Annotated in this window: 45 protein-coding genes and 14 pseudogenes (2 of these 59 cut by a window edge); 32 read left to right on the top strand and 27 right to left on the bottom strand. The window is 66.8% G+C overall.

The window, feature by feature from the left end:
• From MB828_RS41285 to MB828_RS47060, 3 genes and pseudogenes are all read left to right on the top strand, one after another.
• A protein-coding gene (locus tag MB828_RS41285; protein ID WP_301652642.1) for a RecQ family ATP-dependent DNA helicase crosses the window boundary here: on the top strand, nt 1-1,692 show its 3' portion. Its footprint begins 102 nt before the window's first position; the window shows 1,692 of its 1,794 coding nt (coding positions 103-1,794); its start codon lies off the left edge, out of view; it ends in the stop codon at nt 1,690-1,692.
• Nucleotides 1,693-2,439: 747 nt separating this feature from the next.
• The gene (locus MB828_RS41280; RefSeq protein ID WP_301652641.1) at nt 2,440-3,060 is read left to right on the top strand and encodes a hypothetical protein; all 621 of its coding nucleotides are present in this window, start codon (nt 2,440-2,442) and stop codon (nt 3,058-3,060) included.
• 189 nt (nt 3,061-3,249) lie between these two features.
• A pseudogene (locus MB828_RS47060) lies at nt 3,250-3,747 on the top strand (transposase); the annotation flags it as partial.
• Nucleotides 3,748-4,710: 963 nt separating this feature from the next.
• Here the strand turns inward: MB828_RS47060 and MB828_RS41270 are convergent.
• Nucleotides 4,711-5,043, bottom strand: coding sequence for a histone-like nucleoid-structuring protein Lsr2 (locus tag MB828_RS41270; RefSeq protein WP_301652639.1), 333 nt, complete (start codon nt 5,041-5,043; stop codon nt 4,711-4,713).
• A gap of 395 nt (nt 5,044-5,438) precedes the next feature.
• Between MB828_RS41270 and MB828_RS41265 the strand changes: the two genes are divergently transcribed.
• From MB828_RS41265 to MB828_RS41245, 5 genes are all read left to right on the top strand, one after another.
• Nucleotides 5,439-6,299, top strand: coding sequence for a hypothetical protein (locus MB828_RS41265; protein ID WP_301652638.1), 861 nt, complete (start codon nt 5,439-5,441; stop codon nt 6,297-6,299).
• Between the two features lie 321 nt (nt 6,300-6,620).
• A complete protein-coding gene (locus MB828_RS41260) occupies nt 6,621-7,034 on the top strand; it encodes a hypothetical protein (protein WP_301652637.1) in 414 nt (137 codons plus the stop codon).
• Between the two features lie 201 nt (nt 7,035-7,235).
• A complete protein-coding gene (locus MB828_RS41255) occupies nt 7,236-7,610 on the top strand; it encodes a hypothetical protein (RefSeq protein WP_301652636.1) in 375 nt (124 codons plus the stop codon).
• 246 nt (nt 7,611-7,856) lie between these two features.
• Complete coding sequence (locus MB828_RS41250; RefSeq protein WP_430381500.1) at nt 7,857-8,306, top strand: hypothetical protein; 450 nt, start codon at nt 7,857-7,859, stop codon at nt 8,304-8,306.
• Between the two features lie 667 nt (nt 8,307-8,973).
• Nucleotides 8,974-9,369: a ribonuclease domain-containing protein gene (locus tag MB828_RS41245; protein WP_301652635.1), complete on the top strand. Its 396-nt coding sequence runs from the start codon at nt 8,974-8,976 to the stop codon at nt 9,367-9,369.
• A 164-nt stretch (nt 9,370-9,533) separates the two neighbouring features.
• On the opposite strand, the gene MB828_RS41240 is transcribed toward MB828_RS41245, so the two are convergent.
• The 4 genes from MB828_RS41240 to MB828_RS41225 form a co-directional block, all read right to left on the bottom strand.
• Nucleotides 9,534-11,489, bottom strand: coding sequence for a DUF3732 domain-containing protein (locus tag MB828_RS41240; protein ID WP_301652634.1), 1,956 nt, complete (start codon nt 11,487-11,489; stop codon nt 9,534-9,536).
• A 50-nt stretch (nt 11,490-11,539) separates the two neighbouring features.
• A complete protein-coding gene (locus tag MB828_RS41235; RefSeq protein WP_301652633.1) occupies nt 11,540-12,022 on the bottom strand; it encodes a three component ABC system middle component in 483 nt (160 codons plus the stop codon).
• 2 nt (nt 12,023-12,024) lie between these two features.
• Nucleotides 12,025-13,221, bottom strand: coding sequence for an ABC-three component system protein (locus tag MB828_RS41230; RefSeq protein WP_301652632.1), 1,197 nt, complete (start codon nt 13,219-13,221; stop codon nt 12,025-12,027).
• A 746-nt stretch (nt 13,222-13,967) separates the two neighbouring features.
• A complete protein-coding gene (locus tag MB828_RS41225) occupies nt 13,968-14,849 on the bottom strand; it encodes a helix-turn-helix transcriptional regulator (RefSeq protein WP_301652631.1) in 882 nt (293 codons plus the stop codon).
• A 224-nt stretch (nt 14,850-15,073) separates the two neighbouring features.
• Here MB828_RS41225 and MB828_RS41220 point away from each other — a divergent pair, with 224 nt between their 5' ends.
• The 5 genes from MB828_RS41220 (at nt 15,074) to MB828_RS41200 (ending at nt 18,727) form a co-directional block, all read left to right on the top strand.
• The gene (locus MB828_RS41220) at nt 15,074-15,397 is read left to right on the top strand and encodes a carboxymuconolactone decarboxylase family protein (RefSeq protein ID WP_301652630.1); all 324 of its coding nucleotides are present in this window, start codon (nt 15,074-15,076) and stop codon (nt 15,395-15,397) included.
• A 30-nt stretch (nt 15,398-15,427) separates the two neighbouring features.
• A complete protein-coding gene (locus MB828_RS41215; protein ID WP_301652629.1) occupies nt 15,428-15,829 on the top strand; it encodes a (R)-mandelonitrile lyase in 402 nt (133 codons plus the stop codon).
• Between the two features lie 31 nt (nt 15,830-15,860).
• Nucleotides 15,861-16,883 (top strand): zinc-dependent alcohol dehydrogenase family protein, encoded by a 1,023-nt coding sequence (locus MB828_RS41210; protein WP_301652628.1) that lies wholly within the window; start codon nt 15,861-15,863, stop codon nt 16,881-16,883.
• Nucleotides 16,884-17,119: 236 nt separating this feature from the next.
• Entirely contained in the window at nt 17,120-18,109 is a 990-nt protein-coding gene (locus tag MB828_RS41205; protein WP_301652664.1) for an aldo/keto reductase, read from the top strand.
• A gap of 231 nt (nt 18,110-18,340) precedes the next feature.
• A complete protein-coding gene (locus MB828_RS41200; RefSeq protein WP_301652627.1) occupies nt 18,341-18,727 on the top strand; it encodes a DUF2255 family protein in 387 nt (128 codons plus the stop codon).
• Nucleotides 18,728-18,846: 119 nt separating this feature from the next.
• Here MB828_RS41200 and MB828_RS41195 read toward each other — a convergent pair whose 3' ends face one another.
• The 3 genes from MB828_RS41195 to MB828_RS41185 form a co-directional block, all read right to left on the bottom strand.
• Complete coding sequence (locus MB828_RS41195) at nt 18,847-19,044, bottom strand: hypothetical protein (protein ID WP_301652626.1); 198 nt, start codon at nt 19,042-19,044, stop codon at nt 18,847-18,849.
• 354 nt (nt 19,045-19,398) lie between these two features.
• Nucleotides 19,399-20,292 (bottom strand): helix-turn-helix transcriptional regulator, encoded by an 894-nt coding sequence (locus MB828_RS41190; protein ID WP_301652625.1) that lies wholly within the window; start codon nt 20,290-20,292, stop codon nt 19,399-19,401.
• A gap of 231 nt (nt 20,293-20,523) precedes the next feature.
• Nucleotides 20,524-21,495, bottom strand: coding sequence for an aldo/keto reductase (locus MB828_RS41185; protein WP_301652624.1), 972 nt, complete (start codon nt 21,493-21,495; stop codon nt 20,524-20,526).
• A gap of 430 nt (nt 21,496-21,925) precedes the next feature.
• On the opposite strand from MB828_RS41185, the gene MB828_RS41180 reads away from it, so the two are divergent.
• Nucleotides 21,926-23,113, top strand: a complete 1,188-nt coding sequence (locus tag MB828_RS41180) for an MFS transporter (RefSeq protein ID WP_301652623.1) — start codon at nt 21,926-21,928, stop codon at nt 23,111-23,113.
• A 380-nt stretch (nt 23,114-23,493) separates the two neighbouring features.
• Here the strand turns inward: MB828_RS41180 and MB828_RS41175 are convergent, their stop codons facing one another.
• Nucleotides 23,494-23,727 carry an acyl carrier protein gene (locus MB828_RS41175; RefSeq protein WP_301652622.1) on the bottom strand — a complete coding sequence of 78 codons (234 nt, stop codon included), beginning with the start codon at nt 23,725-23,727 and terminating at the stop codon, nt 23,494-23,496.
• A gap of 4 nt (nt 23,728-23,731) precedes the next feature.
• Between MB828_RS41175 and MB828_RS41170 the strand changes: the two are divergent.
• From MB828_RS41170 to MB828_RS41145, 6 genes and pseudogenes are all read left to right on the top strand, one after another.
• Nucleotides 23,732-24,212, top strand: a pseudogene (locus tag MB828_RS41170) (flavodoxin family protein); the annotation flags it as partial.
• Nucleotides 24,213-24,258: 46 nt separating this feature from the next.
• Nucleotides 24,259-24,651: a nuclear transport factor 2 family protein gene (locus MB828_RS41165; RefSeq protein ID WP_301652621.1), complete on the top strand. Its 393-nt coding sequence runs from the start codon at nt 24,259-24,261 to the stop codon at nt 24,649-24,651.
• 234 nt (nt 24,652-24,885) lie between these two features.
• Nucleotides 24,886-25,755 carry a helix-turn-helix domain-containing protein gene (locus MB828_RS41160; RefSeq protein WP_301652620.1) on the top strand — a complete coding sequence of 290 codons (870 nt, stop codon included), beginning with the start codon at nt 24,886-24,888 and terminating at the stop codon, nt 25,753-25,755.
• Nucleotides 25,756-25,995: 240 nt separating this feature from the next.
• Nucleotides 25,996-26,856, top strand: a complete 861-nt coding sequence (locus MB828_RS41155; RefSeq protein WP_301652619.1) for a helix-turn-helix domain-containing protein — start codon at nt 25,996-25,998, stop codon at nt 26,854-26,856.
• A 484-nt stretch (nt 26,857-27,340) separates the two neighbouring features.
• The gene (locus tag MB828_RS41150; protein WP_301652618.1) at nt 27,341-28,927 is read left to right on the top strand and encodes a Na+/H+ antiporter; all 1,587 of its coding nucleotides are present in this window, start codon (nt 27,341-27,343) and stop codon (nt 28,925-28,927) included.
• Between the two features lie 118 nt (nt 28,928-29,045).
• A pseudogene (locus MB828_RS41145) lies at nt 29,046-29,345 on the top strand (helix-turn-helix domain-containing protein); the annotation flags it as partial.
• Nucleotides 29,346-29,517: 172 nt separating this feature from the next.
• Here MB828_RS41145 and MB828_RS46790 read toward each other — a convergent pair.
• The 4 genes and pseudogenes from MB828_RS46790 to MB828_RS41125 all read right to left on the bottom strand — a co-directional run.
• Nucleotides 29,518-29,883, bottom strand: a pseudogene (locus MB828_RS46790) (MFS transporter); the annotation flags it as partial.
• A 314-nt stretch (nt 29,884-30,197) separates the two neighbouring features.
• Entirely contained in the window at nt 30,198-31,055 is an 858-nt protein-coding gene (locus MB828_RS41135) for an aldo/keto reductase (protein ID WP_301652617.1), read from the bottom strand.
• A complete protein-coding gene (locus MB828_RS41130; RefSeq protein ID WP_301652616.1) occupies nt 31,052-31,486 on the bottom strand; it encodes a cupin domain-containing protein in 435 nt (144 codons plus the stop codon). Before MB828_RS41130 ends, MB828_RS41135 begins: the two co-directional genes overlap by 4 nt.
• A 70-nt stretch (nt 31,487-31,556) precedes the next feature.
• Nucleotides 31,557-31,877: a carboxymuconolactone decarboxylase family protein gene (locus tag MB828_RS41125; RefSeq protein ID WP_301652615.1), complete on the bottom strand. Its 321-nt coding sequence runs from the start codon at nt 31,875-31,877 to the stop codon at nt 31,557-31,559.
• 152 nt (nt 31,878-32,029) lie between these two features.
• On the opposite strand from MB828_RS41125, the pseudogene MB828_RS47055 reads away from it, so the two are divergent.
• Nucleotides 32,030-32,942, top strand: a pseudogene (locus tag MB828_RS47055) (helix-turn-helix transcriptional regulator).
• A 224-nt stretch (nt 32,943-33,166) separates the two neighbouring features.
• Here MB828_RS47055 and MB828_RS46785 read toward each other — a convergent pair.
• From MB828_RS46785 to MB828_RS41100, 4 genes are all read right to left on the bottom strand, one after another.
• Entirely contained in the window at nt 33,167-33,346 is a 180-nt protein-coding gene (locus tag MB828_RS46785; protein ID WP_343236241.1) for an FAD-dependent oxidoreductase, read from the bottom strand.
• Nucleotides 33,343-34,110 (bottom strand): NAD(P)/FAD-dependent oxidoreductase, encoded by a 768-nt coding sequence (locus tag MB828_RS41110; RefSeq protein WP_343236240.1) that lies wholly within the window; start codon nt 34,108-34,110, stop codon nt 33,343-33,345. The genes MB828_RS46785 and MB828_RS41110 overlap by 4 nt, the downstream gene beginning before the upstream one ends.
• Before the next feature lie 91 nt (nt 34,111-34,201).
• Nucleotides 34,202-35,350: a low temperature requirement protein A gene (locus MB828_RS41105; protein WP_301652613.1), complete on the bottom strand. Its 1,149-nt coding sequence runs from the start codon at nt 35,348-35,350 to the stop codon at nt 34,202-34,204.
• Between the two features lie 576 nt (nt 35,351-35,926).
• The gene (locus tag MB828_RS41100; RefSeq protein ID WP_301652612.1) at nt 35,927-37,972 is read right to left on the bottom strand and encodes an MDR family MFS transporter; all 2,046 of its coding nucleotides are present in this window, start codon (nt 37,970-37,972) and stop codon (nt 35,927-35,929) included.
• Between the two features lie 1,394 nt (nt 37,973-39,366).
• On the opposite strand from MB828_RS41100, the gene MB828_RS41095 reads away from it, so the two are divergent.
• From MB828_RS41095 to MB828_RS41075, 5 genes and pseudogenes are all read left to right on the top strand, one after another.
• Nucleotides 39,367-39,966 carry a flavodoxin family protein gene (locus MB828_RS41095; protein ID WP_301652611.1) on the top strand — a complete coding sequence of 200 codons (600 nt, stop codon included), beginning with the start codon at nt 39,367-39,369 and terminating at the stop codon, nt 39,964-39,966.
• Nucleotides 39,967-40,010: 44 nt separating this feature from the next.
• Entirely contained in the window at nt 40,011-40,403 is a 393-nt protein-coding gene (locus MB828_RS41090) for a nuclear transport factor 2 family protein (RefSeq protein ID WP_301652610.1), read from the top strand.
• A gap of 381 nt (nt 40,404-40,784) precedes the next feature.
• Nucleotides 40,785-40,949, top strand: a pseudogene (locus MB828_RS41085) (transcriptional regulator); the annotation flags it as partial.
• A 732-nt stretch (nt 40,950-41,681) separates the two neighbouring features.
• Complete coding sequence (locus tag MB828_RS41080; protein ID WP_301652609.1) at nt 41,682-42,542, top strand: helix-turn-helix domain-containing protein; 861 nt, start codon at nt 41,682-41,684, stop codon at nt 42,540-42,542.
• 86 nt (nt 42,543-42,628) lie between these two features.
• A complete protein-coding gene (locus tag MB828_RS41075) occupies nt 42,629-43,471 on the top strand; it encodes a helix-turn-helix domain-containing protein (protein ID WP_343236239.1) in 843 nt (280 codons plus the stop codon).
• A gap of 183 nt (nt 43,472-43,654) precedes the next feature.
• Here the strand turns inward: MB828_RS41075 and MB828_RS41070 are convergent.
• Nucleotides 43,655-43,854 (bottom strand): annotated as a pseudogene (locus MB828_RS41070) (IS1380 family transposase); the annotation flags it as partial.
• Nucleotides 43,855-43,918: 64 nt separating this feature from the next.
• Between MB828_RS41070 and MB828_RS41065 the strand changes: the two are divergent.
• Nucleotides 43,919-44,566: pseudogene (locus MB828_RS41065) on the top strand (IS5 family transposase); the annotation flags it as partial.
• A 66-nt stretch (nt 44,567-44,632) separates the two neighbouring features.
• Here the strand turns inward: MB828_RS41065 and MB828_RS46780 are convergent.
• Nucleotides 44,633-44,827 (bottom strand): annotated as a pseudogene (locus tag MB828_RS46780) (transposase); the annotation flags it as partial.
• Between the two features lie 395 nt (nt 44,828-45,222).
• Between MB828_RS46780 and MB828_RS41060 the strand changes: the two are divergent.
• Together MB828_RS41060 and MB828_RS41055 are read left to right on the top strand one after the other, a co-directional pair.
• The gene (locus MB828_RS41060) at nt 45,223-46,176 is read left to right on the top strand and encodes a hypothetical protein (RefSeq protein ID WP_301652608.1); all 954 of its coding nucleotides are present in this window, start codon (nt 45,223-45,225) and stop codon (nt 46,174-46,176) included.
• Nucleotides 46,177-46,259: 83 nt separating this feature from the next.
• Nucleotides 46,260-46,811 (top strand): hypothetical protein, encoded by a 552-nt coding sequence (locus MB828_RS41055; protein WP_301652607.1) that lies wholly within the window; start codon nt 46,260-46,262, stop codon nt 46,809-46,811.
• 353 nt (nt 46,812-47,164) lie between these two features.
• Here the strand turns inward: MB828_RS41055 and MB828_RS41050 are convergent, their stop codons facing one another.
• Together MB828_RS41050 and MB828_RS41045 are read right to left on the bottom strand one after the other, a co-directional pair.
• Entirely contained in the window at nt 47,165-48,148 is a 984-nt protein-coding gene (locus MB828_RS41050) for a hypothetical protein (protein WP_301652606.1), read from the bottom strand.
• 154 nt (nt 48,149-48,302) lie between these two features.
• Nucleotides 48,303-48,893, bottom strand: a pseudogene (locus MB828_RS41045) (transposase family protein); the annotation flags it as partial.
• Between the two features lie 108 nt (nt 48,894-49,001).
• Here MB828_RS41045 and MB828_RS41040 point away from each other — a divergent pair.
• Nucleotides 49,002-49,346: pseudogene (locus MB828_RS41040) on the top strand (transposase); the annotation flags it as partial.
• A 27-nt stretch (nt 49,347-49,373) separates the two neighbouring features.
• Here the strand turns inward: MB828_RS41040 and MB828_RS41035 are convergent.
• Nucleotides 49,374-50,108: pseudogene (locus MB828_RS41035) on the bottom strand (IS110 family transposase); the annotation flags it as partial.
• 200 nt (nt 50,109-50,308) lie between these two features.
• On the opposite strand from MB828_RS41035, the pseudogene MB828_RS41030 reads away from it, so the two are divergent.
• Nucleotides 50,309-50,740, top strand: a pseudogene (locus MB828_RS41030) (IS5 family transposase); the annotation flags it as partial.
• 344 nt (nt 50,741-51,084) lie between these two features.
• Here the strand turns inward: MB828_RS41030 and MB828_RS47050 are convergent.
• Nucleotides 51,085-51,353: pseudogene (locus MB828_RS47050) on the bottom strand (transposase); the annotation flags it as partial.
• A gap of 141 nt (nt 51,354-51,494) precedes the next feature.
• On the opposite strand from MB828_RS47050, the gene MB828_RS41025 reads away from it, so the two are divergent.
• Nucleotides 51,495-52,357, top strand: a protein-coding gene (locus MB828_RS41025; RefSeq protein ID WP_301652661.1) for an IS5 family transposase whose coding sequence is annotated in 2 segments (ribosomal slippage) — nt 51,495-51,869 and nt 51,872-52,357 — 861 coding nt in all. Because the reading frame shifts where the segments join, the coding sequence is not laid out codon by codon here.
• 500 nt (nt 52,358-52,857) lie between these two features.
• Here the strand turns inward: MB828_RS41025 and MB828_RS41020 are convergent.
• The 4 genes from MB828_RS41020 to MB828_RS41005 all read right to left on the bottom strand — a co-directional run.
• Nucleotides 52,858-53,772 carry an aldo/keto reductase family protein gene (locus tag MB828_RS41020; RefSeq protein WP_301652605.1) on the bottom strand — a complete coding sequence of 305 codons (915 nt, stop codon included), beginning with the start codon at nt 53,770-53,772 and terminating at the stop codon, nt 52,858-52,860.
• A 342-nt stretch (nt 53,773-54,114) separates the two neighbouring features.
• On the bottom strand, nt 54,115-54,861 hold the full coding sequence (locus MB828_RS41015) for an SDR family NAD(P)-dependent oxidoreductase (protein WP_301652604.1): 747 nt from the start codon (nt 54,859-54,861) through the stop codon (nt 54,115-54,117).
• Between the two features lie 170 nt (nt 54,862-55,031).
• The gene (locus tag MB828_RS41010) at nt 55,032-55,916 is read right to left on the bottom strand and encodes an aldo/keto reductase (RefSeq protein ID WP_301652603.1); all 885 of its coding nucleotides are present in this window, start codon (nt 55,914-55,916) and stop codon (nt 55,032-55,034) included.
• A gap of 157 nt (nt 55,917-56,073) precedes the next feature.
• On the bottom strand, nt 56,074-57,434 hold the 3' portion of the coding sequence (locus MB828_RS41005) for an ATP-binding protein (protein WP_301652602.1). It continues 97 nt past the right edge of the window; only the last 1,361 of its 1,458 coding nucleotides appear in the window; its start codon lies off the right edge, out of view; it ends in the stop codon at nt 56,074-56,076.

Genomic DNA, 57,434 nt, shown 5'->3' with positions numbered 1-57,434 from the left:
AAGGGGCGCGACGTACTCGCCGTCATGCCAACCGGCGCGGGCAAGTCCGCCGTGTACCAGGTGCCCGCCGTCCTGCTCGGCGGTCCAGTCGTGGTCGTCTCGCCGCTGATCGCGCTTCAGCGGGACCAGATGCAGAGCCTGCTGGCATCCGGCGTGCTGCGCACCGCCGCCATCAACTCCGCGCAGCGTCAGAACGACAACGAGACGGCATGGGCCCGCATCACTTCCTCTTCGGTCGACGTGGTCTTCCTCGCCCCTGAGCAGTTCGCCAAACCGGATGTCACAGACCGGATCGCCGCCGTCCGTCCCCGGCTGCTGGTGGTGGACGAAGCACACTGCATGTCGTCCTGGGGGCACGACTTCCGGCCGGACTACCTGCGGCTGCGGCACGCGCGGGAGCGGCTCGGCAATCCGCCGGTACTCGCCCTGACCGCGAACGCGGCAGCCCCGGTGCGACGCGACATCGCCGAACGTCTCGGCATGAACGACCCGGTGGAGATAGTGGCCGGCTTCGACCGTCCCAACATCCACCTGGACGTGTCCGCCTTCCAGGACGCGGCCGCCAAGGAGCGGTTCGTCGTGGAGCGGGCGGCCGTCGAGGAGAAGCCGGGAATCCTGTACGCCGGAACACGGAAGGCAGCGGACAGCTATGCGGAGCAGTTGAGCGGCCTCGGGCTGTCCGCCGCCGGCTACCACGCGGGCCTCTCCCCCACCGAACGCCGCCAGACCCAGGACCGGTTCAGCTCCGGTGAACTCGACGTGGTCGTGGCGACCTCGGCGTTCGGGATGGGCATCGACAAGGCGAACGTACGATTCGTGCTGCACGCGTCCGTCCCCGGTTCTCTCGACGCCTACTACCAGGAGATCGGCCGGGCCGGCCGCGACGGCGCACCGGCCAGGGCGATCCTCGCCTACCGCCCGCAGGACCTGGGTCTGCAACGCTTCTTCGCCTCCGGTGCTCCCGACGCCGACGCACTGCGCCGCGTCGCCGAGCGCCTGCGCGGCGACGCGGGCACCGTGAGCGCAACCGGGCTCCGAGCCGACTGCGAACTCGGCGCGACGGCACTGTCCGCCGTACTGAACCTGCTGGAGGAAGCCGGCGCCGTCCGTACCGGACGGGACGGCAGCCGCTTCACCGGCCCGCTCGGCGCCGCGGATGACGACGTCGACGCCGCTCTGCAGAGCGCACTCGCCGTCCACGCCACGCACCTCAAGCTCGAACAGTCCCGGGTCGACATGATGCGCGGGTACGCCGAGACGACCGACTGCCGACGGCAGTTCCTCCTTGGATACTTCGGCGACTCCGTCCGCGTCCCGTGCGAGGCATGCGACAACTGCACGGGGGCGGTGGTCAAGCCTGCGGTCAGGCTGAGGCCTGGGCGGTCCGGGGACGCCGAACATCCGTACAAGGCGACCGCACGGCGGCGCCGGTGGCCCCGGGCCGGTGCGCGCACGAGCGCCGCCACCGGTGCCGTCCGGGCGGCGGAAACGGGCGCACGCCCCACCGTGGACGAACACGCCTACCTGCCGGGCGTCCGCGTGCACCATGACCACTGGGGCCAGGGCGAGGTCATGAGCGAGGGTGACGGCAAGATCACCATCCTGTTCAAGTCGGTCGGCTATCGCACCCTGTCGCTGGCCGTGGTGACGGACAAGCAGTTGCTCACCGCACTGCCCGACTCACCGCGGTGACGCTGCAGGCACGAGTTCCGGTGTCGGGAGTCGGCCCTGCCTCGTGCTCACGGGAACTCGTCGATTTCGCGCTCCGCCCTTGGACACCAACACGCTCGCCGAGTCGAACGCGACTTCCGGCGATGCAAAGAAGGGCCTGTGTGCCAAGCCCGCCACTGCGGCCGCCGTGATCGTCTGCGCAGGTCACCGCTGGCCGACGCGTGGCTGGTGATACCGGCCGCGACAGACGCCGTCACCCGGCGCTGCAACCTCCGTACCGCCCAGCACTCTTGCACCGTGGTGGCATCAATAATTAGGTGATGGTGTAGTCGTCCACAGCCAGGGCTTGGTCCGCGGCGCATGCGGCGCGCGCGTGCTGGTCCTCCTCGCTGATGTCCGGGTGCACCGGGGGTGTTTCGGGTGCGGGCCAGAGTTGGACCAGGTGGCGTTCTCCGTGGTCGCCGGGATCTCCACCTTTTCCTCTCGGTGGTAGGCATGCCAGTGCATGTGGTTGGAGTCCTCGTACAGGAGGATGTTCGTGGACCGAGGCCGCACCATGCTGCTCGCTCACCTCCCCGAGCGCCAGATCACAGCCACACAAGCAGAGAACAACACGGCCGTCTTCCGTACTATCGCTACGAGAATGATGTGCGTCAATAACTGCCTCTGCTCCCCGAGCAGCGGGCAGAACAACATCAACCTTCGACATCGCCAACGCCATGGGCTCACCGTTCATCGGCCGCAGCAACAAGGAAGAATGTGAGTGGCATGTCTGAAACCACCGCCCAGGGCACCGAGTTGACCTCCCAGTACAGCGCCCAGGTCGCCAGTGATCTGGAACGCAATCGCAAGGAGCAGGAACGCCTCACCGGTGAGATCGAAGCGCTGCAGAATCAACTGGTCGCCCTACGGCACGATCACACTGTCCTGGTGAACATCCAGGGGGCGCTCGGCGTGCCCGCGGAGTCCGATGCGCCTGCCCCCGAGCCGGTCACGGCAGTGCCCACTCCGCGCAAGAAGGCGGTATCAACCGGTGCGGGCAAGCAGACGACGGGCGAGAAGCCGGCCCTGGCGAAAAAGAAGCGCGCCGGCACGAAGGCCGCCGTGGCGACGCCGGCCCCGCGGTCGGCCGGCCCCAAGCTGGTGGACCTGGTACGCGAGCACCTGACCAGCCAGGCCGAGCCCCGTTCAGCTGCCGAGATCACCACGGCGCTGCAACAGCAGCACCCCGACCGTGCTGTGAAGACCACCGTGGTCCGCACGACACTGGAAGGGCTCGTGGCCAAGAACCAGGCCCAGCGCAGCAAGCAGGGATCATCCGTCTTCTACACCACCCCCGAGACAGCCGCTCCCCAAGCCGACGAGCAGACACCACAGCAGTCAGCCTGACACTCCGCACAGTCCGGGCCGCCATCGAGGCGTTCAGGTCACCACCACTTGCGTAGAGATCGAGCCACCCCGGTCAAAGGCAGCGTGGAGACGCCATCGAATCTGGCGACCCCCAGCGCTCGACGCTGGGTTGCAGGTCTCTACCAGCACGAGATTTTAAGTCGCATCCTGCGGCCTTGGCACCACGCTCCGCCGCGCGCCAGGATCTGGGGCCGGATCGGACAGACCCCGGTCATGAGGGTGAGGGGCCGGGGCTCCGGGCGCGTGTCGATGGCGGGTATGGCCTGCTACAAGCTGGGTCAGCCGTCCCGGCTGATCTACGCGGTCCGCGAGTACCGGGGTCGCAAGGACGAGCCGAAGGGCTTCGGCTGGCGCGACTTCCGCGACCTGATCGTCCGCGCTCGCATCCAGCTCGGCGGCCCGATCGTGCTGGTCTGGGACAACGGCCGCCTGCACCTGACGGTCGGCATGCGCGAGTTCATCGATACGAACGCCGAGTGGCTCACCGTGTTCCAGCTGCCCACCTATGCCCCGGACCTGAACCCGACCGAGGGGATCTGGTCGCTGGTCAAGCGTGACATCGGCAACCTTGCTGCGGCCGACCTCGGCCAGATCACCCACGGCGTGAAGCGCAAACTGAAGATGCTGCCGTACCGGCCGGAGGTCATGGACGGCTGCCTCGCCGGGGAGCGTCGGGTCAACGGACCCGAAATTGGTCGAAGCCCAAAGCTGCTGGTCAGCTACGGTGGCCGCATGAATGAAAGTCTGCCCGAGGACGTAGCCGACGTGCTTGACCTCGTCCTGAACCCGGACGAACCTATTCACGTCGCCCTCCGACGGCAGGTGCCTCAACTCAGCGTGCAATCCCGCTGCAAGTGCGGGTGCGGCACTGCCTACTTCGACCTTGGCGCCGATGCAGTGGAACCCGCGCCAACGGGCCCCGGCACCGTCGTGGCTGCCAACGTACAGCTGTTCACCGAAACCGGCGAGTGCCCGGGCGAGGTCCTGGTCTTCGCGCAAGGCGGCTACCTCTCATGGCTGGAGATCTGCTCTTGGAGTGACGACGTCGAGGTGAATCTCGCCGCGGCGCAGCGCTGGCTACAGCCATCGTCCTGAACCCGAGCCCGTAACAGCCGGCGTCTTGGACCCTGCCGCCGCCAGCATGAGTCGACCGACATCACGAGTTCCAGTTCAGTAGTCACGCACCGGCAGTTGACCCCTCCGCCAGAACCACGATGCCGTTTCCGTCCGGCGACTCCACTACCGTGTGTCCGCACTGGACCAGCAGGCGCCACCGCGGCCCTCACTGCCATCCGCATCCCGTCACCTCGGCTACGCCCACGTCATCACGTACGACGGCGACCTACTTGTTTCGACGGATGGGTCGAGGACACACGCTCACCCCTCAACGGTCGGTCAGTTCGTGGCTACATCATAGGTCTCTCGAACCCCGACTCGGGAGAGAAAACGGAGCCGATCCGCGTATATATCCAGGTCATTCCGAAGAATCCCGAAGCGAACGGCGAGATCGTCCATTTGGGCGGACCAGAGTCCCGGGTGATCCACTGACATCACCACCCCGTACCACCAACGAAGAACACCCCGTGTCCGTTGGTCGATCACGGGGTGTTCTTCATTTCCGGGTATGCGCTACGCGGCCTTGGCCTTCGCGTACGCCTCCTTGATGTCTGCCGGGACGCGACCACGGTCGTTCACCTCGTAACCGTTCTCCTTGGCCCACGCACGGATCTGCGCCGTGTCGCTGTCGGCAACACGCCCCGCACTCGTACGCTTACTGCCGCGCCCCTGGTTCGTCTTCCTGCCCTTGCCGACATACGGCTCAAGCGCCTTGCGCAGCTTGGTCGCGTTCTTGTCGTTCAAGTCGATCTCGTATGTCTTCCCGTCGAGGCCGAACACGATCGTCTCGGACGCCTCGGACCCGTCGAGGTCATCAAGCAGCTGGATAATGGTTTGCTGTGCCATCGTCGGTTCGTCCTTCTTCGGCGTTCGAGATAAACAACGCTCTTACATTGCGATTCTTATCAGTGTGGTGACTACGGTCGCAACGCCGTTGGCGAAGCATCGTGACGCGGCATGTGCGCTGCTGCCTTGAACCGCACGACCAACCGCCTGCGGCCAGCGTGCGGTAGTTCGCCGCCTTCAAGACTGCCGCGGCGCGACCTCGCAACCGAGCTGCCAGCGATACCGCTGCACTCGTACGAACTCCGACCCTTCTCCAGCACGGCCCGGACGGCTTGAGAGTCGACCGCCGGCTCGTAGGGAAAGTGCGCATAGATCAGCTCGCGTACCTCGGCGGCCAGCAGCGGTTCGTTCTTCCGTGCCAGGGTGATGGCAACCTGCTGCTGTAGCGTCGGACCGTGGACAGGCCCCTGGAGTACGACGTCTCCGTCACCTCCATATCCGACGGCTCCGCCCAGATCGGAGGTACGACCTTCGACTCCGAAGCCTCCCCGCTGGTCGATCCCGTCCTGGGCGTGGGCTTCGAGAACTTCTACCTCACCCAGGACGAGCCGAACCTGAGCCGTAGCGACGCGACCCACAACTACGGCAACATGGACCCGGCCGGCGCGATGAACGGCATCCTGTTCAAGTGGGCCGTCAACGGCTGGGTGCACGGCATCCACACCGAGATGACCGGCTCCCACCCCATCGTCACCGAAGAGGCCAAGAACCTCACCATCACCGGCAACTACCTCGACGGCGCCTGGAACAAGGGCAAGGGCGGCCGGGGCTACTTCCGCGGCTCCCGCGTCTGGGACTCCATCTACGCCGGAAACATCTCCCGCAACCTGCGCCACTTCACCTTCCAGTGGTCCGCCAGCGGAAACGTCGCCATCGGCAACGACCTCGACTCCGACCTCAACCTGCACGGCGGCTACGAACGCAACAACCTCTTCGAACTCAACACCGTCCACGTGCCCTACGCCCACCGCTCCGCGAACTGCACCGTCAACTGCGGAGAGGAAGGCGGCGGAGGCACCGACGACTCCGACTGGTACCCGATCTGGTGGGCCGCCGGCCAGAAGGCCCTCAGGTGGTCCGGTTCTTCCGGCTACCGCAACGTCTTCTTCAACAACACCATGCCCAAACGCCTCGACAACGACGTCGCCGGACCCATCGTCACTTTCTACAGCGAACCGCACCGCATCTTCGAGTTCGGCTGGGACGGCACCGCCTTCCACCATCTCGACGTCGGCGGCACACCCATCAGTGACTGAGCCCACAACGAAACCAACAACTACTCACCGGACATCACCGGCACCAGCCACGGCGTCGACAACACCATGACCGACCCCGGATCACCCCTCTTCCTCACCACCGTACCCGCACTCTGAGAACGGACCGCCAGCCCTAGGGCTGGTATTCCGGCTTGCCGGTGTGCCGCGTGTTGTGCCTTCACGACCCCCGGCCAGCCGGGTGCTCCATCGCGTACCCGACGCGGAACTCGGGTCTGGCACCTTGGCGCTGGGCCGGACGATCAGCCTCAACCAGTGCATACCCGGGCAGATCAGACGCACACACTCAAGCAAGGAGTTGGCATGACAGCGCCGGACACCAGGACGGCCACGCACGCACATGATCGCCGCCGACCACTGCTGACTCTCAGCGGCCTCGCCGTCGTCCTCCTCGGCACCGCAGCATGCCAGCCAGGAGCGGTGTTCACCGTCGACAACAAGACATCCGAAGCACTCAGGCTTTACACAAGCGTGTCCTCGCCCGTCGGCTCCAAACCTGACGTACGTCCCCTGAAAGGGGTAGGACCAGGCAAAGACACCGGCCCCGACATCAACAATATCCCCGGCCTGTACAACAACAACTGCAGCAAAGACGTCAGGCTCATCGCCATCGGAGCCACCTCAGGTAAGAGATACGTCTACGGCCCGCCCGTGTGCAGGGGCAAGACCTGGACCATCGATGGCTCCACCGCCACCGCCCCGAGCACCAGTGAGTAATCAGGTTGACCTCGTAGAGCCGGTGGCCCGTGACAGTTCTTGATCGCTGCGATACCACGTCGTCATACGGTATGCGCATACGACACACCGGTCAGCCGGCCATCTCGTCACCCACTCGGCATACAAGGCCCAGAGGCGGAAGGGTGAACGGGCACAGCTCCGGCAGACGGCAGTACCCGCCAAAACAGAGGAAGGCAGCAGGTGAACCAGCACATCCAAGGGCGAGGGAGGAAAATACTCGCCTGTATCGGCCTGCCATTCGCGTTGGCGAGCCTCACCTCCTGCGAGCCGGCACCTCAATTTAAGATCAAGAACCAGACCACCGAGGGAATTCACTTCGAAATCAATCGTCTTACGGCAAAGTACGACCCGGCGAGCCACCTGGTGCAGGTCGCGGGCGCAAAGCCAGGAGGGGACACCGGCTCCAGCATCAATCGCCTAGGAGGCCGTGACGGAGAGTGTCACCAAAATTATCAAATAGTCGGCACGACCCAGTCGGGCAAGAAATACACATATGGCCCCCCGGTCTGCAACGGTGACACCTGGACCATCAACAACGGGTCGACTTCCCCCTGAAGCTGCTGCGCATGGGACATATTCAGATCAACGGGGCTGACATGGGAGGGGCGGCCGGCGAGATCTCGCCGCACTGTGGCGGGCAGAGAGGTGGATCGGGCGATCAGCCGCAGACAGCCCACGCCGTCGTACCTGGCCAGCAGCAAGGATGCGGGAGCCGCCAGGGTGCCAGTGACACCGCCGATCACTCCCTCGGCCGTCACGCGCGACGACTGGTGAAGAGGCAGTATTCCGAGTTTGGGCTAGGTGGATCACGGCGAGCTCGGGCCCACGCGGTGTGCGGGCTCGCTGGACGACGAAGGCCGCCTGGTCGCGGCCGTACGAGGACGGCCCGCAGGCCGGAGCGTTCTCGACGCCCTGCGGGAGCACGTACTCACCACCTGGCTGCCGATCGCCGCACACCCGCAAACAGCGAAGTTCACTCAGCTGGTCAACACCACCCCGGCGCTGCGCGCCTATGCCGAGCGCATGTGGACCCGGCACGCCGACACTCTCGCCGCGGCCATTGCCGACGAGTACGGAGCGGATCACGACAACGTCGCCTGCGCCGCCCTGGCCCGCTTCGTCCTGGAGATCCCTGGCGTGGCGCAACGGCAGAAGGACCGCGGAGCAGCCGTCGAGGAGGTCTTCGACATCATCACCAACGGCTGGCAGTTTCCCGACGGCCACCACGAGCCCACCGGCACAGGCGCATGAGGCAGCGGAAAGCCGCGCCCCAGATACCGGAACGCCACCCGTGACGACGGCTGAGGCGATCACGTGCGGCTGCCCACCCGGGTGGATCACGGCTGCCAAGTAGGGGGTACCGCGGCCCTGTTGGAGGGTGGTGCTGTTCCCTCCCCCGGGCAACGACGGGAGCCAGCCTGCTGGGGCGGTCGCCGGCATCGAACCTAGTCTCTGACGCATCGCAGAAACGCCGCCACCGCACGTGCGGCGTGACTACCGGTATCCGATGCCGACCCCCGACGTCTCGAGAACCACCGTGTTCCGCACCGCCACGACCGCCCTGCTCTGTACCGCCGCAGGCGCCGCTCTCAACAAGGGTGCTGAAAGACTCCAGGGCGTGCATGAGCGCTGGCGTGCCGGTGTCGGTATTCACGTCCGCGAGAAGAAGGCGTTCATACGCTGCAGCTTGGTCAGACATCCGGTCCCCAGCGATGGCCTCGCCCATCACGCGACGTTCCGGGCGCGGCCCTGTCCTCACCGCCCACCCCTCGTCCTATCCATTGCCGCCCGTGCAGCCACCGCACTGCGAGCACAATGTCCGTGCATGGGTTAACGCCGTGAAAACTACGAGACGTGGCGGGAAATTCAACCTTCTTGTCATTGTCATGACATCGTCTACGCGCGTCATCATTGAGCCATGAGATTCCCCCCACGAATCACCCGCCTCGGCGCCGCCGGCGCCCTGCTGTCCGCCCTCCTCGTGGGCGGCACCGTCACCGCCGCCACGGCGGACGCCGCTGTCAGCTCGGTCGGCAGCATCTGCTACAGCGACTTGCCGTCGCAGGCGTACGACACGCTGGACCTGATCGCGTCGGACGGGCCGTTCCCGTACTCGCAGGACGGGACCGTCTTCCGCAACTCGGAGGGTGTCCTGCCCAGTCATCCGTCTGGCTACTATCACGAGTACACCGTGAAGACCCCGGGCTCCTCCACGCGCGGTGCGCGCCGCATCGTCACGGGTGAGGAGTACGAGGAGGACTACTACACCTCCGACCACTACGCCACGTTCAACCTCATCGACTTCGGCTGCTGAGTCGCCCGTCGATCGGTCCGAGGAACAGTGCGGCCCTCTGGAGGGCCGGTGCCTTGTTCGGCCGGACCTCCTGCCCCTCGCACCCCACGGTGAGGGGCATTGGGCTACCCGTCCAACTGCCGGCAGCGCTCATTGCATGGGTCTGTGGTCGATGAACGTCAAGATCACTCAAGCCAGTGGACAGGAATCAGCGCCCGGCGCCGGCCGTCCTGAGGGCGCCAGTTTTCGACGACGGCGTCCTGGAACCAGTCGTCGGGCAGGTTGGCGTGGTCACAGACGATGATCTGAATGCCTCCGTCGGCTTGTTCGGCCACGTCGTGCAGCAGCTTGAAGTAGGCGGTGACGGCTGCCCAGTCGGCGTCCTCCACTGTGGTGGCGTCACGGATCTTCTCGGGGAAGAACGCCTGGGTGGGCTGGTCCAGCATCAGAAACCTGGGCACTGGCCTGTGTTGGCGCAGAAAGTAGGTGTGCAGGGCCAGGTGGGCGACGAGGTGGTAGCCGATCCAGTTCTTCGCGCTGCCGATGCGGGTCAGGGGCAGGCGTCCTTCGGGGCGTCGGACGATGACGTTGAGCTGGGAGAGGCTGATGCGGACCTCTTCGGCTGCTGCGGCTTGGCCGAGGCTCAGTCGCTGAGCCCAGGGCGTCATGAGTGCGGCGACATCGGTGAGTCGGCGCTCTGTCTCGGCGGTGACGTCGTCTTCGTCGACCATGTCCTGGAGAGCCTCGGCACGTTCCTGGGCCAGTGTCAGGTCGTTGCGGAGCCTGCGTACGTCGTCCTCGGAGAGGTCGCCGGCGGCGGCGCGTTCCTGAGCTATGCGTCCTTGGACGTAGGCGACGCGGACCTGCTGGTCTTGCAGGTTCCTCATCCGATCGTCGCTGGCGTTGAGCTCCTTGAGCTGTGCGCCGTTGAGACGCATGCGCTCGGCGACGGTCTCCCGTTGGTCTTCCAGGCTGCGGCGGTGTTCTTCGCGTACGGGCTGGAGGGTTTCGGCGTGGGTGAGTTCGTCGGCCAGGTGCCGGGTCAGGGTGGTGATGTCGGCGGCGGAGGGGTCGGGGGCGTCTAGCGGGCGGGCGCACAGGGGGCAGACGTCGGCGTGCCGGTCGTCGTCTTCGGGCCCGAGCAGGTCGAGGGTTTTGAGCCGGTCGAGCTGCAGGTGGAGTTCTCCGGTGAAGGCGTGGCCTTGCTGGTGCCAGCGGTCCACCATGGCCAGGGCGTCGTTGAGCTGCTGCCAGCGCTCGCGGAGTTCCCGGCGCTCCTGGGCGAGTGCCTGTCGGCGGTCTTGCAGGTCGGTCGGTCCGTCGACGGTGATGGGTGTGACAGCCAGGGCCTGGTCGAGCAGGGATCGGGTCTGCTGCGGGTCCAGGGCCGGTGGGAGGTCCTGTAGGAGTCCTTCGCGTTCCGCCAGGCGCAGCAGGGCTGCCTGGCGGGTGTCGATGCCGTCCCTGCGGCGGACGGCATCATCGAGTTTGCGTTGGGCGGCGCGCTGTTCGCGCAGCGCCTCGCCGAGTTGGTGGCGGCGTAGGGCCTGTTCGGGGCCCGCGGCGCCGAGGAAGTAGGGGAGGGTGTCCTTGATCGCCTGTGCGATGCCGTTTTCGCTCTGGCGGTGGAAGAGTGCGCTCTGATTGGCGATCTCGTTCTGCTTCTGGAAGCACAGCAGAGCCGCCTGCGCGATGGAGACGTCGAAGGGGTAGCGGGCGGCGCCCGTGGGTGGCTGGAAGCGGAAGTCCTCGATGCCCAGGCGGGCGGAGAGCTGACTGCGCAGCGCGGTGACGTCGGCGTCCGGCCGCAGTTCGTCGCCGCGGGGCAGGTCGAGGCTTTCGTCGCCGATACGGATCATGGCTTTGGTGGTGGAGTCCCCGACCGGGCGGGGCCGGGCCAGGACCATCCGGGTGGTGCCGAAGGTGACCAGGACGGCGTACCAGCCGACGGTCTGGTCAATGGGTTCGTCGGGGAAGTTGGGCTTCTTGCGGCCCAGGCAGTACTCGACGATGTCGAGGACTTCGGACTTTCCGGTCTCCGATTCGCCGGTGAGGATGTTCAGCGCCCCGGGGCGGAAACGGATGACCCGGGGATCAGGCCGGCCGTCTCGGTGGTAAAGGGCCAGGGCGAGTAGCTGCATGGCGGGTCTGCTGCTCCTTTGCGGGGCGAGGAAGGCACGAGGGGGGTGGGTTATGGGCGGACGCCGAGGAGGGTGTACGCGGTCACGAGCTCGGTCGTGGCCAGCCACCGCCCGATCAGGGCCGCGCGCCGTGCGCAGTCGGCGACTTCGCTGCCGTGCTCAGCGGTGGCAGAGCGGGGCGCTCGGGGACACCGCAGACCATCACCGGTTATCTCCAGGGCCCGGTGGCGCAGGCCGGTACGCAGACTGGCTCGGGTGTAGTCGGTCAGCGCTGCGGCTCGCTCGGCGAAGGCGGCCTGATGGCGGGGATGTTCGGTAAGCCAGGCGGCCATGGCGCGGCTGGCTTTGACCGGCAGGTCGGCGCGGGTGTCGGCAGGCAGGACGAACGGCAGGACGAGGAAAGCGGCCGGCCAGGACAGAGGGTTGCGGGCACCGGTTTTGGTGGCCGCGTTGACGCTGCAGGCCAGCAGGTAGGCGCCGAAAGCGGGGTTGAGCAGAGCCTGAGCCTCCGGGAGACGCCTGGGGGAAGGCACCGTCACTGCTCCTGCTCGTCAGTGTGATTTTGGCAAAGGGCCGGGAAGTCGGGATGCCAGCCGGGGCCGTCGTCGGTGTCGGCGCGGTCGGCGAGGCTGTGCATGGTGCCCCGGCCAACCCAGCCGACAGTGTTGCTGCCCAGACGTGCCGGCTCGTCGGCCACCTTGTCCATCGTCTTGCGCAGCACGTCCTTGCCGACGGCGCGCTTGTCGGTCTCATCGCTGTCGTCATCGAGGTCATCGGTGAGATCGGCGAAGATGTGGTCCCACTCGTCCCACAGCCGCTGTTCGTAGTCCGACAGGCCCTCTTCGGTGATCTTGAAGGTGCGCAGCCATTCGGAGCGCTGAGCCCGCGCATGGTGGTAGTCGCGCAGGTAGGTGGCGATAGCCCGGTCCCTGAGGCCGACCCAACGCATCTGTGCGACCACCAGGTCGCGGTCGTAGGCGGCGATCTCCGCCTGGGTCAGGCGGCGCAGCTCTTCGGTGATGGGCAGGTTTTCCCCGGCGAACTGGTCGCTCACTTCGTCGAGACGGCACAGGAGTTCCTGTGCCGAGACCGACGTGCGCCGCCGCGCGGGGTCCTTGCGCTCCAACAGCTGTACGGCCACGCGGTACCACCACCCCTTGATCTGGTCGAGGACCGCGTCCTGCTGATTGGCCCGGATTCCCATCGCTTTGGCCAGAGTAGGGTCGAGGTCTGACATCACCGGGGAGCCGTCGCTGACCACGAGGGCGTCGACGAACTGGTAGCGCTGCGGCAGGGACAGTTCCAGGAACATCTTGCGTTCGTCGGCCGTGGTCTGCGGAGCTTCTGCATCCGCGACCTCTTCCATACGGGCAAGCGCGGCAGGTACGTCCCGCTGGGGCCCTCGACGCAGCAGGTAGAAGAAGGTGCCTTCGGCGGCCACCTGCGTGGTCACCAGCCGCAGCAGCGGCATCGACTCGGCGCCCGGATTGCCGAGCGTCTTCAAAGCGTCGATCCATGAAGCGACCGAGCGCCAGAAGTCCTTGCCGGTCTCGCTGAGCTGCCCGGCCTCGCCACGGTGCTTGGACTGCAGCAGTTCCTCAGGCGTCCCGCTCCCGTGGAGGAACTCGATGTCGTCGAGCACCTCCATGCGCACTTCGGCCGCAGGGTCGTCCCAACTGCGTTCGGCCAGCTCCAAGAGGGCCAGCTCGCACTGGTAGAGGTACCCGATCATCTGGCCGGCCGCTGAGTGCGATCCTGCTTGTGCCACGTTCCCCACTAGTTGATCGAGTACTACGCCCTGCGCGGCCAACTTGCCCGGTCGAATCCCGGATGGGCAGGCCAAAGACTTGGTGTCGGGCCGTCCGGATCGGCAAGCAACAGTACTTAGCGTCCGTGCAGCGCCTACCGATTATCACCTTTACCCAGTTGCTGGCAACGGGCAGCTCATCGTTCCGTGTTTCCAGGCCGGGAGCCACGTCCACCGCTACCGGTCACGCATCTCGCTCACAGACGGTTCCACAGAGCCGGAGTCGTCCAGCTCCCGGCCTCCGTCACATCGGTCGTCCCCGAGAGGCTTTCGAACAGCCTGGCCGACGCCACGTTCGCGAAGGGCCCGAGCTTGACCGTGTTGGCCACCCAGGGCGACAGTCCCCGATCGTGAACCGGTTCCCATCCTGCTGCCCGCCGACCGATGGAATCCGTCGAATGACGACTTAGACAAGTGGGCCGCGGACCGGTTGCGGCACAGTTACGAATTCTTGGACGGATCCGACTTCGGAAACACTGCCGTAGCCGACCTCCTCAAAGGCGGCGCAATGATGGTGATCCTAAACGGCCTCGACGAGATGGAAGTAGCTCTGGGACATGCCCATGCAGCCCAAGCCGATGGCCGAGACTTCAAGGCCCTAGCCGAGGATTCGCGTGTGCATGGTGGTGCCTCCTGCGGTATGGAATCGGGGCCCGGCCCGGAGATGCTGTTCAGTGGCTGCTGATGTCGGCGGCTGCGGAAGCGTCCTCGGAGGCGGCCCAGGCGGCCAGCACTTGCAGCGCGTCGTGGGCCGGAGTGTGCGGGCCGGCGCTGTATGCGGTCAGGGTCAGGCCGGGCTGCGCGGGCAATTCCATCGCGTCGAAGTCCAGGGTGATCTCGCCTACGGCCGGGTGCCGGAAAGATTTGCGGCCGGTGTGGTGCAGGCGCACGTTGTGCTTGGCCCAGGCGGTGCGGAACTCCTCGCTGCGGGTGACGAGCTCACCGATCAACCCGGTCAGCTCGCTGTCGCCGGGAGCCCGTCCGGCCTCGGTGCGCAGCAGGGCCACGGTCGTGTGTACCGACTGCTCCCAGTCGGGGAAAAAGTCACGGCCGTACGGGTTCAGGAACTGGAAGCGGGCGACGTTGACCGGGCGCGGAGCGTCATCACTGTACAGCGGGGCGTACAGGGCGTGGCCGAGGCGGTTGATCGCGAGGATGTCGAGGCGGCCGTTGCGGATGAAGGCCGGGGAGTCGGTCATGGAGTGAAGGACGCGCAGGACACTGTCCGGGAGCGGGCCGCGAACGCGTTTGGTACGGCGGGCGGGACGTCGGGCGACGGCGCGGGCCAGGTCGTAGAGGTGAGCGCGTTCGGCCTCGTCGAGCTGCAGGGCGTTCGCGACGGCGTCGAGGACCTCCTCGGAGGCCCCGGCGAGGTGGCCGCGTTCCAGACGGACGTAGTAGTCGACGCTGACGCCGGCGAGCAGGGCGACTTCCTCGCGGCGCAGGCCGGGTACGCGCCGGTTGCCGCCGTAGGCGGGCAGCCCGGCCCGCTGCGGGGTGATCTTGGCGCGTCGGGAGGCCAGGAAGTCACGGATGTCGCTCTCGGTACTCACGTCTTCCAGGCTAGGCGGGCGGGCCCGGGCGAGGGGGGTCCTGTCAGTACCTGTAACGGCCGTACCTTCCACCCGCGCGTGACCTGCGGTTTCCTCGGCAGTGGTCGCTATGGCGGCTCCCGGCGGACACCTCGGACGAGAGGCTCCGGACTGCCGGGACGGGCCCCCGACCCCAGAGTGGGAATGCCCGTTTCCACAACGTTTGCGAGTGAAGGAGTCGCCCGATGGCGAAGCAGTCCGCGCCCCAGGAGCTGGCTGGCATCGCGCCCAAGCTCGTCGAGGTCACCAATGAGGTCCTCTTCGGCGACGTCTGGGAGCGGCCCGGACTGTCTCCGCGGGATCGCAGCCTGGTGACCGTGAGCGTGCTGGCCGCGCTCTACCGCGGTGAGCAGCTCGGCTACCACCTCCGTGTGGCGCTGGAGAACGGGCTGAGCGTGGAGGAGCTGTCCGAGGCGATCACGCACCTCGCCTTCTACGCCGGCTGGCCCAACGCCATGACCGCGATCAACCTGCTCAAGCAGATCGGCGACGAGCAGGCCACCGCCTGACGGCGAACGGCGACAAAGGAGCACCACCTGATGGAATTGCTGAACAAGCAGCCGACGATGAAGCTGCCCGCCCAGTGGTTCACCGGCGACGCCTGGGCCGATGTGATCTACCGCGGTGAGGAACCCTCCCGCGCCCGCGCGAACGCGGTGCGTTTCGCACCCGGCGCCCGGACCGCCTGGCACAGCCATGGGCTGGGCCAGACCCTCTACATCGTCGAGGGCATCGCCCTGGTCCAGTCCCGTGGCGGCGAGATCCTCCAAGCCCACCCGGGCGACGTGATCTGGACGCCGCCGGGGGAGGAGCACTGGCATGGTGCCGCTCCGGACCACTTCATGACGCATATCGCGCTGTGGGAGACCGATGAGGTCGACTGGCTCGAGCACGTCGGCGACGACGAATACGCCGGCCCGCGCGCCAGCACCCGCCGCTGAACCGATCACGGAATCTGCAAGGAGCATCATCATGCGCGGAGCCGTTCTCCACGCCCCCGGGGACGTGCGCTTCGAGGAGCGCGACGATCCGAAGATCATCGAGGCGACCGACGCGGTCATCCGTACCGCCGCGACCTGTGTGTGCGGCTCGGACCTGTGGGACTACCGCGGCATCAACCCGGTCGAGCAGCCGACCCCGTTCGGCCACGAGTACGTCGGCATCGTCGAAGAAGTCGGCGCGGATGTGAAGACCCTGAAGCCGGGTCAGTTCGTCATCGGCTCGTTCTTCGCCTCCGACAACACGTGCGCCAACTGCCGCAACGGCTACCAGACCAACTGCCTGCACCGTGAGTTCGTCGGCGCCGAAGGCTGCCAGTCCGAGAGGATCCGCATTCCGCTCGCGGACGGCACCCTGGTCGCCACGCCCGACCAGCCGGCCGAGGAGCACATTCCCAGTCTGCTCGCCTGCTCTGACGTGATGGGCACCGGCTGGTACGCGGCCGTCGCCGCCGCGGTGCAGCCTGGCGACACGGTCGCGGTGGTCGGTGACGGCGCGGTCGGCCTATGTGCGGTCATCGCCGCCAAGGAACTCGGTGCGACGCGGATCATTGCCATGTCCCGGCACGAGGCCCGGCAGGAGCTGGCCCGCGAGTTCGGGGCCACCGATATCGTCGCCGAGCGCGGCGAGGAGGGCATCGCCCGCATCAAGGAGATGACCGGCGGGATCGGCGCCGACCGCGTCCTGGAGTGCGTGGGCACACCGGAGGCGATGCAGCAGGCGCTGCGCTCGACGCGGCCCGGCGGCAACGTCGGCTTCGTCGGCGTCCCCCACGGCGTGGCGATCGACGGCACCGAACTGTTCTACTCCCACGTCGGCCTGCGCGGCGGCCCCGCCCCGGTGCGCGAGTTCCTACCCGACCTGATCGACCGCGTGCTCACCGGCCGCATCAACCCCGGCAAGGTATTTGACCTCACCCTGCCGCTCGGACAGGTCGCCGACGCCTACCAGGCCATGGACGAACGGCGCGCCATCAAGGCACTCCTCAAGCCCTGAGCCGGCCGTTGCACAGCACGGGGCGCGAGTCGGCCATGGCCGGTCGGCGCTCGCTTCGGGCAGACCTTTGCCGAAGTGACCCGGCCGCGCCCGCCGGCCTGCCGCACATGCTCGGCGCCCCGCACGGCCGAGGACCGTTCCTCCAGGGTCCCGGCATGGCACGCCCCGGCCCGTTGAGGCTGCGTGCGCTGCGCCCTGTCCACTGCCCTACCGGATTGGACGCATCACCCGTGACGATGATGTACAACCACCTCGGCCGGACCGGCCTGAAGGTCAGCAAGCTCGGCCTGGGGACCATGAACTTCGGCTGGGTCACCGACGAGCTCACCGGCTTCGCCATCCTCGACCGAGCCGTCGAGGAAGGCATCAACTTCATCGACACCGCCGACGTCTATGGCGGACCGCAGTCACCCGACATGGAACAGGGCTACGGTCTCTCCGAGGAGATCATCGGCCGCTGGCTGGCCCAAGGAGACGGCCGACGCGACAAGATCGTGCTGGCCACCAAGCTCTACCAGCCCATGGGTACCGGCCCCAACGACAAATACCTCTCGGCCTACAAGATCCGCAGGGCCGCCGAGGCCAGCCTCCGACGGCTGCAGACCGACCACATCGATCTGTACCAGATGCACCACATCGACCGCTCCACGCCGTGGGACGAGATCTGGCAGGCCATGGAACAACTTGTCCGCGAGGGCAAGGTCACCTATGCCGGCAGCAGCAACTTCGCCGGCTGGCACATCGCCACCGCCCAGCAGGAAGCGGGCAAGCGACACTTCCTGGGTCTCGTGTCCGAGCAGAGCCTGTACAACCTGGGCGCCCGCGCCATCGAACTCGAACTGATCCCCGCCCTGCGCCACTACGGTCTGGGCCTGATCCCTTGGAGCCCGCTGGGCGGCGGCCTGCTCGGCGGCGCCCTGCGCAAGGCCGACAGCGGTCGGCGTTCGTCCCCCGACTTCCCGGCCACCGTCGAGCAGCACCGGCCGCAGCTCGAACGCTACGAAGCCTTGTGCGCGGACCTCGGCGAGCGGCCCGCGGACGTCGCCCTCGCGTGGCTGCTGCACAACCCGGCGGTCGCCACCACCATCGTCGGACCCCGCACCCCCGAGCAGCTGACCGAATCACTGCGCGCCCCGCACCTGTCCCTGTCGCCCGAGACTCTCTGGACGCTCGACGAGATCTGGCCGGGCCCCGGTGGCGAGGCCCCCGAGGCGTACGCCTGGTAGCCCGGCGGGCAAGGCGACACGACGGCCGCCCGCCGGTCAGCGCGTCGCCGGGAACGACGCGGCCGCCTTTCGTTCCGAGGGGGCGTCCGCACCGGAGGCGGCGGGTCGGTACCGACCGCCACGGATGCCTCCGAAGCGCATCGGCTCCTGGACGCCGGCGGCGTACGTGGCCGCATCATCCTCGAGTTCCCCGTCCGCTGATCCACCGCCCAGAACAAGGAAGGCATGACCATGAGCGGCTGGCCCACCGAAGACATCGACCGCATCGCCGCCAGCGACGACCTGCATGTCGCCCCGTTCCGACCCGATGGGAGCACCACCGGGACGCCGACCTGGATCTGGTCGGTGGTGGTGGACGGGCGCCTGTTCGTGCGGGCATGGAACGGGACTTGCTCCCGCTGGTACCAGGCCGCGATGGCTCAGCGCGCCGGGCAGATCACTGCGGTCGGCATCACCTATGACGTCGAGTTCCAGCCTGCCGACACAACGATGGGCGGCCGGATCGACACCGCCTACCGGACCAAGTACGCCGACAGCAGCTACCTGCCGCCCATGGTGTCCGCAGGCCCGCAGGCCGCGACCATCGAGATCACCCCGCGCGCCGGCTCCGCATCCTGAACTGGCCGCCTTGAGAGGAATCGAACCGGCAGATCATCCAGGCAGCGCAGTCGGTGGCCCAGGCGCGCGGCGTGTCCATGGCCACGATCGCTCTGCCTGGGTCTTGGCGAATCCGGTGGTCAGATCATCGGTGTATCCAAGCCGCGCGCGCACATCATCTGGCGGACGCCGTCGCAGCCCTCGACATGCCCCTGACCGACGAGGAGATCACTGCGATCGAAGAGCAGTACACGCCGCGGCTTGCCACCGGCATGAACGCCGCAGACCTCCCCCGGCCCGATAGCCAAAGGTGACCGGCCACGTGCGGTGAGCGGCATGCCCCGGCTCCCGCAGGCGCGGTATCCGGGGATTGCGAGGCCATTCGGTAGCCCTCAGCGGTGTGGTCCAGGGGCCCAAGTGAGGCCGAAAACCCTGCCCTGGCTGGCCTGGTCGGCGACATCAGCCCTGCGGGCGAGCCGCTGCCAGCGCCGCGGTCGCGGACGAGCCGTTCGTCCTGCGGCGCGGCATCGGCGATCACGCGCGGCCCTGCGGCCTTCGCCAGCTGCAGGGCCTATCCGCCGACTGCGCTGGCCGCCCCGTTTCACCGGCCGGGTGAGGCGAGGAGCGCAGCACTTGTCGACGCTCCCCGCAGGCCAGGGCGGGGGCAGCGCACGGTCGGGCGGGGAGGTCTTTCAGCGGTCGTCGGCGTCTGCGGGGGCGACAGACGCGTCTTGCGAGGTTGCGGCCCAGGAGGCCAGGAGCCGGAGTGCGTCTTCGGATGGCGTGCCGGGCTCGGCGCTGTAGACGGTGATGGACAGTCCGGTGTCCCCGGGCGCGGGCAGAGCAAGGGCTTCATGGACCAGCTCGAGGTCACCCACGACCGGGTGCCGGAACCGCTTCGTCCCCTCGTTGTAGACGTGCACGTCGTGTGCCCCCCACATCTTGCGGAACACGTCGCTGCGGGTGGAGAGCTCGCCGATGAGGTTGGACAGCTCGCGGTCGTAGGGGTTCTTGGCAACCTCCACGCGCAGTGATCCGACACCCTGGCGGGCCACGCGCTCCCAGTCGCCGTAGAAGCTGGCGGCCCGCGGGTCGAGGAAGACGAACCGGACGGTGTTGACGGGCTCCGCCACGCCGCCGTCGAACCACTCGCAGTGCAGCGCCCGGGCGAGCGGGTTGGCCGCCAGTACGTCGAAGCGGTTGTTACGCACGAATGCCGGCAGGTCCGGCATGCCGTTCACGATCCGCTCGATGCTGGGCCGCACCGTCGACCTCACGCTGCGCCGTCGGGCACGGGCCGGGCTGGTGTTGGCTGCCCGCGCCAGGGCGTAGAGGTGATCCCGTTCGGTCTCGTTGAGCCGCAGGGCACCGGCGACGGCGTCCAAGACGCTGTCGGACACGCCGCTGAGGTTGCCGCGTTCCATGCGGGTGTAGTACTCGACGCTGACGCCGGCCAGCATGGCAAGCTCGCCCCGGCGCAGTCCACTGACCCGGCGGTTCCCGTAGACGGGCAGTCCGGCCTGCTCGGGCGTGACCCTGTCCCGGCGACTCCTGAGGAACGTGCGGATTTCGCTGCTGTTGTCCACGCCTCCAGCGTAGAAGCGGATCCGCAGACGAGAGAGTCCCTGCTGTTACCCCCTTGGCGCGGTAGCGGCGTCGATGGGTGCGGTGTGCTTGGCTTGGGCGGTGTTCCACCGGACCCCTCGGGTGCGTGTCAGGAGCGCGATACAGCTCCTCGCGGCCGTGGGTCGCCACCACGGAGGACCGTATGCCGGCCAGCGGGGCCGGCGGCCGGGCCGGTTGCCGGAGTGGTTGCGTCAGTCGAGGTTCCGGAGCTTGGCGATGTCCTCGTCGGTCCGGTTGCCGTGGAGGTCGATCTGGGCGAGTTCGGCCTCGATCCGGTCGAACTCCTCGCCGGAGAGTTCCACGTCCGCCGCACCGAGGTTTTCCGTGATGCGCTCGAGCCTGCGGGAGCCGGGAATGGGGACGATGAAGTCCTTCTTGTGCAGCATCCATGCCAGGGAGATCTGGGCTGGGGTCGCCCCCTTCTCTTGGGCGAAGGCGGTGAGCACGTCGAGGAGGGGCTGGTTGGCCCGCATGTTGTCCGGCTCGAAGCGGGTGATGACCCGGCGCACGTCGTCGCCGGTGAAGCGGTCGTCGGCGGAGACGGTGCCAGAGAGGAATCCGCTGGCGAGCGGGCTGAAAGGCACGAAGCCGATGCCGAGTGCTTCGCATGCGGGGATGACATCGCTCTCGAACGTGCGTTCCATGATGGAGTACTCGTTCTGGATGGCTGTCAGGGGCGTCACGGCGTGCGCACGGCGAATCTGTGCCGCGGTGGCCTGCGACTGGCCCCATCCGAGGATCTTGCCCTCGTCGATCAGTTCTCCCATGACGGCGGCGACGTCCTCGACGGGCAGCCAGTCGGGCACGCGGTGCTGGTAGTACAGCTCGACATGATCGGTTCCGAGCCGGGACAGGGAGGCGTCGAGGCGGGCGCGGATCTGTTTGCCCAGCCCGGCTTCGTGGTCGATGGTGCTCGGATGGAACTTGGTGGCGAGCACGACCTGGTCGCGGATGGGCGCCAGGGCGCGGCCGACGAGTTCTTCGTTCGCGCCGGCTCCGTAGACCTCGGCGGTGTCGAAGAAGGTGCAGCCAAGATCGAACGCCTGGCGCATCAGGTCGATGGCCTCCGGCTCGCCGGGGCCCGGTCCGTAGCCGTGGCTGAATCCCATGGCGCCCAATCCGACGGCGGACACCTCAAGTGCTCCGATGGTCCTGGTCTTCATCTGTTGCTCCTCTCCCTTGGGTAGATGGGTCCCGGTCCAATGGGCCGGTGTCCGGGTCGGCGTACGGGCCTGTCCGAGCGGCGTACGGGCTTGGGTGACTGCCGGCAAGCAACGGGCAGTACCGGTGACGTCACCTTCAACGACATCCGATCTCCGCCGGTGCAGCAAGGAGCGAGGGGGGTACTGCTCTTACCCCCACCGCCAGGCTCTCCCTCGCGCGCTCCCGCGCGGGCACAGTGGGCCAGACTGCATCACCCTCACGCAACCCGCGCGGGGCGTCGTGATCAACGTTCCGCTGATGTGGATTCTCGCCCGGTCTTTCGCACCTACGCCGAACCGCTCGATGCCTGACCACCCTCCGACCGCGAAGGACGTGCCAGTGCCCTCCTCTCTCATATCCAGCCCGCCGTCCACCGCCCGGCAGCAGGCCATGACCCGAATCTTGACCCTGCTGTTCGCCTTCGCCGGCGGACTGGCTGTGGGCAACCTGTACTGGGCCCAACCCCTGCTCGACTTCATCGCCCACGACCTGCACACCTCCCCGGCCGCCGCAGGCTGGCTGGTCACCGCCACCCAGATCGGCTACGCGCTCGGCATCGTGCTGATCGTCCCGCTCGGCGACATCCTCAACCGCCGGCGCCTGATCCCGGTGATGATGCTCTGCTCGGCCGCCGCACTCGCTGCCTGCGCCGCCGCCCCGTCCTTTCTCGCCCTGGCCGCCGCCATCACGCTGCTGGGGATGACGACCGTGGCCGGCCAACTGCTCACCCCACTCGCCGGGGACCTCGCCGACGACGCCCACCGCGGCGCCGTGGTCGGCACCGTAGTCTCCGGACTGCTCACCGGCATCCTCGTCTCGCGCACCGTCAGCGGCCTGGTCGCCGCGTACGCCGGCTGGCGCACCATCTTCGCCACCGCCGCCATCGCCGCCGTCCTGGTCGCCGCCTTGCTGTACCGGGCGATTCCACCGGTGCCGCCCAAGACCCGCATGTCCTACCCCGCGCTGATCGCCTCGGTCGGCCGGACCGTGCGCCAAGAGCCTGCCGTGCGGTGGACCCTGGCGCTCGGAGCAAGCGGCTTCGCCATGTTCACCATGTTCTGGACGGCCTTGACCTTCCTCCTCAGCGGTGAACCCTTCTCCTACCCGGTGTCGGTGATTGGTCTGTTCGGCCTGGCCGGGCTGGCGGGGGCTCTGGCCGCGCAGCGCGCGGGGCTCCTGCACGACCGCGGCTGGTCGCTGCCCGCCACCGGCGCCGCCTGCGCACTGTCGCTGATCGCCTTCGGTATCGCCGCCGCTGCCCGTGCCTCGGTGCTGCTCGTCATCGTGGCCATCGTCGTGCTGGACGTGGCGGTCCAAACGCTTAATCTTCTCAACCAGGCGCGCCTCTTCGCCGTCTCTCATGAGGCCCGCAGCCGCCTGAACACAGCCTTCGTAACCGGCAACTTCGTCGGCGGCGCCATCGGATCGGCGGCGGCCGGCCTGCTGTGGGCACACGGCGGCTGGAACGCCGTGTGCACTGCCGGCGCATCCCTGGCCGTGGTCGCCCTCGCCGTCTGGGCTCTGGGCCGGCGAGGACCGCTGAGGACGACGGCCGCCGCCAGCGGTGCCGCATCCTGACCCTGCGCCAGTCGGCGACTCGGGCGGCAACACCCACGACAAGTCGCGTTGATACGAGCTGTGTGTGCGCCGTTCTCGTCAGCGCCTGCCGACGGGAACACGCCGACGGCCGAACGCGGCGTCGCGCACCTGACGTATGGCGGATCCGTCCCTGGCGCGCAGCCTGCAGGACGTCTGACCCGCACGGGAAGTGTGGCGGGTGCCGCCTCGTGGTCGACTGGCCTCGACGTCACCTTGAGGGCTGCTCCTGGTGAGGAACTCATTTGCTCAGCCAGAACGGCGCCGCTATCACCTTGGGGCCCGGCCGGGAGGGCGTAGTGCCAGTCCCGGCCGGGCAGATCACTCGCCGAAATGTGTGACAGTCATCTCGGACCTGGACGTCAGGTCATAGCGCTGCGCTCTTTCATCAATGCCGCGATGTCACGCAGAGTCGATGCGTCTGTCAGTTCATCGTCGCTGACCTTTATGTCAAGGTCTTTCTCCAGGATGAGGGAGAGCTCGACGAATGCCAGGGAACCCAGGCCGATATCGGTTGGCCTGGCGTCCTCGGTGATCTGATCCCCCGGAATCTGAAACTTGTTGACGAGGATGACTTTCAATGCATCGAACGGCATACCGATCCCCGTCGACACGATCACCGACGAGCAGTGGGCCCAGCTGGACGAAGCGGACACGATCATCTTCGGCTCCCCCACCTACATGGGCACCGCCTCGACGGGCCTTCCATGCCTTCGCCGAGGCCACCAGCCAGCGGTGGTCCGTCCAGATCTGGACGGACCAGGTCGCTGCCGGGTTCACCAACTCCGGCGGCAAGAGCGGTGACAAGTCCTCCACCCTCGGTTACTTCTCCACTCTGGCCGCCCAGCACGGCATGCACTGGGTCAACCTCGGCCTGCTGCCCGGCTGGGGCAGCACCACGGGCAGCGAGCACGACATCAACCGTCTCGGCTACTTCCTGGGCGCCGGCGCCCAGACCCCCACCGACACTGGCCCCGAGGGCGTCCACAAGGCCGACATCACCACCGCCGAAACCCTCGGCGGCCGCGTCGCCCGCGTCGCCGCCATTTACAAGGCCGGCCTCGCCGGCATCAGCGCCTGATTCTCAGTATCCCGCCAACAACCGCCCGCAGTCGAAGGAGCTCGCCATGCCCAACTCGGCGAACATCACCCTGGTTCGTCGGTTCCACGAATCCCGTATGGCCCCTGAAGTCATCGCGGAGACCGTGGCGTCCGACATCGTCTGGGACATCACGCCCGGTTTCCCTGGCGGCGGGGTCTACCAGGGCTGGGACAGCGTGGCCCGTGACTTCTTCGGCCCGATGCGACCGAACTTCGAGGCCTTGGGCTCCGTCCCCGAGCAGTACTTCACGGACGGCGACGGTCACGTCTTCGTGCTCGGGCAGTACCACCCCGAGACCAAGGCCGGGAACAAGGCGGACGTACGGTTCATCCACCTGTGGACCATCCGAGATGGCAAGATCGCCGGACTGGTGCAGGCCGCGGACAGCCACGTGCTGCAGCAGGCGTTGAACAGCTGAGGTCCGTCCTCCTGTCAGCCGCCCCCTGCACGGTACAGAGCAGCTCGGCCGACGCTCGACCGGCAGGTGTGCGGTCGCGCCATCTCTTCGATGCGCTGGCAAGGGCAGGGCCTTCTCGTCGTGCGCCGTAGACCAATCGGCGCCCTGACGAATGCCGGCCATTGTTTGCACAATCAGATGTCCAGGCACGGAGTCTTTTCTCATGTGCCTGGACATCGTGCGATTCTGGGAACCATGAGTCGTGACCTGCACCTGAACGAGCTGGGTGAGTTCCTCAAAGCACGCCGTGCGGCCCTCGGCCCAGCCGACGTAGGACTCCCTGTTGTAACCGAGCCGCCGCGCAGAGTCGCCGGGCTGCGCCGCGAGGAGGTGGCGCTGCTGGCGTCTATCAGCACCGAGTACTATGCGCGGATCGAGCAGGGGCGGCTGCAGGCATCCACTCCTGTGCTGACCGACCTCGCCCGGGTGCTCCGACTCGATGCGGACCAGCGCACCTACCTCTTCGAACTCGCCGCCAAGAACGAGCTGCCCCCTCACACGACCCGGCAGCGGGTCGATCCACAGCTGCAGTTCCTCCTCGACGACCTCGGCACGAGCCCTGCGGTCGTCGTCGGCCGTCGTACCGACGTGCTCGCCTGGAACCAGCTGGGCGCCGCACTGTTCGCCGACTTCGGGCGTATCCCGGAGGCTCGCCGGGTTTACATCCGGATGCTGTTCACTGACCCTGCGCTGCGAGACCTGTACGTGGACTGGGAAGAGGTCGCCCTCCTGGGTATCGCCCAGCTCCGCATGGAGAGCGCCCGCTACCCGGGGGATCCGCAGCTGATTGCCCTGGTCGACGAGCTGTCGACGTTGGATTCGCAGTTCAGGCGGTGGTGGACCGAGCACCATGTCGCCGCCAGGACCTTGGGGACGAAGAGGTTGCGCCATCCGGTCGTCGGAGAGCTGACCCTCGGATGGAGCGCCCTCGGCTGCGCAGGCGATCCCGACCAGCACATCATCGCTTGGACAGCCGCTCCCGGCTCTCCCTCCTATGACGGCTTGCGGCTTCTCGCTTCCTGGGCCGCGGACCAGGACCTCACTTCTTCCAGCATCCTCGCCTGATCAGTCGGCAGGACGGCTGTCGGGCAGCGGGGTCGATCATCGCTCCTCCGGTCCGCGCGTCAGAGCTGCCGCTTGGCCAGCCCGTGCTCCAGACGGGGACCGTGGGCATGCGGCCCGGTCTCAAACGACCACAACACGCACCCGACGTTCCTTGGAGGCGATGAAAATATCCTGGGACTCGTTGTCCTAGGTAAATATTTTCTCCTTCAGCTGGACTCGCCCCGGGTGCACACTGGCCTAATGACCAGCAACGCCCACCTCAAGGAGCTGGGCGAGCTCCTCAAGAACCGCCGCGGCGAACTCAGTCCCCGCACCGTTGGCCTTCCCGGCACCGGCACGCGACGTGTTCCGGGGTTGCGTCGGGAGGAAGTCGCCCAGCTCGCCTCGGTCAGGACCGAGTATTACACCCGTATCGAACAGGGCCGTATCCCGCCCACGGGCCCGGTCTTGCAGATCCTGGCACGGGTCCTGCACCTCAGCGACGAGGAGCGAGACCGCGTCTTCGAGCTGGCTGGGAAGGGCACTGATCTGCCGCGCCGCCACAGAGTGCAGAAGACCCTTCCCGTACTGCAACAGCTGCTCGACGACCTCGCCTTCACACCAGCCATCGTGATGGGCCGCCGCATGGACATCCTTGCCTGGAACACCCTCGGCGCCGCCCTGGTCACCGACTTCTCCCAGATTCCCCACAAGCACCGTAACTTCGTGCGCGTCCTGTTCACCGACCCCGCCATGCGCACCCTGTGTGCCGATTGGGACAGCGTCGCGCGCCTGTGCGTGGCCATGCTCCGGGCACAGGCCGCCAAGCATCCTGGAGACCCGCACCTGGCCACGCTGGTCGGCGAGCTATCCGTGCGAGACGACGACTTCCGTACGTGGTGGGGCAGCCACAAGGTCACCTCAGCCACCATCGGCGCCAAGGCCCTCCGCCATCCCGTCGCCGGCGACCTCGCCCTCAAGTGGGACACCCTCACCCTCAACAGCACTTCCGACCAGCACCTCACCGTATGGACCGCCGAGCCCGGCTCGCCCAGCCATGACGGTCTGCGTCTACTGGCCGCATGGACCGCCAGCTTCGACGGCAACTCCTCGGTTACTTGAAGATTGCGTATCGCGTACCCTCTCCCAGGGCATGCGGGGGGAAGATTTCTTACCCCTCACAGTGCCCGAATCAGATGCAAGGCTGGTGGCGGAACCGCAACGCCCTTCCAGGAGCACTGTCGCCATGCCCCCTTGCAACCGCCGAAACGCATCCTGCTCGGGCCGCGCTGACCTCATGGCGACCATCGACGGCGTGGTGCGCGGAGCCGCAACCGACAGCGCCTCCTATCCGGTGGACACCGTCACCAAGGAGCATTCGGCGCAGTTGAACACTGGCAGCGCCCAGACTCCTCGACCTCTGGCCGTGCAACCACTCGGAAGGCCCAGAGCACTCGTTGCGGATGCAACTGGGACTGACCCTGACCTTGCGGATTGCAGCCCTTGGTGAGCGGGTTGTACGCCTCCACCTGGATGCCGTTCTTCCGGCTGAGGTCGACGATCTTGCGCGGGAACGACTCCGTAACCCCCTCCAGGAGAGATTGCCGTGCACGGTCTTGAATTCGTCGTGGTCTTGGGCGTGGCCGTGCTGGTGGGCAACGCCATCGGACAGCGCTTCCGTATCGCGCCGCCGATTCCCCTACTCGTGACGGGGGCGGCCCTGGGATTCATCCCGGAAATCCGGCAGGCTCAGTTTCCGCCAGAGGTCGTGCTGTTGCTTTTCCTGCCAGTGCTGTTGCACTGGGAAAGCATCACCACCTCCCTGCGAGAGATGCGCAGCAACCTGCGTGGCATCGCGCTGATGAGCACGGTCCTCGTCATCTTCACGGCTTGGGCAGTTGCCGCGGCCGGGCATGCCCTCGGCCTTCAGTGGGGCCCTGCCTGGGTGCTCGGCGCAGCTGTCGCCCCCACGGACGCGACAGCCGTCGGAGTCCTGGCCCGCGCCCTTCCGCGCCGCCACGTCACATTGTTGCGTGCGGAGAGTCTGGTGAACGACGGGACGGCCCTCGTCATCTACGGTCTTGCCGTCGGTATCACGGTCGGCGAGGAACACCTGAGCCTTCCGCATGTCGGCGGGCTGTTCATGCTCGCCTACGGGGGCGGAGCCGTCGCCGGAGCAGCGGTCGCCTGGGCCAACACGATTGTGAGGCGCCGCCTGGATGATCCGCTGCTGGGTAACCTGGTCATGATCCTGGCGCCCTTTACTGCGTATCTTCTGGCCGAGCTTGTCGAGGCGTCCGGAGTTATCGCAGTGGTCACCTGCGGCCTGATCATGTCCCAGGTCGCCCCTCGCATCATCCGCGCAGAACACCGCACCCAGGCGCTGGCGTTCTGGTCACTGACCACGTTCATCATCAACGGTGCACTGTTCGTCCTGGTAGGCGTGGAGCTGCAGTATGCGGTTCGCGATCTCGGTCGCGCCGACCTCAAGGACGCGCTGATCGCCGTGGGTGCCGTCTTCTCCGTACTCGTCGCCGTCCGCTTCGCGTTCCTGTTCGCTTCCGCGTACCTGATTCGCCTGCTTGACCGCCGCCCCGAGCAGCGCCTGCTCCGGGTCAGTCACCGGGCGCGTGTGATCAGCGGATTGGCAGGCTTCAGGGGTGCGGTATCCCTCGCCGTGGCCCTCTCCGTCCCGCAGACACTCGACTCGGGCGAGCCTTTCCCCGACCGCAGCTTCATCATCTTTGTCACCTCTGGTGTCATCCTTGTGACGCTGGTGACCCAGGGGCTGCTGCTGCCGGCGGCGGTGCGCTGGGCGAAGCTGCCGCCCGACACCTCGGTCGACGAGGAGCACAACCTCGCCGCGACCACCGCCATCGAGGACGCGCTGAAGGCGATGCCCGAGCTCGCCGCCGAGTTGGGGACCGGGCCGAAGACCGTGGAGTGGCTGCGCCAGGAGTACTCGGGTCGCCTCGCCTCCGCGAGGGCTCGCAGGTCGGGCGCCGAGGACGACCCGGCGGTGCTCATGCACCAGGACTACACCGCACTGCACCTAGCCCTCATCGCCCACAGACGCGCCACCGTCATCCGCCTCCGTGACGAACTCCAGATTGACGACACGGTCCTGCGCCGTCTGCAGGCCGATCTGGACAGTGAGGAAGTCCGTCTGTCCGGAGGGTCGATGGTGGAGTGATCAGCTGCACGACCTAGGTGTATTGATCACGAGCGTTGTTGACACTGGCGGGTCTTGCACGTGGCGAAGACCTCCGATGTGGTGGAGCTGTCTAGGAACACACCGCACGGAGATCTTCGTGTCCCACCGTAATGCTCGGTTGACCGTTCACGGCAGGCGGATCCTGGTCGAGCGTGTCCTCGCAGGTCGACCCGTTGCGCACGTCGCTACGGAGATGGGGATATCCCGGCCCACGGCCCACAAATGGGTCCGCCGCTGGCGAGCCGAGGGAGACGCGGGTCTCAGCGACCGTTCCAGCCAGCCCCGAACGACCCCGCACCGGACGTCCGCCGCTGTCGAGACCCGCGTCTGCAGGCTGCGGACCGCCCGCAAACTCGGCCCGGCACGGATCGGCCCGATCCTGGGCCTTCCCGCCTCGCGGCGGCGGCCACCACGAACGCCGCGATCACCCGCGGCGCGGTGAAGTCGGCGCTGCCGGCCTCGATCACCCCGTAGGTCAGGGCGCCCATCGCGATCACTGCGGTGATCTGCCTGGCCCAGTCGAGGGGGACGCGTTGGTGGGGCGAGCGGGGGGCCCGGGCGAGCAGGAGCAGGGCCGCCGCCGCGGCGGGCAGGTTGATGAAGAAGATCCACCGCCAGGACAGCTCGGGGAGCAGTCCGCCGAGCCCGGGGCCGGAGGATGACGCCACCGCGCCGCCCATGGCCCAGATCGCCACCGCCCGCGCCCGGCGGCGCGCATCGGGGTAGGCGTGGCCGATCAGCGCCATGGAGGCCGGCATCATCACTGCGGCCGCCGTTCCTTGGACGAAGCGGGCGGCGACCAGCGTGCCCAGGCACGGGGCGAGGCCGCAGGCGGCCGACGCGGCGGCGAACACCGCCAAGCCCGGGGCCAGTGCGCGGCGGGCGCCGATGCGGTCGGCCAGGGATCCGGCGGACAGCAGCAGCGCGGCGAACATCAGGGTGTAGCCGTCGACGACCCACTGCAGGCCGGTGCCGGGTCGAGGGCAGGGCGACGTTGACGACGACGGCGTCGAAGGTGATGACGAAGAAGCCGAGGACCGCGGCCGCCAGCGCCGCACCCGCGGCGCCGGTCCGGGGCGGCACGGCGGCTTCGCTGCCGGGGCAGCTGAGCCCGGTGCGGCGCATGGCGGTAGGTCCTCGTATCGGGGCCGTGGTCACGGGCCCAGCAGGGTTTTGACGGCGCGGCGCGCGATCCGGTCCGGTGCGCCGTGGCCGGCCCGTGCCGGCGCGAGGGGGCGTTGGCCTGGCGTCACTTGCCGCTGTAGACGGGGAAGGCGCTGTGCTCGCCGTAGTCCACGTCGCGCAGGTCGCGCAGGACGTCCATGTCGTCGCCGGAGATCTCGAAGTCGACCTCTGCGTTGGAGCGCATGTGCTCGGGTTTCGCCGTCTTGGGCAGCGACACCGCGCCCAGTTGCAGGGTGTAGCGGATACACAACTGGGGGACGGACACACCGTACTTCTGTGCCATCGCCTGGACTTCGGCGTTCTTCAGGATCGCGCCGTGGGCGATCGGCGAGTACGCCTCGACGAGGATCTGCTTGCTCTCGCAGTAGGCCAGCAGGTCGGAGGGGGTGTTGCCGGCGTGCACGAGCAACTGGTTCACATGCGGGACGACGCTCGCGCCCGACAGGATGTTCTCCAAGTCGTGCTGCTGGAAGTTGGACACGCCGATGGACCGGATCTTGCCTGCCCGGTGGGCATCCTCCAGGGCACGCCACGCCTCGCGGTTGCCCTCGGCGTAGTCGCCGCCGCGGAAGTCGTCCCACGGCTGCGGGCTGTGGATCAGCATCAGGTCGACGCGGTCCAGGCCCAGCTTCTCCAGAGAGCCGTCGACTGCCGCGAGCGCCCGGTCGTAGTCCTTGATCTCCGCGGCGAGCTTGGTCGAGACGAACAGCTCCTCGCGGGGCACACCCGAACTGCGCACGCCCTCGCCGACGCCGCGCTCGTTGCCGTATGCCTGGGCGGTGTCGATGTTGCGGTAGCCGATCCGGACGGCTGCGCGGACCGCGTCGGCCGCCTTGTCGTCGTCGATGAACCAGGTGCCGAGCCCCAGCCTGGGAATCTCGACGCCGTCTGCCAGCGTGTAGGTCTCTTCCAGGACGGTCATGCGTTCGCTCCGTTCTTCGGCAGCTTGCCGTACACCTCGTCGGTGACGGGCTCCAGCCATTCGTTGCTGAGGTTCTGGCCCGGCGTGATGAAGGCGACGTGGGAGAACCACGAGTCGGCCTTCGCGCCGTGCCAGTGCTTGGTGCCCGCAGGGACGCGGACCACCGTTCCCGGCTCCAGGCTGACCGGGTCCTCGCCCTCGGCCTGGTACCAGCCGCTGCCCGCCGTGCACAGCAGGATCTGGTCACCGCCGCCCGACGTGCCATGGTGGATGTGCCAGTTGTTGCGGCAGCCCGGCTCGAAGGAGACGTTGCTGACGGGAACGGTCCCCGAGGCGAGCGGAGCCAGGTAGCTCTGGCCGATGAAGTACTGCGCGTAGGCGTCGTTCTTCTCCCCGAGGGGGAACATCTGTTCAAATCCGTCGGCAACCATTTCGTTCCTTCCGTTGATTCGACATGCCCCACCGGTCGTGCGGGGCGTCGTCGCGCCGCTCGCGCCCAGGTCAGGCGGAACGCTCGTCGGCGATCTTCTTCAGCTGCGTGACCGCGGTCATCGCGTTGGGCCAGCCGGCGTAGAACGCCAGATGCGTGATCGCCTCCGACAGCTCCGCCACGCTTAGCCCGTTGTCCAGGGCGACACCGAGGTGGTAGCCCAACTGCTCGCTGCGGTACAGCGCCGCCAGGACGCTCACGGTCACCAGGCTCCGGTCGCGCGGCGACAGCCCGGGGCGCTCCCAGACGTCACCGAAGAGAACCTCGTCGGTGACCTCGACCAGCTTCGGGGCGATTCCCGCAAGCGCCTGGGGCGCGGACTGCTTCGGCATGAGGAGGACCTCCTTGATCGAACGAGTGGACCGGCCCCCGACGCCGCCGACGGCCTCTGATATCGAGGAAACCCCCAGCTCAAGGAGACGGAGAAGGGTCTGCTGTTGCAGGTACTGACAGGACCCCCCACGTCTGCGCCGTCCGGCTTAGCGTGGAAGGCACCGAGAGCGACATCCGCGCATTCCTGGCCTCCCGCCGCGCCAAGATCACCCCGCAGCAGGCCGGGCCGCCCGCCTACGGCGGCAACCGACGCGTGCCCGGCCTGCGCCGTGAAGAAGTCGCCCTCCTCGCCGGCGTCAGCATCGACTACTACGTCCGCCTCGAACGCGGCCACCTCGCCGGAGCCTCCGAAGAAGTCCTCGACGCCGTCGCGAACGCCCTCCAGCCCGACGACGCCGAACGCGCCCACCTGTTCGACCTGGCCCGCGCCACCGCCAAACGCCCCACCCACCGCACCAAACGCCCGGCCGCAGCCGTCCCCGACAGCGTCCTGCAGGTCCTGGCCTCCATGACCGACTCACCGGCCTTCATCCGCAACGGCCGACTCGACATCCTCGCCACCAACCCCCTCGGCCGCGCTCTCTACGCCCCCTGTTCCCCGACCCCACCGCGAAGACCACCAACATCGCCCGCGCCCAGTTCCTCACCCCCGAAGGCCGCGACTTCTTCCCCGACTGGGAGGCGGGTGTCAACACCACCGTCGCCTGTTGCACACCGAAGCCGGCCGCGCCCCCCACGACACCGAGCTGACCGGGCTGATCGGCGAACTCGTCACCCGCAGCGAGGAGTTTGGCACCGCCTGGGCCAAGCACAACGTGCGCCTGCACCACACCGACCGCAAAGCGTTCCACCACCCCGCCGTCGGCGACCTCACCCTCGACTTCGACGCCATGGAACTACCGGCCCTGCCGGGGCTGACCCTGACTGCCTACAGCGCCACCCTCGGCACCCCCGACGACGACGCCCTGCGACTCCTCGCCACCTCGGCCGCCACCGAGCACCCGTCAGGCGCAGACGGTCTCCCCAGCATGTCGTCGACTGACATCACTCCTGACATCCGCTGACCACGCCAATCCAGAAGGGCCTGTGCTGCCCGGAATCATGAACTGTTCGATTCCTGAGCGGGTCACGTGCTGTCCAAACTCGAACTCGTCAACAGCTGCTGTCGGTTCTCGGTGAACAGAGCCAAGGGCGTGCTCGAAGTCGGCGACGGCGCCGAGGATCTGGAAGAGGTTCCGTCCGGAACGTTGTCCAGCGGCTGTATGTGGCAGATCACTACGCCCTTCAGTCAGCCTTGAGCTCCGGCGGGTACAGGAAGTAATTCGCCGCCGAGGCCGCCTGGGCACCCTCGTGTACGGCGGCGGTCACTTGGTGCGAGTGCAGTGACATCTCCGGCGGCATAGACGCCCGGTACCGAGGTCTTCTGTTCAGTGTCAACGTCGATCCAGCCGCTGCCGGCGAGTTTCACTCCGAGCTGCGATGCCAGGCCGGTCTCCGGGGTGGGGTGGCACCCTGAATACTGAACAGCGAGTCGAGCTCCAGACGCTGGTCGTTACGCGTGATCACTGCAGTCAGGTACCCCTCGGACCCTTCCACCGCTCGGATGTGATCGTGGATGACGGGGATGTTGGCGTTCTCCAGTCGCTGCTGGAATCGAGGGCTGATCTGGTTGGTCTCGCTGTTGGTCAGCAACTTGATCCTGTCGGTCAGACTGTGCAACTGCATCGCCTCGCCCGCAGCGGCGTCGGTGTGCCCGACCACGAGAATGTCCCGCCCGCGGTTCTCGTACCCGTCGCAGGTGATGCACCAGAACATGCTGCGGCCGACGTACTGTTCCCAGCCGGGGAAGTGAGGAAAGTGGTCCAGCACCCCCGTCGCAAGTACGACCGCTCGACCGTGCCATGAGTGGCCGCCCTGAGCGGTCGCCACGAATCCTCGGTCGGCGTCACCGCTGACGGCTGTGACGCGGTGGTGTACGAAGCGGATGTTGTCGTACCGGGCAAGCTGTTCCCGCCCTAGCTCGCGGAGCCCCACAGTGGCGATGCCGTCAGGAAAGCCCAGGTAGTTGTGGTTGGTCTGGTGATGCGTGGAGCGGCCATGCCCGGTGTCGAAGACCAGCACGTTGCGGTTGTAGCGGGCCAGGTACAGGGCCGCGGAGAGCCCGCCGGGGCCTCCGCCGATGATGAGCGCGTCAGCCGAGTTACCGGACGTGAGGTGGAGGTCGGTCACCATACTCGTTCCTTGGGATGTCGACGCGGTGAGCGCAGGTAGCAGATGCAGTGGGCGTGGAACACGGCCTGTCAGAAGGCCGGTCGATGACCAGTCAGCTTGGGCTCGGATCGGCCGAGGGACGGGCGTTGCTCTCGGCCTGTGCCCTCAGCCTCACGCGCGAGACGACCAGCGCCTCCACCACGTTCAGGGAGATCAGCACCATGGCGAGCAGAGTCAGCGAGGCAAGTGCCGGAATATGGGTGGCCAGTGGCAGCAACGCCAGAGAGAGCGCGGCGGCGGCAAGCCGTGAGGTGGCCAGACTGTGGGCGGTCTTCCAACGGGTGTATCCGAACGTGGCCAGGTAGAGCGCTGTGCCGCCGAACAGGAGGGCTGCGGTGGCGGTGTGCAGGTGAGCCAGTGGCTGCGGGATGATCTCACCGATGGCCGTCGAGATCACGATGATGCCGGCGACGAACGCCAGATGCCCGTACGCCAGCACGGTGCGGATCACGTCAATAGTGACCTCAGCGTTCCGCAGCGCGTGCCGGATCCCGTCGGCGGTGAACGCGAAGTAGACCCACCACAGGGCGCAGGCCACCACGAAGGCCACGGCCACCATGATGAGCCGGGCCGCCGTCATCGGATGGTGCGAGGCCGTGACTCCGATCGCCGCGACGGACTCTCCGAGAGCGATGAGCAGGAACAGTCTGTAGCGCTCGGACAGGTGGTGCGGCTCGAAGGAGATACGGGTCAGCCCGTCACGGGTCAGGTAGGGCACGATCAGATCCACCCCTGCCGCTGCAGCCCACAACGCGACCCTAGTGTTGCCGTGGATCAACCCGCCGACCAGGAGCAGGGGTCCCGTGATGAAAGCGCTGGCGGTGTAGGGGTTGAACACGACCGCGCGGTAGTGGCGCTGCGCCAGGACGCACAGCGCCAGGCGGGCCGCCCAGTAGCTGGCGCCGAACAGTAGCCCGCGCGAACCGTACGCCTGCGGTAGGGCCAGCGCCATGAACAGGCCGCACAGCCCGACCGTGAACACGCCCAGACGCTCAAAGGTCCGGTCCAGGTCATGCGTGTTGCCGTGCATCGTGGTGCCGCCCCAGGTCCAGAAGATGGGGATGAACACCACCACGGCCTGCCCGACCCCACGCCAGTCGTGGTCCGCATGCAGGAGGCTGGCCACCTGGGTGACCGCGACGACGAACACCAGGTCGAAGAACAACTCCGCCCAGGTGACCTGTTTGTCCTGCTCGGGCATCCTGGGTGCATCTCCTACCGCTGTTGCAAGGTGCTGAGTCGTACCGACGAGAAGTTCAAGACCTGTTGGCGACGTAGCTGTCGGCGGAGTGCTGCAGCCTCGCCTGCTTCCAGTCCCGTACGGTTCACAGGCGAACCGAGGCAGGAGGGTCTTCATCGGAGGACAACAGCGGGAGAGCACGACGACTGCTCGCATATCAGGGCGACACCGACGGATCGCCGACGCACGTACTCAGCCTGGCACGGAGTGCAGCCTGGCTGAGAGGCAGAGATCCTTACCCTGTACGCCTGCTTCCAGGGATGAGATTGTTCGCGTTTCCTATCGACCGTTGGGCGAGACAGGCGCGGGATCTATGGGGACCATCCCGCTCCCCCCCCCGACCGCGTCGGCTTTGCCTTCGTACCCGCTCCGTCACCGTCACCACGCCCCCGTGGTTTTCCCCGCCCGCCCGGCCTGCAGGGGTCCAGAAAGCAGCGCTTCCAGGTCAGCCACACCACCGCCGAGCGCCGGCCAGTCGCGTCACCGACGTGTCCGAGCCACACATCCAGCATCCTGCCGCCCCTGAGCGCTCCGGGATCATTCCTGGTGCCTGCGATCCTGGGGTACCACGGCCTGCAGCCGCTCCCCATTGGAGGCCAGCAGTTGCGATGTCAGCGCCTCGACCAGTTCGACCAGGTCGGTCGGACGGTCGGGCCCCCACCAGTCGCCGAGCAGTTCGGTGAAAGTGTCCTCGCGGGCCGCTGCCAGCTTCGCCGCCGCCTCGCGCCCCTCTGCGGTGAGTACCAGGTCGATACCCTCGCGTCTGGCCAGATGCCGCTCTTCGATCTGCAGCACAGCGGTCTCGATCACCGCCAACGGCAGCTGGCTGTACTCAGCGAGCCGCGTCGGTGACAGGGATCTTTCCGGTCGCAGCGCCCGCAGCAGCAGCCAGCTGGAGGCGGGCAGCAGGTCGTATCCAGCTGTAGCGGTGATCTTCTCGTAGAGGCCGCGCCGCCCCTCTCGTGACCCGAGCACGGACAGGGCCCGGTGCACCTCCTCGCGCGAGGAGCGGTGCACGGGATGGACGCTGATGGTCTGCGCCATGTCGGGCGCGGTGACCGAGCCGCGCAGTCGGTCCTCCTTAAGAAACCAGGTCAGTGCGAAGGCGAGCAGGACGATCGGGGCCGCGTAGAGGAACACGTCGGTGATCGAGGTGGCGTACGCATGCAGCGCGGACGGGCGCAGCTCGGGCGGCAGTCCGGCCATGGCTCGCGGGTCGGCCTCAAGCGCGGCGGCCGCCTCTGAGTGTGCCGTGCCCGCGAAAACGCCGTTCAGCTTGTCGTCAAGCCGGTTGGTGAAGATCGTGCCGAAGACGGCGACGCCGAACGCGGAGCCGATCGACCGGAAGAATGTGACTCCCGAGGTGGCGACGCCCAGGTCCTCGTACGACACCGCGTTCTGCACGATCAGCACGAGCACCTGCATGACCAGGCCGAGCCCGAGGCCGAAGGCGAAGAAGTACAGGCTCATCTCGATGTCGCCAGAGGATTCTTTGAGCCGGTGCAGAAGCAACAGCCCCGCGGTGGTGACGGCGGTGCCGAGCACAGGGAAGATCTTCCAGCGTCCAGTGCGCGAGACGATCTGGCCGGAGGCCGTGGACGTCAGCAGCAGCCCGAGGACCATCGGCAGCATGTGCACACCCGACATGGTGGGTGACACACCCCGCACGATCTGCAGGAACGTAGGCAGGTAGGTCATCGCGCCGAACATCGCGAAGCCGATCACGAAGCTGATCGCTGAGGAGAGCGTGAACGTACGGATACGGAACAGCTTCAGCGGAAGCACCGGTTCGGCGGCTCGGCGCTCGGCGAGCAGGAACCATACGAGCAGCACGGTGCCCAGGGCGGCGGTTCCGATCAGCGGGGCCGATGCCCATCCCCAGGTCCTGCCGCCGAGCGAGGTCACCAGGATCAGGCAGGTCGCGACGGACGCGATGAGGAACGTGCCGACATAGTCGATCCGGTGTTTCACGGCCTGGACCGGGGTGCGCAGCGCGGCGGCAATCACGAGGAGGGCGACGGCGCCGACGGGCAGGTTGATGTAGAACACCCAGCGCCAGCTGAGATGGTCCACGAACAGGCCGCCGAGCAGCGGCCCGAGGACGCTGGTGGCGCCGAACACGGCACCGAACAGGCCCTGGTAGCGGCCCCGGTCCCGAGGCGGCACGATATCGCCCACGATCGCCATCGACAGGACCATCAGGCCGCCCCCGCCGAGGCCCTGCAGCGCACGGAAGGTGATCAGCTCGGACATGTTCTGTGCCAGGCCGCACAGCGCCGATCCGATCAGGAAGATCACGATCGCGGCCTGGAAAAGCTTCTTGCGCCCGTACTGGTCGCCCAGCTTGCCCCACAGCGGGGTCGCCGCAGTCGAGGCAAGCAAATAGGCGGTCACGACCCAGGACAGATGGCTCATCCCGCCGAGGTCGCTGACAATCGTCGGCAGCGCGGTGGAGACAATGGTCTGGTCGAGTGCCGAGATGAGCATGCCGAGCAACAGCGCGGCGATAGAAACGCGCACCCTGTGCCGACTTCCAGCCGGCGTCTGCGGGTCCACCGGCTTTTCGCCCAAGTCCTGGGCCATCGACGCCTCCTGAAGAAGAGTTTTCCTGATCTTGTCGCGGCTCGTACAGACCGCTCCGGCCGAAGCCAGGGGGGTCGATGGCCAAAGGCAGGCTCGGGCCCGCTGTGGACCGACGTCTCACCCCCGGAAGCTATCTGGGACCCGCAGAAGATCGCGCCGCGTCGAACCTTTCAACTTGATCCACGGCCATGTCCTCATCAGCCAGGCTCTTCCAGGGCCTTCACCGGTCGCGCCTGGGCGCAGGCAGACTTCCCGGTTCGACCAACGGTGAAGCACCCCGCCCCTGCTGATGCTTTCAGCGATCCTGGCAGAACAAGCGTGCCTTCCGGCGGTCGCGTCATCCCACTGGAAGTCCCAGTGAGCGACTCCGCCCCTCTTACACCGGGAAGAGGGGCTCTTTGTCCACGTCTGCAGACGACCGCCAGAGCCATGACCCGGGGGGGGAGTCGCACGCGGGATGAGTCCAAGCCGACCCGTTGGGGACGAAGTCGCCTTCCTGGAGGCAGTCTGTGACGAGCAGCACCCGCGTGCCGGGCCGGGGAGGGCTCCCGACCAACCCGTTCCGAGCGTCCTCGCCTACTGAATCGTCAGTAAAAATACTCTCCGTCGATTCCTATGTCTGGGCAGGTGACGCTAGAGACGATAGCTCCGAGGGCATCGGATCCGCATCGAGATAAGGGGGGAGGAATCTATCCCCTGCAGGTACCCCACCGGAGGAGAGGAGACTTCCCTTCTTTTCCTCTCTCCAATGGGAAAGGTTATTGGCGGGCGCAGAACCCGCGGGGATAGATACGCGGGCGCGTACCGCGCCCGCTACCGGACGTGCCGTCGCCAACGAACAGTTGACAGGTCATCGCGTAGAGCCGGCAGCAGACTTCTGATGCACCATCAGCGGCTACTCCTCGGCCGACCCTGCAGCTCCCTGTGAAGCCTTCAAGGGGCCGAGGCCAATGCCCCCGTTCAGCCTCAGCCGGAAAGAAGCCAGCCACAGAGGACAAAACCACACCCCGGCCGCGATCGGTCGTCGGTCCATCCAACGGCCACAGCACACGCCAGCCGCCGTTTCCCTGGCAGGGCACCGGCTTTCGCTGCATCGCCCTGCTCGTGTGGGCCCTCGTGCACCGCGGGAAACGCTCCGCAAGAGGAAAGCAACTGACGCCCGGCCCAACGCACTCACCGAAGCACGACCGCTTGCCGTGCTTCCGGGAACTCGCACTCACAAAAGCTAAGGGCATTGCAGTAGATCACGTTGGGGGTGGGATGTTGTCCTACAGGGGAGAGCGCCTTCCCAGGGCATGCTCAGCCGGGGTACGCATTCTTCCCCCTCACACCGCTCGTGTCCGATGCCATGCTGGCTGCGTACCTTGATTCACTACCCGGAAAGCTACACCACCATGTCTTCTTCTGACCGTCCCGTCGTCGCTATCGCATTCCACTCGGGCTACGGCCACACCGCCGTCCTGGCCGAGGCCGTGGCACGCGGCGCGGACGAGGCCGGAGCCCAGGTCGTCCCGATCCCCGTGGACACGATCACCGAGGAGCAGTGGGCTCAGCTGGACAACGCGGACGCGATCATCTTCGGTTCCCCGACCTACATGGGCACCGCCTCGGCAGCCTTCCACGCCTTCGCCGAGGCCACCAGCCAGCGGTGGTCCGTCCAGGGCTGGACCGACAAGATCGCCGCCGGATTCACCAACTCCGGCGGTAAGAGCGGCGACAAGTCCTCCACCCTCGGCTACTTCTCCACTCTGGCCGCCCAGCACGGCATGCACTGGGTCAACCTCGGCCTGCTGCCCGGCTGGGGCAGCACCACAGGCAGCGAGAACGACGTCAACCGTCTCGGCTACTTCCTCGGAGCCGGCGCCCAGACCCCGACCGACACCGGCCCCGAGGGTGTCCACAAGGCCGACATAACCACCGCTGAAGCCCTCGGCGCCCGTGTCGCCCGCGTCGCCTCGATCTTCAAGGCCGGCATCACCGCCGTCGCCGCCTGATTTCCGGCATCTCCCTGCCCGCTGCCCCCGCCGAAGGAGCTCCCATGTCCGACTCCGCGAACATCACCCTCGTCCGTCGCCTCTATGAATCCGGCATGGCCCCGGAGGTCACCGCGGAGATCCTCACACCAGACTTCGTCTGGGACATCACGCCCGGCTTCCCCCACGGTGGGATCTACCACGGCTGGGACAACGTGGCCCGTGACTTCTTCGGCCCGATGAGGCCGAACTACGAGTCATTCGGATCCGTCCCCGAGCACTACTACACGGACGACCATGGCCACGTCTTCGTGCTCGGGCACTACCACGCCGAGACCAAGACCGGGAACAAGGCGGATGTGCGATTCATCCACCTGTGGACCATCCGGGACGGCAAGATCGCCGGCCTGGTGCAGGCCGCGGACAGCCATGTCCTGCAGCAGGCGCTGAACAGCTAATCCCCTCCCCCAACCCGGCCTGCCCATGCCGCATGCGCATGGGCAGGCCGTCTGGCATCCTCCCGGGCAAAACGAAGATCCCCTGGATCGTGCCCGCCACATGCCGCTGAACCGCCGACGGACTGACAGTCAGCCGGCGTATAGACCACGGGTGCTCGACTGCACACGTTCTGCCACGAAGGTGGCCGCGAGATCACCGACATCGACATCCCCAGGTCACCGCACTCAACCCTCATCCCCGGCCCCCGCGCCGCTTCTCCCCTGCAACTGCGCCCGCCACGCCGAATCCCGGCGAAGGATCTCTCCTACTTCTCCAGAGCAGGATGTCCAGGGACAAGGTCTCTCCCTCATCGATCTGGACATCGTGCGATTCTGGGAAGCATGAGTCGTGACCTGCACCTAAATAAGCTGGGCGAGTTCCTCAAAGCACGGCGTGCCCGCCTCAGCCCAGCCGACGTAGGCCTCCCCACCACCAGCGAACAACCACGACGGGTGGCCGGCCTGCGCCGTGAGGAGGTTGCGTTGCTCGCCTCCATCAGCGCGGACCAGAACCTCATGGCCTCCAGCATCGCAACCTGATCATTCGTCAGACCAGCTGCCAGACAGCGCGTTTCGTTGGCACGGGCACAGGGTCGCCACGTGCCCGTCCGCTCAGCGATAGGAAGAACTCCACGCTTTCTTTGCCGCGCGCCATCAGCAACAACTGCTCATCCGTGTGGAGCAGGCACGGCACCGGACGCCGACTCCCCTCCGACCCGGAGGCTGCGTACTTCGCTGCTGTCTGATCCCTGCTCACAGCAAACGTGCTCCGCGGAAGCAGATTCCTCGCGTCCGAGGCGCGGAAGGTCGCCTTCCGCTCGCTTCACAGCGGACTGACAATCGTCCCGGAACACCAGAGGATGGTCTGTCCGCGGCGGCAGCACATTTCGTTGCAGGCGGTGAGGCGCACACCTGCCCGTAGCCCGTGCCCCATCATCGCCACCGGCATGGGGGGCCGACTGGTGATCGTGCCTGCCTGCGGCCCTCGAATGGTCCGACGAAGGCGTCAGCAGACCCGCCAACCCTCATCTGGGTGCTGCGTATGGCACGGCTCCTGCCATACGTATCCTCGTGACATGAGTCCGCCGTCACCTCGGTTGTCGACTCGGGACTCGGCCTCCCCTCTCACACCCCTCCCTGACAAACCTAGCAAGGGGGGTGAAAAACATCCTGGGAACCGCGTTCCTGGTATAAAACTCTCCCCGGCAGGTCGGCCGGACTTAAGTGCAGACTGAACCAATGACCAATAACGCCCACCTCAAGGAGCTGGGCGAGTTCCTCAAGGCCCGCCGCGGCGAGCTCAGCCCTTGCACCGTCGGCCTGCCCAGCACCAGCCCACGCCGTGTCCCGGGGCTGCGCCGGGATGAAGTAGCCAAACTCGCCTCCATCAGCACCGGGTACTACACCCGCCTCGAACAGGGCCACATCCAGCCCTCCGGTCCGATCCTGCAGGTCCTCACACACGTCCTGCACCTCAACGACGACCAGCGGGGGCAGCTCTTCGAGCTGGCCAGCAAGGACAGCGCCCGACCCCGCCGCCACAGAGTGCAAAAGGTTCAGCCGGTACTGCAACGGCTGCTCGATGACCTCACCTTCACGCCTGCCGTCGTGATGGGCCGGCGGCTCGATGTCCTCGCTTGGAACGCCCTCGGTGCCGCCTTGGTCACCGACTTTTCCCGAATCCCCGAGAAACATCGCAACTACGTGCGCATTCTGTTCACCGACCCCGCCATGCGCACCCTGTACGCCGACTGGGACTGTACGGCTCGCCTTTGCGTGGCCATGCTGCGCATGGAGGCTGCCAAGTACCCTCAGGACGCCCGCCTGGCCGCACTGGTCGGCGAGCTGTCTGTGCAAGATGACGACTTCCGTACTTGGTGGGGCAACCACCGGGCGTCCTCCGTGACCATCGGCGCCAAAGCACTCCACCACCCCATCGCCGGCGACCTCACTCTTCACTGGGACACTCTCACCGTCGGCACCGCCTCCGACCAGCACCTCACCGTATGGACCGCCGAACCCGGCACCCCCAGCGGCGACGGTCTGCGCCTGCTGGCCTCTTGGGCTGCCAACAACGGCGGGAACGCCTCCGCCACCTGACCTGCCATAGGAAAGATTCGTTCTGGGGCCGGGAACCTAGGAAAATGATGCCCCCCTTCACCCTCACGCGCCCCATCCCTGGGATCATGGCAGGCATGGTTCGAGAGCCACAGCTGAGCCGCCTGGGCGAGTTCCTCAGAAGGCGCCGCGCCGAGATCGATCCCGAAGAAGCGGGCCAGGCCACAGCCAGGCGGACGCGCCGCGTCCCCGGCCTGCGCCGGGAGGAGGTCGCACGACTCGCCGCGATCAGCACCGACTACTACACCCGTCTGGAACAGGGGCGCGTCCAGGCTTCCGAGCCGGTCCTCGCTGAGCTGGCCAAAGTGCTGCGCCTCAACGACGATCAGCGCATCTACCTGTTCGAACTCGCAGGCAAGGGAGCCGCGCCCCGGCAAGCGGCCGAAGGTCCACAGCAATTGCAGCCCCAGTTGCGTCGCATACTCGATGACCTCAACACCACGCCCGCATTCATCGTCGGACGACGCACCGACATCCTTGCCTGGAACCACACCGCCGCCTCGCTCTTCTGCGACTTCGGCAAGATCCCCGAACCCGAACGCAACTTCATCTGGCAGATGTTCACCGACACACCGATCCGACGCAGTCACGCCCGGTGGGAAGAATCCGGTCAAATCAGCGTCGCCCAACTGAGGATGGAAGCCGCCCGGTACCCCGATGACCAGCCACTGGCAGCGCTCGTCCGTGAACTCTCCAAGCGCAACCCCCACTTCCGGCAGTGGTGGACTGAGCATGAAGTGCAGACACGCACAGGCGGCCACACCACGCTCTACCACCCCGACTTCGGCGAGCTCGAGGTGGACTGGACCACTCTCCTATGCGCCGACGACCCCGACCTGCAACTCATCATGTGGACCACGGAACCCGGCACCCCGGCCCACGACGCCTTTCGGCAGCTCAGCACGGGCTGAGGCCCCCACTGGTACGACCGGAAACCCTCGCCTGAGCGGCGCACACTCAGCTCGTGACAGAGCCGCGCAGGTCCGGGGCGACGAGCTGAGCGACCGCGGAGAAGAGACGGAATCGCAGGCGGCGGGGTTCCCAGAGTCGGCCTTGCCGGTGAGGGCGAGCATGGGCATCAAGGCCAGCAGGTCGAGGGCGATACCGGCCGAGTAGGACAGCCAGCGCCCCGCTGGGCGAGCCAGGAAACGAAGTCGTGGGTGCCGCCGGCGGAGTCCGTGCGGATCAGGGTCTACCGCCCCCGCCGGTAGCGCTTCGGCAGTTGAGCCAGGGCGAGTTGGGCGGTGGTGATGTGGTCGGCTGCCGTGTTCGAGCCCGCGTTTCCCGGCCTAACACCGTGTCGTACATGGTCAGTTGGTCGTTAGCCGGGTCAGGGGGCGTGGGCGGTGGGGATGGAGCGGGCTCTACCGCCGTGTTTCGGAGCTTCGAAGTCGACGGTGCACCGTCGGTTTTTGATCTGGTCGCGGGCGGGCGTCTGGGGACGGCTGCACCAGAGGGTGCTTGAGATGCTCGCCGGCCACGGCCTGGTCGACCTGTCCCGGGCGGTACTGGACTCCGCCCACGTCCGCGCCAAAAAAAGGGGGCGAACTTGCAGGTCCGTCGCCCGTTGACCGGGGCAAGCCGGGTTCCAAGATGCACGCCTGTCCGACGCGAACGGACTGCCCCTACGCGTCGGCCTCTCCGCAGCGAACACACACGACAGCCTCGGGCTGAAGCCGATGGTCGCCCATTTCCACATAGGACACGAATCCCACAGCGACCATTCCAAGCCCCAGCGACTGCATGCCGACAAAGCCTACGATGTTCCTGACCTGCGTCAATGGCTGCACAGCCAGCACATCGGCGTCCGCATCGCCCGCAAGGGAATCGACTCAAGCGAACGACTGGGCCGCCGACGGTGGGTCATCGAGCGCACCCTGTCCTGGCTGACCGGCTACCGCCGCCTGTCACCCCGCTACGAGCGGCATCCCCGCAACTACCTGGCCTTTCCCGGACTCGCCGCCGCCCTCTGCTGCTACAAACGCCTCGGCAAACTGACCATGTAGGACACGGTGTAACGAGTTGGTGCGTGGTAGCGGGTGAGGCGTGTTTGGCCTGGTCGTGGACTGTGTTCAGGTGATGCTGGTGCGGTCGGAGACGAGGCTGGCGATGGCGCGGTAGGTGTCGGACAGACGGTCACGGCGGTGGGTCCAGCGAGTCAGTTGCTTCCAGCGTTTGTGATCGGCGAGGGCGTGTTCGACGGTGATGCGGTCGGAGGAGTGCCCGTGGCGGTCGCGTTCCCACTGTTCGACTCTGTCGGGCAGTGCTCAAAGGCCGTCGGTTCGTGGTTTCCGAAGGGCATTCAAGACTGAACTCATGGGTAGTAGGGCCACAGTGGCCGCAGGGAGCACCAGAGTTCGTCTGGGTGCGCTGCACCGGCCGACTCAATCGGGCGGTAAGCGATCTCGGATGGGCAACGTCCGCTGAGAGCGCGTCGGGGCCAGTTGGATGCTGCCCAAGCCATCCATCACCAGCTGCATCACCTAGGATCCTCGCCGCCTGGGGCAAAGCGCGACTCAGAGTGACTGGGAGCCTCCTGGGAGCCGAAGCCGTCTTCGAGCCCTACGCGCCGACGGCGACCTGGACACCTACGGCTCCTGGAAACCGCACGTCCACATCTCGATCGTCAACACTCCACAAGATCCTCGAATACGACGTCCCGGTGACCTCTGAATCCGATGGATCCGAGCCCATACCCTGTGACGAAGACGCCAACGGCACAGACACCTGCCCTACCGCCCCGGTCGATTCCAAGGCTTCGCCGCTCGTTGACCCCGTCGAGGGCGTCGGCTTCGAGAACCTGTACATCACCCAGGTGCTGCCCGGGCAGAGCTCGACAACGGCCGTCCACAACTACGGCCACATGGACCCGGCGGCGGAGATGAACGGCATCGTCTTCAAGTGGGCCGTCAATGACTGGGTCAAAAACGTCAACATGTCCATGACCGGATCGCACCCGATCGTGACCGAGGAAGCGAAGAACCTCACCATCACGGACAACTACCTCGGTGGCGCCTGGAACAAGGGCAAGGGCGGTAACGGCTACTTCCGAGGTTCCCGGGTCTGGGACTCGGTCTACGCCGGCAACACCACCCGTAACCTCCGTCACTTCACCTTCCAGTGGTCCGCATCGGGGAACGTCGCCATCGGCAACGACTTCGACTCGGACCTAAACCTCCACGGCGGCTGGGAACGCAACAACCTGTTCGAACTCAACACATCGACAGTTCCCTACGAGCACAGATCGGGAAGCTGCTACAGCAATTGCGGCGACGAGGGCGGCAACGCCCCTGACGACTCGACTTGGTTTCCGATCTGGTGGGCCGCCGGCCAAAAGGCCGTCAAGTGGTCCGGCTCATCCGGCCCCAACAACGTTTTCTTCAACAATACGATGAAGAAACAACTCTCCTACGGCAGCGGCTACACGGACTACTATGCCGACCACAACCGCATCTACAGGTTCGGCTGGGGCGCCTCGGGCTGGACCCATCTGACCAGCGGCGGTGGCCCGATCAGTGACTGGTCCCACCACGAACTGCTCGACTACACCGGCAGCGGAGTCGACTCCAGCGCCACCAGCCAGAACGACTCCTTGTTCCTGCTGAACGTCACCTGAGAGCAAGTCGTGCACGCCTGGCTCCGCAGCCACCGGTTCCTGGCGCGGAGCCAGGCGTGCACTACACATACGGAGGAAGTCGCGTGACCGGAAAAATCGAGACTGTCGTGTCGGGAGATCCCGAGAACACCTATATCCATGCGGCCGAATTCCCCGTGAACTATGCGCAGTTCTACGTGCTCGACCGCAACCTTCACCGCACCGTTCACCCTGAACCGAAGGCGCCCGGAGAATCCCACGCAGGCATCCTGCGAACCGTACGTGGTGGGGCCTTCCTGGTCACCGGCCTCAACAGTGGTGTCACCGACCTGACGGTATCGGTCCATGCCCGGGAGCCGGATCCGCTTCTTGGGGATTACGAGGACGCGGTCGAAGTGAGCCTTCAAGTCGACACTGAAACGGTCCTTGTCAGTGCCTGGGAAGGCGGCGGCAAGTTCATCGTTCTGCCACCCATGCCTGCTGGGGCGGGCTGGTACCGCCTGCGCTACCACGCCCGACACATGGACCAGGCGTTCGACCTGTACTCCGCCGAGCCGATCGACGCCTTCCACCTGCAGATCTGGGCCGAACCTCAAAGCGATCCAGAGGTCCTTCAGATCACCTCGAACCGAGCCCGCCACTGGCTGTCCGTCTGACCCTCGAAAACCGAGGAACCGGAGGGAGCGACGCCCCAACACCATAGCGAGCACTGCAGGCCCATCGGCCGGGCAGTACATCGCGCAGAGGTGCAGGCCGTCGGACCGACCCCGAGGCCAAGGGGCACATGGGCGCCGCCCGCCCAAGCCGGCCGACAAGATCGACAACGTGCCCACCGCGTGCCTCGGCCTCCAGTCCATCGCCTCCCTGGCCCGTGACCAGGACGTCAGCCGCGGGCCTGTTCGTACGGACGCCGCCGACCTCTTGCCCGAGCACATCGCAGGCGATGAAGGTACCCCCCGGCTCCGGTACTGATCGCTGGCCCGCTGCTCGCGCCCAGCAGGATCGATGCTCACCGGACCTGTGCGGGCCCGGGTTTACCCGGGCCCGCTGAGCCGGCGGTGTCAGCCGATGCCGTTGGCGCGTAGGGGGCCGGGCGTGGCCCGGAGTTGCGTAGGCGGTACTCGACGATGCCGGGTTGGCCGACGGTGGAGGTATAGCGGAGCGCCGCCCCGACGGAGAGGCCGAACAGGTCACAGATGCGGCGGGGGTCTCCGCCGGTGGATGCGGCTTCGTGTAGGAGACGGTCCTCGCGAAGCCGACGGGCGGGGATGCCGAGAGTGTCGTTGATCCACACGTGGCTGACTCGGCCGGTGCCGCAGGCGGTGGTCTGGGAGATGAACACGTGCGGATTGGCGGTGCGTGGCCACCGGGTGGTTCGGTATGCCCGGTACTTCTCCAGGCGGGTCCGTACTTCGGTGGCAAGCAGTACGGTGCGGTCCTTCAGGCACAGGCGGCCGTCACAGAGGTCAGTAGTCACCATCGTTTGCAGCTCTTTGGAGGTGAGCCCGTGAAAGATGATCAACGATGCCAGGGCCGCTCTTGGAGTGGCCTCGTCCTTCAGGGGCTCGCGGAGGTCAGCCACCTGTACCGGTAGCGGCACGGTTGGGAAGGTGCTGCCGCCGGAAATCTGGGTGGTGGGATCGGTGAAGATGAGCCCTCGGCGCTTCAGGAGGCGCAGGATGTGCCGCAGGCCCTGCAGCATTGCCACGCGCGGTGTTCCCCCGCCGGGGAGTACAGCGAGGACATCGGCACGCGTGACAGACCGAAGCGATTCCTTGCCGTCGGCGGCCCACGTCCGCAGGGCGGGCAGCGACTCGTACACCTTCTTGTGGATCCACTGGTGCGGGCGGGCCTTGACCCGTGGCGCAGATGTCGCACCGCGGAGAACCAGCTCGAACCAGGCGGTCAATTCACCGACCATCGGTTCCGGAAGCGAAGCGGTCTGCTCCTGGAACCAGGTAACGATCCGCGGGATGCGATCGTCGTCGAGCATGCCTACTTCGGTAAGTAGCTTCAAGATCGGCTTGACTGGCAGGTGCAACCTCGACAGGGGCACGACGTCGGTTGCCCGGATCGGCGCGCCGGGGGTGTCCTGCAAGGCGAGCAGGATGCGCTCGGCGGCTTTCATCCGCAGGTTCCAGCGCGGTGCGGGCGGCCGTGGCGTCGTGCATACGTCCAGGTCGCAGGGCATCGGTCCATAACGTGCGGCCACGCCAGTCCGCGATTACGGTGGCCTTCATCGTGTTCTGCTTCTTCTTGCCGGAGACGAACGCGCGTCGGCCACCACGTCCGGCCGGTGGCCGGCGGACCTGGATCTCGGTGGCGTCCAGGCGCAACTCGATGCCCTCGGCCTGAGCGTAGGCGAACACATCCGGCAGCGTCCGCAGACGCAGGCCAGGGCGGTCGGGGACCGCGCATCCCCGCTCAGCCAGGAGCCGACGTATCTCTCCGATCGCGCGGGTGATGGTGGAGCGGTCGACGCCGAACAGCAGGCCCAGCACCGAGTGCGGCAGGTCGTGCCGCAGATGGATCAGTGTGGCCACCAACCGGTCGACGAACACCAGCTGATGGCGGGCGCCGGCGCCCGCGGCCCGCTTCCGGACTCCACCGCGTGCAGCATGACGGCGGCCCTCGAGGTTGGCCTGCCACGGAGTCGCCAACTCCTCAACCAGGCGGGCTATATGACGCCGAGAGACCCCCGTGAACAGCCGATGCGCCAGCACCGCCCGATTGACCATGATCGCCACAGTCGGATCATGCCACCAGCCAGGTGCGACACCTCACCCGCTATCACGCACCAACTCGTAAGAGGTCATCTCATTTGAGGTGTTCGATAGGCTCCAGGTGTGGGGATCGTTGAGCGGCTGGTGCCAGATGAACTGTGGGAGTTGTTCCAGCGAGTGGTGCCGGAGGCGCCGAGTCGACCTCAGGGCGGCGGCCGGCGCCGGCACGGTGACAGGGAGGTACTGGCGGCGATCGTCTTCGTGGCCACGTCGGGCTGTACATGGCAGCAAGTGCCGTCCGCCTCGTTCGGACCGTCGAGACCCACGGCTCACCGACGTTTCACCGAGTGGTCGAAGGCTCGGGTGTGGGCGAAGCTCCACCGCCTGGTCCTCGACGACCTCGGCTCCCGCGGTGAACTGGACTGGTCCCGCTGCGCGATCGACTCGGTGAACACGCGGGCCCCGAAAAGGGTGCCCCTATGGTCTTCGTCAAGCTGTCTGCTCGTCGAGCGCAGTGAAGATGTCGTCCACCAGGCGCTCGGCCATCCGCGGTGCCTTCGGTCGCAGCAGCGTGACCAGGCGGCGGCGTCCGGCCTTGCGGATCTGCGCGGGTGAGCCGAAACGCTGCAGCAGGGCGAGGACAGCCGGGTGGTCCAGGCGGGGGCCCAGGACCTGCTCGAGGGAGGGGTGGATCTGGATGAGCAGGCCGCGCAGCCGGTTCTTGATGCGGGTGGTCTCGGTGGTGAGGTCGTCGTCGAAGCCGACGATCATCTGCAGCTCGGCCGTGGTCTGGTCAGCCGGGTCGATGGCGAGGAGCGTGTGCGGCATGGTGCGGGCCGCGTCGGCGATGACGTAAGCGTCCCTCGCGTCGGTCTTCGCTTCGCCTGGATACAGGTCGGCGAGGCGGCGCATCGTCAGGCCCGGCAGGTAGGCGACCTGGCAGCCCATGTCCCGGGCGACCGCCAGAGGCAGGGCGCCTATGGAGGCAGGCTGGTCGACCACGACGAGCACGGTGTCGTGCTTGGCTTGGAGCTTGGCGAACAGCTCGCGCAGCTTCGGCTCGGTGTTGGGCAGGGGCTTGTCGAAGGCCTTCTTCCCGGCCGGAGTCAGGGCGGTGGCGTGGTACTCGCCCTTGCCGACGTCCAGGCCCAGATACACGTCGACGGTCTCGTCCTCGGTCACGCGATCCTTGCTCCCCAGCTCCGAACCGTCCCGGCCTGCCTGCGGCATCAGCGTGCCGGCATCCACGTTACGGAGAGCTGCCTCACCCGGTACGGGGTCGGCGCCCATGCCCCTGATCAGCGGTCTGCCGATGCCTCCGTGCCCGGTGACAGCACCCTTTCGATCATCACTGACAGGGGACCAGAATCATGCCGGGACCGGAGGCCGGGAGCCCCGTTGCAGGGCCACGAAGAAGGTAACGGGACCTGACAGGTCCGAATCCGGTGGATCGGGGCAAGTAGGGCTCGAAGATCCACTTGATCACCGAGCGCACCGGCCTGCCGCTGTCCGTCGGGATATCCGGAGCCAACCTGCATGACAGCCAGGCCCTCGAACCGCTCGTGCGCGGTATCCCGCCCATCCGCTCCCGCCGCGGTCCGCGCCGACGGCGGCCTGCCAAGCTGCATGGCGACAAGGGCTACGACTACGACCACCTGCGTCGATGGTTACGTCAGCGTGGCATCCGGCACCGCATCGCCCGCAGGGGCATCGCGTCTTCCAAAGGGCTGGGACGTCATCGCTGGACCATCGAGCGCACCATGGCCTGGCTAGCGGGTTGCCGGCGTCTGCATCGCCGCTACGAACGCCAAGCCAGCCACTTTCTAGCCTTCGCCAGTATCGCCTGCACCCTTATCTGCTAGCGCCGACTGACCAGATGAGCTGACCGGTGGGCTATCGATGGGCCCGCAGAGCAAGTTGAGGTAATCCTCGTCTGTCGTCTGCGGAGGGTCCCAGTCGTCCGCCGGAGGTATCTCAGTGTCTCGCATCGTCCACTCCATCCATCTGGTTCTACTGGTACTGACGCGCCCTGTGGCTGCCGCCTCACGCCAGCCACGACATCATCATCGCAATGCCTCATGGTCATCGAGGACATGATGTGCCGAAAGACGGAAGCACGCGCGATACAAGTTCATGCGCCCCTACTACTTGAGCCACCACGTCCACTTCTCCGTGCTCTACCGGCGGGCCAAATGAGATGGCTTGTAAGGAGGGCGGCGACGGGCTCACCGGTTCCGCCTGGTCCGTAGTCGAGGAAGGCCATCAGGGGGTGATGACCGTAGGTCTTCTTCCAGGTCAGGGCCGCTTCCTCCTTGTCGAAGTGGGCGACCACGAGGGCGCCGTCGAGGTCGATTGGCGACCTGGCCGTCGGCTCTCGGGGCGTTCTTGCCGGCCAACGACCAGGTACGAACGGAATTCGAACCGTGCGGAGCGGATGGCCTGCAGGGCTTTCTCGCCGGAGGCGGCGAGGGTGTCTGATCAGGCGGCACCGCCCGCGAAGGTGATGACTACCGGCTGGTGACCAGCCTGCTCGACGCTCGTTGCTATCCCGCCCGCCAGCCAGCCGCGTCACCAACCTGTCCGGACAGCACACCTAGGCAGTTTCGTTTGGATCAGTTGGTCGTTGGTCCGGGTGTGTCGTTGAGTGATGCGCAGTGGGCGCGGGTCGAGCCGTTGCTCCCGGACCGGACGCCCAAGCGGGGTGGGCGCTGGCGTGATCACCGGGAGGTGATCGACGCGATCGCCTTCAAGTTCCAGACCGGCACTCAGTGGGTGCATCTCCCGGAGAAGTACGGCAACTGGCGTGGCGTCTACAACCGGCTGCGGATGTGGGCCGTCGACGGCACCTGGGAGCGGGTGTTCACCGCGCTGATGGCCCAGGCCGACGCCGATGAGGACCTCAACTGGGCAGTCTCGGTGGACTCCACGATCGTGCGCGCTCACCAGCATGCGGCTGGGGCCCGCAAAAAGGGGCCCCAGCAGGCGAACCCGACGACCACGCCATCGGCCGGTCCCGCGGCGGGCTGACCACGAAGATTCACCTTGCTGCGGACGACCGCTGTCGGCCGCTGGCCTTTCATCTCACCGCCGGGCAGGCCGGGGATGCGCCCGCCTTCACGGACGTCATGGCCCGCCTGCGCATTCCCCGGCCGCGAGGACGACCCCGCACCAGGCCGGACGTGATCCTTGCGGACAAAGCCTATTCATCCCGCGCAATCCGAGAACACCTGCGCAAGCGCGGCATCCGAGCTGTGATCCCCATCCCGGCGGATCAGCGAGGCCACCGACTGCGACGGGGCAGCCGGGGAGGCAGGCCACCGGCCTTCGACCGCGAGACCTACAAGCAGCGCAACACCGTCGAGCGGTGCATCAACCGCCTGAAACAGTGGCGCGGGATCGCCACCCGCTACGAGAAGACCGCGACCATCTACCTGGCCGGACTCCACGTGGCAGGCATCTTCCTCTGGTCCGCCCGCTGATCCAAACGAAACCGCCTAGCGGCCGTCGTCCTGGACCCGGAAGCGGGGGTAGGACCCGATGGAGTGCTTCACCTGGGAAGTGCCTCCGTCGATGGCAGGAACAAGGGCCTCGACAATCCTCATTCTTGCTGGTCAGGGGCATTTTCTGAACCGATCATGGAACGGACAGGTCGAACAGGGTTCCAGGTCGGGTGATCTTCCAGCGATCGCGGCATGAAGACAGGGCCCCTTGGTATCTCGGAGGTACGAACCAAACCGAGAAGTACCCCGGGGCCCTGTCGTCGCAGTTGTACGCGCCCGAGTCCTTCTCAACTCGCTTACTCGATCATGCGATTGTCTCGTGCACGCGCTAGCAAATGACGCCGCACGCCTCCCCCACCCTAGTGAAACCACGCCTGACCAGCAGGAATCAAACGATCACATTCGGGTAAGAGGCGCGGAGGTGCTGGACACCCTGATCCGATGCCGTCTTGGCAGCGCGGGAGGAAGCCGCGCGTGGCTCAATCGTGCGTGGTGGGATCTACTTCACCCCATGCGAGACCTGCTCCGCGGTCCATGCCGCGGATGTAGTCCATGTCGGTCTCGTCGATGCGGAACGAGAAAACGTCCAAATTCTCGCGCATACGGACCGGGTTGGTGCTCTTGGGAAGCACCGGATAGCCATTCTGCACGCCCCAGCCAAGGAGGAACTGCGCCTCGGTCACACCGTATTTTTCCGCCAGCTTCCTGAAGGGGGCATCAGGCTGCTCTCCCTCAGTGCGCATTTCCTCCGTCTTTCCGCTTGCTTGACCAGGGGCGATGCGCCAAGTCGACAACGGAGCCAGACTGCTGTAGGCGATGGGGGTGATGCCTTTCTGGTTCAAGTAGGAGACCAGATCGGGCTTCTGCGACCAGGGGTGCAGTTCGATCTGGTTGGCGTGCGGAATGGGAAGTCCCGCCTCGATCAACTCGTCGATGTGATCGGAATTGAAGTTCGAAACGCCGATCGCGCGCGTCTTGCCGCTCTTGTATGCCTCAACCAGCCCCTGCCACTGTGCCAGGCGCTGCTCACGCCCGAACGTGGCGTGGATGAGATATAGGTCGACCTGCTCCAGACCGAGCCGGCCGAGGCTCTCGTCAATGGACTGCAGTGTCTCTTCGGTCGTTTTGGGGCGTTCCCCCGCCAGCGGCCACAGCTTGGTCGTCACGAACACGTCGCCGCGTTCGAGGCCTGCCTGCTGCATACCGCGCCGCAGCCCTTCACCGACGCCACGCTCGTTCTCGTACACCTCGGCGGTATCGACGTGTCGGTACCCTGCGGCGAGGGCGTTCTCGACGGCGGACGCGGTCTCTTCGTTCGGAATGAGATAAGTTCCGAAGCCAACAAGGGGGACCTTTACCCCGGTGGTCAACTCACGCTCGTGCGTACTGGTCATCGTCATCTCCTTGTCAGGTTGTGCATCTTGCTGGTTGTTTGAACAGTGGAGGGGTGTTTCTCGCTCCCTGTTGGCGAGGTAGACAGGGTTCACCATGGGATACGGGCGCCCGATTACCCGTGTACGACACGCTCAAGATCAACCCGATCGAGTGTGCATCTGAGCCCGAACCGCCTATGTACATAGGCTTGTACACGGACAGGCCCATGCGACGTCGCCGGACGGCTCACGCGGCTTGCCCATCGTGACAGGGGCACGCATCACTGCGGCTATGGCTGCGTCGCAGTTGGCTCGTAAAGTGCACGCGATGCCTTCCGCCTTGGCGCTGGACACGGGTTGTTGTCACCAGGGCAGTTGCTTGCCGTCCCTGAAGAAGAGGCCGGTGGGGCCGTCGTCGGGCAGGGTAGCGGCCCATACGACGCCTTTGGCGCCGTCGGCGACGGGGCGGGCAAATGCTTCAGTGCCGGGGCGTGTGGCGGTGACTCCGGGACATACGGCGTTGACGAGGATGTTGTCGCTCTTGAGCTCCTTCGCCATCTTGAGCGTGAGCCCGTTGAGTGCTGTTTTGGTCATGGCGTAGGCCGAGATCGGCATCGCGCCGAATCGCTCCATCTCGAATCCGGGGTAGTTGACCAGTCCGTAGTCGGGATCCCAGAACGACCCAGCTCCGCTGGACACGTTGACGATCCTGCCGCGACCACTGGCGATCAGGAGGGGCAGGAACTTCTGGGTGACGCTCCACGTACCGACCACGTTGGTCTGGAATTCAAGCAGCAGCTCGTCCATGTCCTTCTCCGCCACGCCAGGGGAGCCCACCATCATCGCGGCGTTGTTCACCAGGACGTCCAGCTTCCCGAACTGCGCGTTGACGCGCTGCATGGCCGTCGTCACGCTTGCGTGGTCGAGCAGGTCCAGTGCCAGGGCGGACGCCTCGATGCCCTGGTCGGCGAGCTCTGCGGCGAGGGGCCCCACCTGCTCGAGCTGCCGAGCGGACACGATGACATGGAACCCCTCGGCACCCAGCTGCCGGGCGGTCTCGAACCCCAGCCCTTCTCGTCGGCCAGACCCTGTGATCAGTGCAGTGCGCATGCTCTTGCCTTTCTTCGTCTAGGACGGCCCCCTCGGCAGCGAGCGCGCACGGTGATGCTCCGCGAGCCGCGCATGAAGGGGGCCGGAGATGCAGGCACCCGGCCGGAGGCAGGTCCTGGTCTCGGTGGAGGAGCCGCGACGAGCGGTGCCACCTCCCGGGGGACTGTCTTCTAGGCGTCGGGGATGACCATGTCGAACACATTGGTGCGGGCTGCGTCCGGGTCGGGTCCGTGCCGGACACCGGTGTCGAGGGCATCGATCGTGGCGAGTTCGTCGTCGGTGAGGGAGAAGTCGAAAACGTCGAAGTTCTCGGCGATCCGCCGGGGGTTGATCGACTTCGGGATGGCCGAGCGCCCCTGCTGCAGATGCCAGCGGAGCAGCGTCTGGGCCGGGCTCTTGCCGTGTGCCTGCGCGATGGCGGTGACGGCGGGGTCGTTCATCACGTTGCGGCGCTGCTCGCCCCAGCCCGGGTAGAAGGTGATCCCGCCGATCGGTGACCATGCCTGGGTCAGGATGCCGTGGTCGGTGTCGGCCTTCTGCACGGCCGGCTGGGTGAAGTACGGATGCAGCTCGATCTGGTTGACCGCTGGCACCACGCTCGTGCGCTGCATCAGGTCGGCCAGGTGGTGCGGCATGAAGTTGCTGACGCCGATCGCGCGCACCTGTCCGTCGGCGAGGAGCTTCTCCAGGGCGGTGTAGGCGGCCACGGTAGCGTCGAAGCGACTTGGGGCGGGCTGGTGCAGGATCAGCAGGTCCAGTTGCTCCACGCCGAGCTTGCGCGTGGCCTTGTCGAAGGCACGCAGGGTCGCGTCGGAGCCGTAGTCGCTGACCCAGACCTTGGTTTCAAGGAAGACCTCCGCGCGGTCGAGCCCCGAGCGGCGCAGGCCCTCGCCGACCTGACGCTCGTTCTGGTAAACGGCAGCGGTGTCGATGTGGCGGTAGCCGGTGGCTAGTGCTGTGGCGACGGCATCGGCGGTCTCCTCAGGGCTGCTCTGGAAGACTCCGAGGCCCAGGGCGGGGATGTCGACTCCGTTGTTGAGGGTGATGTTGATCATGGGTTTACGACCTTTGATACGTGTGCAGCGAGGCTGCGGTTGGTTCTGATTTCATGCAGGCCAGGGGACCGAGATATTCGCGAACCAGGCACCGGCTGGCTGCTGTGTGGTGATAGAAATCCCGGGTCCAGATCCGGGCCTAAGCAGTCCCCCATCATCAGGTCGGCGTGTCTCTAGCAAGTGGGAGACCCACCCGGAACCAGGTCTCTCCTGGGCGGGAGTCCACTCTGATGTCGCCGTGGTGTTTGTTGACGACGATGCGGTACGAGATGTCCAGTCCGAGCCCGGTTCCCTCGCCGACCGGCTTGGTGGTGTAGAACGGCTCGAAGATCCGGGGCCGCACCTCCGGGGGGATGCCTGGTCCGGTGTCGCCCACCTCGGCCAGCAGCCGGTCGCCGTCCCGCCGGGTGCGCAGCGTCAGGGTGCCCTCGCCGCCCATGGCATAGAGGGCGTTGACGATGAGGTTGGTCCACACCTGGTTGAGCTCCGCGCCGTACGCCAGGATCGGCGGCAGGTCCGGGTCGTACTGGCGCACCACGGTGACGCCGGGCGCGATCTTGGCCCGCAGCATCGTGAGGGTCGCCTCTAGCAGGGTGTGGATGTCGACGGTCTGCTGGGGTGCTCGGTCCAACTGGGAGTACTGCTTGGCCGCGTCGACCAGGCCGGAGATCCGGGACACCGAGTCGTCGATCTCCACCCTCAGCAGCTCGGTGTCGATGCTGTGGATGATCCAGCGCACCGCCGGGGCGAGTTGCTCCTCACCGACCGCCCGGGCCACCGAGTCGAGCCAGGCCGTGTCGACACCCCCAGCCACCAGAGTGGAGGCAAGGTCCCAACTGCCTTCGATCCTGTGCTCGTCCAGCCAGTCGCTGAGCTCGTCCTCGGCATCCGAGGCGTCCAGAGCGGACAACTGCCGCGCTGTCGTTGCCCGTTGCACCGCTGCTTCCTGCAGCTCCACGAGGCCCTTCAACCGAGGTCCGTCCAGGCTGCCGTCGGCGATGGCCGCGAACTCCTTCCGCATGCCCACGATCCGCTCCCCCAGTGCAGAGGTAGCCCGCAGGGCGGCCGCCGCCGGATTGTTGAGCTCGTGGGTCAGTCCCGCCGACAGCGCGCCGAGGGCGACCAACCGCTCCCGCTCGCCCGTGACGGTGTTGCTCAGCCGAAGGCCGTGGAACAGGCCTTCCAGCAGGTGCACCGCCATCGGGAACCAGGTGCGCACCGCGGTGCCGAACTCGTCGGCAGGCAGCACGAAGAAGCAGCTACCAGTCAGCGCCCGCATGGTGTTGATGTACCGCTGCTCGACACGGTCCCCAAGGTAGGCCTGGTTCGCCCCGCCATACACGCCGCGATGGTCGGCGCGCAGTACTTCAACGTCGTCTCCGCGCACCCGGCGGCTGAGCGCCACCGACCCCTCCAGCAGCACGAAGAAGCAGGTCGCAGGCTCACCCTCGGCGAACACCACACTGCCTGCGGCCCGTTGCTCCACCCGGCCGCACTCAGCCAGCAGCTCCAGCTGGG

This window comes from Streptomyces arenae (assembly GCF_022343545.1).
In the GTDB taxonomy this organism is placed as follows: domain Bacteria; phylum Actinomycetota; class Actinomycetes; order Streptomycetales; family Streptomycetaceae; genus Streptomyces; species Streptomyces humi.
This window is presented reverse-complemented; position numbering and strand designations above follow the sequence as displayed.

What these genes read in the sequence shown, in the direction of transcription:
- MB828_RS41240 (WP_301652634.1), bottom strand. Translation starts at nt 11,489, where the DNA reads ATGCAGCTACTCGCCCTGGCCCTTTACCACCGAGACGGCCGGCCTGAT.
- MB828_RS41090 (WP_301652610.1), top strand. Translation starts at nt 40,011, where the DNA reads ATGTCCGACTCCGCGAACATCACCCTCGTCCGTCGCCTCTATGAATCC.
- MB828_RS41105 (WP_301652613.1), bottom strand. Translation starts at nt 35,350, where the DNA reads ATGCCCGAGCAGGACAAACAGGTCACCTGGGCGGAGTTGTTCTTCGAC.
- MB828_RS41100 (WP_301652612.1), bottom strand. Translation starts at nt 37,972, where the DNA reads ATGGCCCAGGACTTGGGCGAAAAGCCGGTGGACCCGCAGACGCCGGCT.
- MB828_RS41080 (WP_301652609.1), top strand. Translation starts at nt 41,682, where the DNA reads ATGACCAATAACGCCCACCTCAAGGAGCTGGGCGAGTTCCTCAAGGCC.
- MB828_RS41130 (WP_301652616.1), bottom strand. Translation starts at nt 31,486, where the DNA reads ATGGTTGCCGACGGATTTGAACAGATGTTCCCCCTCGGGGAGAAGAAC.
- MB828_RS41230 (WP_301652632.1), bottom strand. Translation starts at nt 13,221, where the DNA reads ATGATCGGGTACCTCTACCAGTGCGAGCTGGCCCTCTTGGAGCTGGCC.
- MB828_RS41180 (WP_301652623.1), top strand. Translation starts at nt 21,926, where the DNA reads ATGACCCGAATCTTGACCCTGCTGTTCGCCTTCGCCGGCGGACTGGCT.
- MB828_RS41245 (WP_301652635.1), top strand. Translation starts at nt 8,974, where the DNA reads ATGAGATTCCCCCCACGAATCACCCGCCTCGGCGCCGCCGGCGCCCTG.
- MB828_RS41155 (WP_301652619.1), top strand. Translation starts at nt 25,996, where the DNA reads ATGACCAGCAACGCCCACCTCAAGGAGCTGGGCGAGCTCCTCAAGAAC.
- MB828_RS41205 (WP_301652664.1), top strand. Translation starts at nt 17,120, where the DNA reads ATGATGTACAACCACCTCGGCCGGACCGGCCTGAAGGTCAGCAAGCTC.
- MB828_RS41185 (WP_301652624.1), bottom strand. Translation starts at nt 21,495, where the DNA reads ATGAAGACCAGGACCATCGGAGCACTTGAGGTGTCCGCCGTCGGATTG.
- MB828_RS41280 (WP_301652641.1), top strand. Translation starts at nt 2,440, where the DNA reads ATGTCTGAAACCACCGCCCAGGGCACCGAGTTGACCTCCCAGTACAGC.
- MB828_RS41195 (WP_301652626.1), bottom strand. Translation starts at nt 19,044, where the DNA reads ATGCCGCTCACCGCACGTGGCCGGTCACCTTTGGCTATCGGGCCGGGG.
- MB828_RS41215 (WP_301652629.1), top strand. Translation starts at nt 15,428, where the DNA reads ATGGAATTGCTGAACAAGCAGCCGACGATGAAGCTGCCCGCCCAGTGG.
- MB828_RS41200 (WP_301652627.1), top strand. Translation starts at nt 18,341, where the DNA reads ATGAGCGGCTGGCCCACCGAAGACATCGACCGCATCGCCGCCAGCGAC.
- MB828_RS41110 (WP_343236240.1), bottom strand. Translation starts at nt 34,110, where the DNA reads ATGGTGACCGACCTCCACCTCACGTCCGGTAACTCGGCTGACGCGCTC.
- MB828_RS41015 (WP_301652604.1), bottom strand. Translation starts at nt 54,861, where the DNA reads ATGCGCACTGCACTGATCACAGGGTCTGGCCGACGAGAAGGGCTGGGG.
- MB828_RS41220 (WP_301652630.1), top strand. Translation starts at nt 15,074, where the DNA reads ATGGCGAAGCAGTCCGCGCCCCAGGAGCTGGCTGGCATCGCGCCCAAG.
- MB828_RS41165 (WP_301652621.1), top strand. Translation starts at nt 24,259, where the DNA reads ATGCCCAACTCGGCGAACATCACCCTGGTTCGTCGGTTCCACGAATCC.
- MB828_RS41260 (WP_301652637.1), top strand. Translation starts at nt 6,621, where the DNA reads ATGACAGCGCCGGACACCAGGACGGCCACGCACGCACATGATCGCCGC.
- MB828_RS41175 (WP_301652622.1), bottom strand. Translation starts at nt 23,727, where the DNA reads ATGCCGTTCGATGCATTGAAAGTCATCCTCGTCAACAAGTTTCAGATT.
- MB828_RS41125 (WP_301652615.1), bottom strand. Translation starts at nt 31,877, where the DNA reads ATGCCGAAGCAGTCCGCGCCCCAGGCGCTTGCGGGAATCGCCCCGAAG.
- MB828_RS41020 (WP_301652605.1), bottom strand. Translation starts at nt 53,772, where the DNA reads ATGACCAGTACGCACGAGCGTGAGTTGACCACCGGGGTAAAGGTCCCC.
- MB828_RS41095 (WP_301652611.1), top strand. Translation starts at nt 39,367, where the DNA reads ATGTCTTCTTCTGACCGTCCCGTCGTCGCTATCGCATTCCACTCGGGC.
- MB828_RS41010 (WP_301652603.1), bottom strand. Translation starts at nt 55,916, where the DNA reads ATGATCAACATCACCCTCAACAACGGAGTCGACATCCCCGCCCTGGGC.
- MB828_RS41160 (WP_301652620.1), top strand. Translation starts at nt 24,886, where the DNA reads ATGAGTCGTGACCTGCACCTGAACGAGCTGGGTGAGTTCCTCAAAGCA.
- MB828_RS41050 (WP_301652606.1), bottom strand. Translation starts at nt 48,148, where the DNA reads ATGCTCGACGACGATCGCATCCCGCGGATCGTTACCTGGTTCCAGGAG.
- MB828_RS41135 (WP_301652617.1), bottom strand. Translation starts at nt 31,055, where the DNA reads ATGACCGTCCTGGAAGAGACCTACACGCTGGCAGACGGCGTCGAGATT.
- MB828_RS41075 (WP_343236239.1), top strand. Translation starts at nt 42,629, where the DNA reads ATGGCAGGCATGGTTCGAGAGCCACAGCTGAGCCGCCTGGGCGAGTTC.
- MB828_RS41210 (WP_301652628.1), top strand. Translation starts at nt 15,861, where the DNA reads ATGCGCGGAGCCGTTCTCCACGCCCCCGGGGACGTGCGCTTCGAGGAG.
- MB828_RS41270 (WP_301652639.1), bottom strand. Translation starts at nt 5,043, where the DNA reads ATGGCACAGCAAACCATTATCCAGCTGCTTGATGACCTCGACGGGTCC.